Consider the following 55625-nt stretch of genomic DNA (forward strand, 5'->3'; position numbering starts at 1 on the left):
GAGCTATTGCCGGAGGTGGGAGCCGGGTTGCCGGTGCCGCCGGCCTGCTGGCGCTGACAGTCGTTCGGATCGCCGCCGGATCCGTTCGCACCGGTCGCACCGGCGCCGACAGTCGTATTTGCGCCAGCACCGCTGGAGTTCGTGTTGCCGGAACCGCTGGCGTCCGAACCAGACATGGTGCCGCTCCCGGAACCTGAGGCTCCGCCGCCGCTGCCGCTGCCCGATCCCGAGCCTCCACCTGATTGCGCCATTGCCGACGTTGCCAGGCCAATCGTGATTGCTGCTACTGCCATCATTCTCAGAAGCATTGGATATCTCCTCGCTGCTTCATTGCCGATAGGCAGCAAACAAAAGCCTCTAGAGATTGTTTCAGTTCGAAAACGTACAGGAACGTCCCTGCGTCGCTCACCGCCTCGGCCGATGACCGAACGAACGGCGGAAACGCCTTCATTCTTGACTCGAAGGTGGATGAGAACATAATAGGAACATCGGTGGGGCGCAAATGAAAATAGGATTGGAAGCTCTGAAGGAGATCGAGGCCGTGCGTCCGCAGGCAGCCGAGAAATTAGCAGAAGAAACGTTGAGAGGAGAAGTCGACGCAGTTGTCGCTTTTCACCAAGGGGACGTCCGTGCCGCCATTACAACGCTGCTGCTGGATTGCCGTCACCTCAGACTTCAGCTCGTCCTGAGAGATAAAGGCGTGAGCCGCGGCATGGCCTGTGAACGGACAACGACCGTTGAAAGGCCATGAGACATCGTCGCGGTATCGGCCTCGCGCCTCCTGATCGCCACTCCGTCGAAATCGAAAAGGCAACATTGGCGACGTTGCCGGAGTGGTTCGTCATGTATGCCCGTTGCCACGCATGTCGCCGCCAGATGCTTATCGAGCGGCGGAATATTGCCCGGCGCTGCGGCCAGAACCTGTCTCTCGCCAGTCTGGGCAAACGCCTTCAATGCCAAGGATGCGGCAACCGCTCCGGCAATCTGCTACTCCTTCAAATGCTGCCGCGCGATTGACAGGCAACCGCGCGCTTCAAACCGACCGCTTCCACCGGCGGGAACAAAACGCCATCGTTAAAAGTTGTGTGGCATCAACCACGTAACGTCGCCTTTGACAGGAGGTCTCTCATGGGTCGCGGTATTCTACTTTGGCTGCTTGGTGTTCCACTGCCGATCATCATTCTTCTGGCTCTGTTTATGCGATAGGAACGGATCATGTCGGTTTCAATGACAGGTTCCGGAGAGGTTGCCACTCCGGTCGAATCCTCTAAATCCGCCATGACATGGGGACCCATCTTCGGTGGCGCGGCCGCCGCCATCGGAGTAACCCTCATCCTTCTTCTTCTGGGATCCGGGCTTGGACTGACGATGGTGTCGCCCTGGTCGGGACAAAGCAGTTCGCTCGGCACGCTCGGCATCACAGCGGCGATCTGGCTCGTTCTCGTGCAATGGCTCTCCTCCGCGCTCGGAGGCTATGTAACCGGCCGCTTGCGCACAAAATGGGCCGCCGTCCACACCGACGAGGTTTTCTTCCGCGACACCGCGCATGGTTTCCTAAGCTGGGCTCTGGCAACCATCTTCGTCGCCGGATTTCTTGCGTCGTCGCTGACGTCGCTCGCCGGCGCCGGTGCACAGGCGGTAGGATCGGCCGCGCAAGCCGTAGGCTCGACCGCCGCGGCCGCCGGTACGGCAGCAGCAACGTCGTCAACCTCGCCGCTGGATCTTTCCACCGCCTATTTTACCGATGCATTGCTACGCCCTGACCAGGCGCGTGCGGCAGCGACATCCAACGATGCTGCGGCAACGTCGGAAGTCTCCCGCATCCTCCTCAAAGGCGCTGCCGAAGGGCAAGTTCCAGATGAGGACAAGGCCTATCTTGCCACCATCGTCTCTGCGCGGACCGGTCTCTCCGAAGCCGATGCACGCGCCCGCGTGGATGCGGTGCTGAAGCGTATTGACGACGCTAAGGCCGCCACGCAGAAGGCTGCCGACGAGGCACGAAAAGCCGCCTCGACCACGGCATTGCTGGGATCCCTGTCGCTTCTGGTCGGCGCCTTCATAGCCGCTGCGGCTGCGGCTCTGGGAGGATCGCAACGCGACGCAGAGGAAGATCTCGTCGTCACATCCCGCCTCTAACTGAGGGCGGCGCGGTCTCAACGGCGCGCCCCAGTCCTCGGCTCGGCAGTCAGCCTGACGAAAAGCACGCACGCCACGCTAAAGCCGGTAGAGGAGCGTATGAAGACGTGAAACGCCAAAGCGCATCTGAATAATCCCGACATGCCTGGTGATGGAAACGGCCACGATCTGCTCCATCTTCCTTTATGGGACTGTGGAGAGCCATATGCGCTGGCGCTTTCGACTGATTTCCGACCTCGCCGTTTCATGGGCAGGGCACCGTGTGGTTCCTGTCGCGCTGATTGGGTTCATAACTCTATGGACGGCAGTCGGTTTAAGATTTTCCTTTCCCCGGCAGTGGTTTCTGCTGACCAACATGGTGGGCACGCTCGTCACATTCCTTATTTTGCTGCTGCTGCAGCACTCCCAAAATCGGGACATGAAGGCACTCCATGCCAAGCTCGACGAACTGATCCGATCAAGCGAGGCAGGAAACCATTGGATCGCGGCCGAGAAGAAAGATGCCGACGCCATTGAAGAGATGCGGCAGCAACATCAAGACCAGATTTCGGCGAAGCGAGTGTGAGGAGATGGGCGCCTCTAACCGGACGTTGCCTCTGCGCCGGATTTCTCGTCCGATTTCTCATCCGCCTTCTCCTCGACGCTTTCGGCCTTTTCTGCAAGCGTCTTGCTCATTTCCCTGAGCTCGCCCTCGTCGAGCTTTTCGATGCCGACAAATTTATTGGCGGCCTGACTCGTCAGAATGAGCTCGTCAAGCTTGGCCTGCAAAGCCTTTCCGTCACGGTTCTGGCTGTTCTGCAACACAAACACCATCAGAAAGGTGATGATGGTGGTCGTCGTGTTGATCACGAGCTGCCACGTTTCGGAATAATCGAAATATGGCCCGGACACTGCCCAAACGAGGACGAGCATCAGAGCTGCGATAAAGGTGAACGGCCTTCCCGACAGCTCGGCGACGGCGGTTGCGAAGGAAGAGAAGAAGTTGGATTTGTTCGACATTCGAGAAGGCTCCCGCAGCATCAATGCTGTCAATCGACAACATCAACTCCACATCCGGGCGGAAGTTCCTCATGCCGTCGAGGTCGATCCGGACGGCATGCTCAATGCATGAGATTGCTGGTCAGACGCGTCGGATCAAACCCGATGAATCAGCGTTTCTGTGATTTGGCAACGGCCTGCTTCTGGTGGCTGAGGACCAGTTCGATCTGGACATCTTGTTGAAACTCCATCACCCGCTGACCGACAAGGCTCTCCGGCATTCCCGCGGCCAGAAGCTGATCGGCAAGCCTGCGGCACTCGGCCTTCCAGAATTCGACTGCGTCCGCGCCATGCCGGCGGCCGAGTTCCCGGGCGCAGCGCTCGATATTGGCAGTTCCGGTTGCGGAGGGAAAGGCGATAACCTTGCCTTCGTGAGAGGTGGCGGCGGGGCGGCAGGTCGTTTCAGTGGCCATCGAATACAGGTTTCCTTTGATCCTATATGTTGTCTACGGGAGGATGGTTAATGCTTTCTATTCGTTCGCCTCTTCCAATGCCGAGACTCTGCGTCACTGCCGTCAGATCACCGCATCTTCGGCCTTGACGCCGCCACGCCGATACGCCGACAGTCTCGGTCACAATCGACACCTTGAGGCAGCAGAGACCAACGATGACGATAACCGCCCCCCGCGATTTCCTGAAAAGCCTGTTCGACGCGGCAGTTCGCGCGGCCGATCCGCTGACCGGCATCAAATCGCACCTGCCGGAGAAACCGAAAGGAAGAACCGTCGTGATTGGCGCCGGCAAGGGCGCGGCGCAGATGGCGCGGGCGCTCGAAAGCGCATGGGCCGGACCGATCGAGGGGTTGGTGGTCACGCGATACGGCTATGGCTGCGAAACGCGCTTCATCGAGATCATCGAGGCAGCCCATCCGGTGCCCGACGCTGCTGGGTTCGCTGCCGCCAGACGGTTGATGGAAACGGTGAACCGGCTGACGGAAGACGATCTCGTGATCGCGTTGATCTGCGGCGGCGGCTCGGCACTGCTGCCCGCCCCGCCGGAAGGATTGACGCTCGAAGATGAAATTGCGCTCAACGAAATGCTGCTTGCGTCGGGCGCGCCGATCTCGGCGATGAATGTGGTGCGCAAGCATCTCTCCACCATCAAGGGCGGAAGACTGGCGGCAGCGACGAAAGCGAGAGTCGTCAGCCTCATCGTTTCGGATATTCCCGGCGATAACCCGGCCCACGTCGCCTCCGGGCCGACGGTGCCCGACGGTTCAACACGGCACGAAGCGCTGGAGATCATCAGGCAGTATGGATTGCAGCTGCCGCAGGCCGCGCTCGACCATCTGAACTCGCCAAAGGCAGATGCACCGCGGCCGGACGATCCGATATTCCTGCGGCACGAGCATCACATCATCGCCTCTGCGGGCGTTTCGCTGGCGGCCGCCGCCGCCGAGGCGGAATCACAAGGGATCACGCCGGCAATCCTTTCGGATGCCATCGAAGGCGAATCGCGTGACGTGGCGCTGGTGCATGCGGCCATCGCCCGCGAGGTCCTCGGGCGGAACAGGCCATTCTCGAAGCCGGTCGTCCTCCTGTCCGGCGGCGAGACGACGGTGACGCTGAAAGCCAAAGGCGGCAAGGGCGGGCGCAATGGCGAATTCACCCTTGCCATGGCGCTTGCAATCGATGGGCAAGACGGCATTGCTGTGCTGGCTGCCGACACCGACGGGATCGACGGCTCGGAAGACAATGCCGGCGCCTTTGCCGATGACGGCACGGTGAAGCGTCTGCGCGCCGCCGGGCTCGATCCGCGCCGGCTGCTCGACGGAAATGACAGCTACTCGGCGTTCAAGGCTATCGGCGATCTCTTCGAGACCGGTCCGACCGGAACCAATGTCAACGATTTCAGGGCGATCCTCATCCGTTAGAGACGACTAACCGGCGATCAGGTCTTGATCCGTCCCTGCCCGACCAGCCAGCCGACCGATTCCTGCACCGCCTGCAGAGACGTATACCTCGGGGTGTAGCCCAACAGGCGCCGGGCTTTGGCAATCGAGCAGTTCGGACTGCGGGCGATGTGCTCCCATGTCGCCTCCGCGTCCTCGGCCGTCTGGCCTTCCGCCCAGGCGTCGAATGGTGCGAAGGTGAGCTTCGGGTCCTGCCCAAACCACCGCGACATGAATTCGGCGTAGCCGCGAAGCGTCACGGCCTGCTCCGATACTGCATGGAAACTTTCGCCGATCGATGCATTCCGATTGGCGATCGCGTCCATGAACATCGCCGCCACGTCGTCGGCATGGACATGATGAACGGTCTCCAGACCGAAATTGGGCAGCGCCAGAGCCTCTCCGCGGGCAAGGGTCGAAAAGACCTGCAGATTGAAATTGCCGGCCGGATTGAGCGGCGCCCATCCGGGGCCGACAATGTGGCCGGGATGAATGATGGTCGCCGGAAAACCCCGAAGTCTTGCCTGCTGCAGCAGATAGTTTTCGATCGCCGCCTTTTGGATGCCATAGTCACCGAATGGAGACTTCGGCGCTTCCTCCCGTGTCGGCACGGCCACCGAATATCCATGTGTCCAAATCGTGCCGGTATGTAGGAAATGGCCGACATGCCCTGACAGCGCCGTCACCAGCTGCTCGGCGCTTTCCAGCGTGAAGCAGATCATATCGATGACGATATCGGCGTTCAAGGCCCGGACGGCCGGACCGAATTCGCCGGTCCGCTCCATCTCTACCCGGTCCATCTGTCGCTGATCGACGGAGGCCCAAGCGCGGTTTGCCGTATAAGGCCTTGCCGCGCCGCGGCTGATGGTGACGACGTCGTGACCCGCCTCCACCAGACGAGGAACGAGATAGGTTCCGACATGGCCCGTTGCCCCAATGACCAAAACGCGCATTGTCTTCCCTCCCGATGGCATGATCCGCTGCGACTATGCTGCGCCGTCCAGCGATCGTGCAAGCAGACTTTTCGTCACGAATGGAGCAGGCCTTCTATTGGTTCCTGAAAACGAGGCAGGTGCCGCCGTGCTTGCGGATCTGATTGCAGACGTCGTTGGCCTCCATACGTGTCTGCCGGGCGATGCGGGCGGCATAACGCGGTCGAAAACCGAAGCTGCGATCGCGCTGACGCAGGATCAGGGGCTGCTCCGCGTTCAATGGCGCAGGCAGATCCAGCACGGCGTCGCGAAACATGCGCCGCGCCACGGCGGCATCGGCATTCGCCGCCAGCTGGACGCCCCAGGGAGCCCAAATGCCCTCCTGACGCCAAGGCGTGTCCTTCAATATCCGGCTTTCGGCCAGCGCCACGCAGCCGTCAAGGAAGGACTTGTCCTTGTCGAGCGGGGCGGCCGCATTCTCAGGCGGATTGTCCTTCCACTCCTCGACCGTGTGCGTGGTGATCGCTATCACGTAGCCGCGCGTCTCGTAGGGTAACCTGCCTGATGTAAGGTAAGTCGCAAGACCTTTTTCGCCGGCGTTGTAGGCGGCCGCGGCAAGGCCGAGATTGCCAAAACGATTTCGCAATTCATCGAGATATTGCGCCGATTTCCTCAAGGCTTCCAGCGCCTGATAGCTGTCGTCGAGGCCGCGAAGTTTCGCCGTTCCAGGCATGAACTGCGCAATGCCCTGCCCGCCCTTGATGCTGACTGCGTCGGGGCGAAAGGTGCTTTCCCGCCAGATGAGTCGGGCGAAATAAGCCGGCGGCAACCGATTGGCCTCGGCGAAATGCTCGATCGCGATGCAAAGGTCACGATTGAAACTGTCCTTGCGGATGCAGAGCCTCTCGCCTGAACCCAAGGCCGAGGGTCCCGAATAGAGACAGGCCGGCTCGGCAGCACTCCCTTCCGGTTGAGCTTTCGGCGTATCGACGCCGGAAAACAGAAAACAAAGCGAAAGCAGGGCCTTCGCCGAATTCCTCAAAATGCCGGACTGACGCTTTCGCCCTATCATCGGATCTCAGCAGGTTAACTTCCATCGCGACGTTCATGCTAGATAACATCGATTAAGGCGCGAAGCTTCCCCATTTCGCAATGCCAGCATGAAAAAAGCCGCCGGGCAATGGCCGCGGCGGCTTCGGGAACGAACTTGAAAGCCGTTTTCAGACCGACGGCTGCTTCGTCTTCCTGAGATAGGGAAGGACGGTATCGAAGGAGCCGAACCGCGCGATCGCATCGTCATTGGAAACGGCAGCGGTGATGATGACATCTTCGCCCTGATTCCAGTTTGCCGGCGTCGCCACCTGGTGCTTGGCGGTCAGCTGGATGGAGTCGATGGCACGCAGGATCTCATTGAAATTGCGGCCCGTCGTCATCGGATAGGTCAGGATCAGCTTGATCTTCTTGTCCGGGCCGATGATGAAGACCGAGCGCACAGTCGCATTGTCGGCAGGCGTGCGGCCTTCGGAGCTGTCGCCGGCACCGGCCGGCAGCATGTCATAGAGCTTGGCAACCTTCAGATCCTTGTCGCCGATCAAGGGGTAATCGACATCAAAGCCGGTTGCGGTCTTGATGTCGCCCTTCCACTTGGCATGGCTTTCGACCGGGTCGACGGAAATGCCGATGATCTTGACGCCGCGTTTGGCAAATTCGTCGGCGAGGCCGGCCATGGCGCCGAGCTCCGTCGTGCAGACAGGCGTGAAATTCTTCGGGTGCGAGAACAGCACGGCCCAGCCGTTGCCGATCCAATCATGGAAGCTGATCGGTCCCTGTGTGGTGTCGGCGGTAAAATCGGGGGCAATATCGTTGATACGTAAGCTCATGGTCGGCCCTCCAAAGCCAGTGTTGGGGTATTATTATCTCGGATCGCGGTCATGAACGCTGCCTGCTGGAGATGTCGTGGATTGCAAATGTTCAGATCCCAGCAACTGCGGGCAGAAAACCTTCCATCCCAAGGTCTTCCTCGCATCTCCTTAAGCTATATACCACGAGAACCGAAGGCACGCTCTTTCGATTTGCAGCTTGCGCCGGCATTATTTTTCCCGCAGGTCGCACCATGAAAAATCCGATTGCTTTTCCATCGGTGGAGAACCGACCGCCATACCTGCGCCGGATGCGGTGCTCTCTGCAGTTCGGCACGACTATGCCCGTCAGACCGGCCGCTGGCGGCCGTAAAGCAGAAGCATGCTGATGATGACCGCGCCGTAAATGAGTTGGCGGCCCGCTTCCTCGATTTGCATCACGGAAAGAATCGACTGCAGCAGCGTGATCAAGATAACGCCGGCAACCGTCCCGAGGTACGACCCTTTGCCGCCGAGCACGTGAGTGCCCCCGAGGACGACGGCTGCAATCGAGGGCAACAGATAAGCGTCGCCCATGGATTGCGACGCCTTCGATGCATAACCCGCCAACAGAACCCCGCCGAGCGCACTGAGGCCGCCTGACATGACGAAGGCGAGAAGTGTGATACGGCGTGTGTCGATCCCGGACATATAAGCAGCGCGCTCGCGGTTTCCGATAGCGTAGAGCGATCGACCGAAGGTTGTGCGCGTCAGCATGAAGACCGCAAGCAGACCGATCAAGAACCAGACCAGAACACCGTTCGGCAACCCAGGAACCGTGTATCCGGCCGCAAGGAATCGCATGGCCGGCGAGGCGGAATCCTGCGGGGAAAAGCCGCCGGTGTAAACGACCATCAGCCCTTGCGCGACAGCATTGCTGGCCAACGTGATGATCATCGAGGGAATGCGAAGATAGCCGACGGCCAAGCCATTGACGAGACCGATCGCGCAACCGCAGAAAATGCCGAAGGGGATCGCCAGAACCGAACCGGTCGCTCCATATGAAGTCGCGGCGCAGGCCATCATTGCGCCTGTCGTTATCACCCATGGCACAGAAAGGTCGATCTGGCCGAGCAAGATTACCGCCATCATGCCGGTGGCGATGACCCCGAGGAAGGAGGCGACCTTCAGTTGCTGCAGGAGATACTCGGGCGACAGGAAATTTCGCGAGTAGATCGATCCGGCGAGCAGAAGCAGGATGATGCATCCGAAAGCGGTTGCCACCGCCGGATCGACGCCACGCAGCCGTGCCGGCACTCGAAGCTGCCGCAAGGTTGTTTCCTCGCTCATTGAAACCACTCCAGCCGATTGCGAACCCTGGAAAGGCCGATGCAGCCGATGCTGATCGCCAGCATCAACACGACGCCCTGGAATAGCGGCTGCCAAAGCGGATCGAAATCGAAGACGAACAGCAGGTCGCCGATCGTTCGAAATGCCAAAGCTCCGAAAACGGCGCCGACAGCACTTCCCTTGCCGCCCGCGAGGGAAACGCCGCCGAGCACCACCGCCGCAATCGAATAGAGTGTGTAGGCATTGCCACTCGCCAGAGCCGCTTCGCCGGTATAGGAGAAGAAGGTGAGATAGAGCCCGCCGATCGCCGAAAGAAGTCCGGCCAAGGCATAGGCGGCAAGTTTTGCCCGCTTGACCGGCATCGCCGACATGAAGGCGGCATTCTCGGCCGAACCGACGGCATAGGCAGCCCTGCCTATGGTCGAGCGGCTGAACGGTATCCAGATAACGATGATAACTGCGAGAAGGACGGTGAGGCTTGCCGGAACGACCCCGAAAAGCTTTGAGGTAAACGCATCGGCCAGATCTTCGTTGACTGAGCCTCCCGGAGTCGGCCGCAGCAATAGCGCTAAGCCGTAGAAAATCGCGCTAGTCGCAATCGTCGTGACGATCGGCTGCAGCCGGCCGAAGATAATGATGAGCCCGTTCAGCATACCGCAGCCGAGGCCGGCAAGCAGCACCACGACGACGCCCGCCGCTGTCTCCAGCGGCGTTCCGACGACCAGCCAGGAGGCAAGGCAATTGCAGAGGACCAATACCATGCCGGCCGAAAGGTCAATGCCGGCGGTGATGACAACCAGGCACTGGGCCATCGCAACAAAGGCAAGCAGCGTCGCCTTGTTCGATGCCGTCTGCACAACGTTGGGGGTAAAACCCGCCGGGTGGTTCGAAACGTAGAGGGCGAACATGGCGACGAAGAGCAGTGCGGCAAACAACGTTCCCTTCTGTTGCGCATACCAAAACCGTCGTTCGCCGAAAGCCAGTCTGGTCATGGCGCTGCCCTCTGTTGTGCGTGGTCGCCGCCGATATTGAGCGCGGCGCCGATCAGCTCATGTTCGTTGATATCGGCGCCTTCAAGCTCGCGGACAATGCTTCCATCATACATGACGAGTACCCGGTCGCAGCAGCCGATCAGTTCGTCATAGTCGGTGGAGTAGAAGATGATCGCCGCTCCGGCATCCGCAAGCTTGCGCAGCAGCAGATAGATTTCCTGCTTGGTGCCGACGTCTATGCCGCGCGTCGGATCGTTGAGAAGGATGATGCGCGGCCGGTTCATCAGCCATTTGGCAATGACCACCTTCTGCTGGTTACCGCCGGAGAGGCCTGCAACGGGCATGTCGATCGTCGCAGCCTTGATTGCCAAAAGCTTGAACAGGTCGTCGATTGCGCGACGCTCGGCTAGTCGATCGATGACGCCATTCCGCGAAACCCGGTCGAGAGCTGCAATCGAGAGGTTCTCGCGCACGGTCATCGGCAGCATCAACCCTTCGGTCTTCCTGTCCTCGGGAATCAACGCCATGGATATGCCGTCAGACTTGGCATGACGGGGACTCTTCAGTCTGATCGGCATGCCGTCGATCGCGATCTCCCCTTTCAACTCACGCAGCACGCCGAAGAAGGCCAGCAGCAAATCACGCTGCCCCTGACCGTCCAGTCCGCCGAGGCCGATGATCTCGCCCGGCCGGATGTCGAAAGTGATGCCGGAGAGCCGATCGCCCCAGGAAAGATCGCGGCAGGAAAGGATCGATTTTTTCTCCGGTCGATGCGCGGGCTTCGGCGGGAAGACGTTGGTGTATTCACGACCGATCATCAGTTCGACTACCTGCTGGTCCCTCTTGGTGCCCGCCGGGTAGGATTCGATGCTACGGCCGTTGCGGAAGACCGTGCAGTCATCGGCCAGTTGGGCGATTTCGTGCATGCGGTGAGAGATGTAGATTAGCGCCATCCCTTCGGCGCGCAGGCGCTTGAGCACGGCAAACACTTTCTCGACATCCGCTTGCGTCAGCGCCGATGTTGCCTCATCCAGGATCATCAGTCGCGGCTTGCGGGCAAGGGCCTTGGCGATCTCTACCATCTGTCGTCGAGACAACGGCAGGTCTTTGACCAAAACCGAGGGATGGATGTCGGACGCGCCGGCGCGGGCGAGCGCTTCCTCAGCGATCCGCCGCTGGGCGCGCCGGTCTATCATGCCGAACCTCTGCGGCGGGTGGCTGATGGCGATGTTGTCGGCGACCGAGAGATCGGGAATGAGCGACAGTTCCTGGAAGACGCAGACGATGCCGGCTGCATTGGCCGCTGCAGGTGAGGCAAAGGTAATCTCCTTCCCATCAAGCAGCATGCGCCCTTCGTCCGGCGCCACGACGCCCGCCATGATCTTGATCAGTGTGGACTTGCCGGCGCCGTTCTCGCCAAGGACGGCATGAATCGCCCCTGGCCGAATGGCGATGTCGGCATCCTTAAGCGCGACGGCTCCGCCATAACGCTTCGATATGCCTTCCATGCGGAAAATCGGTTCGGACAAAGTCATGCGTCCAGCCTCCGTTTGCTCTGTCACGGCCAAGATTGCGGGTGCGAACACCCGCAATCAAATCCGCGGAAGGCTGCTATTGGTTCTCTTTCGACTGTCCCATGATTTCCTGGGCCGTGAAATTAATGCCGCAGGTCGGGAAAGAGTTGCCGACGAAGAAGTTGTCGGATTGGGTTGGATAATAGTCCTGACCCTCTTTGAAATCCGGGTCAGAAACCAGCGCAGTCGGGAGCTTGATGGCCTGCGGCACGACCTGACCCTCAAGCGCTGCGATCGCGGTCTTGATGGCAACCGCAACCTGGGCCGGTCCCGTTCCGGCGGACGAACATTTCAAACCATCGGCGGCATGGGCGGCGCAGAATTTGCGAAAGCCGTTTTCCGTCTCACCGCCGAATGGCACAAAGGGATGTTTTGCATCGATCATCGCCTGCACGACGCCGGTATCGCCGCCCTGGGCGGTGATACCGTCGAACGGACCGTTGGTGGCGATCGCATCGGCAGTCGCTTTCTGAGCAACGCCGTCGTCCCATTTTCCGACCACTTCAGTGACCGTGAATTTCTTGCCGGAGGCGTCCAGGGTTTCGTGAATACCATTGTGACGATCCGTATCGACCGAGGTGCCGGCGACGCCGCGCACCTCAAGCACCTTGCCGCCGTTCGGAAGATGTTTGATCAGCCAGTCGGCCCAGAGGACGCCTAGCCCCTTCTGATCGACGTTGACGTTGATCGCGTCCTTGGTGTCGAGGATATTGTCGAAAGCGACGAGTATAACACCGGCCTGCTTGGCGCGCTTAATCACCGGCCCGAAGGCGGTGGGATTCTGCGCGTTGACCACAATGGCGTCGTAACCGGCATCAATGAAGTTGTTGATGGCTGAAATCTGGGCCGGCACGTCCTCGCCCGTCGAAACAACCTTAAATTCTTTGAGCTTGGCGGCGACATCGGGTTGAGCGGCATAGGCCTTAGCCGTCTGGACCATCTGAATACGCCAAGTATTGGCGATGTAGCCGTTGGCCAGTGCGATACGATAGGGACCTTCCTTCTTCGGATATTGCAAGAATTGTGTGTCCGCTGCCCACGGCACCATGCAGCCGGGGTCGGCGGCCGGGCCGGACACGACCTTCGGTTCCGCGCTGGCCGCGCCACACAGCAAGGCAAATGCCGACACCGAAAACGCCGCGATACGGGCGAATTTAGCTTTCTCCACCTTATGCATGAATGTTCTCCTCCTCAGGCGGACTTAGCCGCCTCTTCTAATGCTTTTGATGTGCATATTTGGCCCGGAAAGATTCCATCCCTATTTTCCGGTACAATTTCAAATTAACATAGTTGACAGCGCTGTCAAATCGCATTTGCTAGCGCTGTCAACTATAGTTTTGGCAGATTCTTACTGTTGAAAAATATGCAACCGATCTCTCTAAACGAGCGGCAGAACATGATGCGGCGAATAACCCTTGATGACGTTGCCAATCTCGCCGGGGTCAGCCCGATCACGGTTTCAAGAGCACTGCGCAAGCCCAATGCGGTCTCGCCTGCCCTGCGGCTGCGCGTCGATGCCGCCGTCAAGGAACTCGGCTACATTCCGAATATAGCGGCAAGCCGCCTTGCCTCCTCGCGCACGCATGCGATCGGCGTGATTGTTCCGACCCTATACAACGTGATCTTCGCAGAATATCTGTTCGCGCTTCACGACGTTCTCGTCGCCGCAGGTTTCCAGCTCATCGTTGTCAACAGCCGCTATTCCGAGATCGAGGAGGAAAACGCCATCAAGGCTCTTCTCGGACAGAGGGTGGAGGCGATTATCATCACCGGCACGCACCACACGCTTCTATCGCGGCAGCTTCTTGCTCAAGCACATCTCCCCGTGGTCGAGACCTTCGAGCTTTCAGCGGATCCCATTGATCTCAATATCGGCATGTCCCAAGAGCAGGCCGGACAAACCGCCGCCCGGCATCTGATCGAACGTGGCTTCCGCCGGATTGCCTTCCTGACCGGCAATCTCGACCACCGCGCCCAGTCCCGTTTCGACGGCTACCGACTGGCGATGCAACATGCAGATCTACCGAGCCTCCAGATCATCGCCGCGAAGCCGCGCCACAGCTCGGTCGCGCTCGGCTCCGATCTCTTCGCCATCACGTGTGACCGTGGCGAAATTCCGGAGGCGATCTTCTGCACGGATGACAATCTGGCCCTCGGCGCGATGCAGGAGTGCCGCAAACGCGGCATACGCGTGCCGGATGACATAGCGATCATGGGATTTCACGATCTGGAATTCGCCGCCTGCGCCGCGCCTTCCCTCTCTTCGGTCGTGACCCGGCGTTTCGAAACCGGAAAACTGGCCGCTGAAAAGGTGCTCGCCGCCCTAACGTCCTCCGCCGTCTTTAAAGGGGAGCAGATCGACTTGGGCTATGCCTTGATTCCGCGCGAAAGCACGGCGATCTGATTAATTTTTATGCACATACGCTATCGCACATTTTTCAGGCGAACACTTGCAATATTGTTGCAGCGCGTCATAACTATACGAATGACGCATCGCGATCTGACAATTCTGGTGATCGACGAAAATGCCATACGCGCCTCCATCATCGAGGAAGGACTGCGCGAGGCAGGGCATGCGCGCGTCACCGTCGTGCATGAAGTCAACGGCATCGCGCGAACGATCGAAACGCTAATGCCCGACGTGATTATCATCGATATCGAGAATCCCAACCGCGACATGATGGAACATTTGTTCCAGCTGACGCGCACGGTCAGCCGCCCGATCGCCATGTTCGTCGATCGCTCCGATACGGCCTCGATCGAGGCTGCCGTCGATGCCGGCGTCTCGGCCTATATCGTCGACGGACTGAAGAAGGAACGCGTCAAACCGATCCTCGACATGGCCGTCAGCCGCTTCAACGCCTTCAGCCGGCTTCAGCGGGAACTTGCAGATGCCCGCTCGGCGCTTGAGGAACGCAAGCTCATCGAACGCGCCAAAGGAATACTTATGAAAATGCGAGGCCTGTCCGAAGAGGAGGCCTTCGCCCTGCTGCGCCAGACGGCGATGAACGAAAAAAAGAAGATGTCGGAAATCGCCCAGAGCGTCGTGACCGCCGCGGGACTTCTGATGTGATGGCGGAACTGGCGAATATCCGGAGGAAACCGGAGTGGACATGATGACAAATACCGCCAAATTCAGCGGCGGCGGGCTGCCCTTGCCCCTGCGTGGGAAAAACGAAGGACCGAAGGTGTTGCGAGCGGGATTCATTCCGCTTGTCGATGCATCGGTGTTGATTGCCGCAGCCGAATTCGGTTTTGCCCAAAGGGAGGGCCTGACGCTCGACCTCGTCAAGGACGTCTCCTGGGCAAACATGCGCGATCGCCTCGCATTTCGTCAGTTCGATATCGCCCATATGCTGTCGCCGATGCCCGTAGCCTCCATGCTCGGCCTCGGCTCCAACCCCTCGCCGACGATCACGCCGTTCTCACTGGGCCGCGGGGGCAACGCAATCACGTTGTCGGCGCGGCTCTTTGCCCGCATGCGGGATGACGCCGGATTGGCGGAAACAGCAAGCGCGCTCGACAATGCTCGTGCGCTGGCAAAGGTATTGGCGGCAATGACGGCGCGCGGAGAGCCGATGCCGACCTTCGGAGTTACTTATCCCTTCTCCTCCCACAATTATGAATTCCGATACTGGCTGGCAGCCGGCGGCATCGATCCCGATAAGGACGTCAAGCTTGTCGTCGTGCCGCCACCCATGACGTCGGATGCGCTGGCAGCCGGCGCGATCGACGGGTTCTGCGTCGGCGCCCCGTGGAACATGGTTGCCTCGGAGCGGGGCCTCGGGCGTATCGTCGCCGCCAAACAGGATATCTGGCCTTCAGCTCCGGAAAAGGTGATCGGCATGCGGCCGGACTGGGCGGAAAGCAATCCGGAAACCGTTTCCAGGCTGATCGTGGCGCTCGATGCGGCCGCCCGCTGGTGCGACCGGTCGGAGAATCACGACGCGCTGGCGGCCGCGCTTGCCGATCCCCGTTACATCGCCGCCCCGGTCGATATCATCCGCCGTGTGCTCGCCGGCGAATTCAGCCTCGATGCCAACGGCAACCGGCGCGTCATTCCGGATTATTTCCAGTTCCATTCCGGCTTCGCCAACTATCCGAGGCCGAGCCACGCACTTTGGATCTACAGCCAGATGATCCGTTGGGGGCAGTCAGAGACCAGCCTCAACAAGGCGCGGGCCGCGACCTCCGCCTACCGACCGGATCTCTACCGTGCTGCTCTCGGCGACGATAACGCCCCCGTTGACGCCGACATCCGCGTCGAGGGCAGCGAAGAAGGCGACCGCTTCATGGATGGCCAGGTCTTCGATCCCTCGGAACTGCCGGCTTATGTCGCGAGCTTCGCCGTCAAGAGCGCCCTTCCCTTCAGCCGCGGCAACGATGAAATCTGATGTCGCCGGTTTGCACAAAACGCCAGCAGGATCGGCACCTGCACTACCCGCGAAGCCCAAAAGATTTGCACACTGGGCCCGCAGCATGAAAAACAGGCAGAACGCATATCGCTCGAAGATGCTTTTATTTCAACCGGTTGGGCAAACGCGAGAGAATTGGCACGGTGCTTGCATCGCTTATGTTGCGCGGATCAAGGGCGATCGGCGCGGAATGGGCACATGCAGGTGCTGCTCATAAAGAGACAGGAATTACGTTGCGGCCATAGTCGCAGTGGATCAAATGTTCAGCAACCCGCGATGGGATTGCATCGAGATAGATAGGCCGGAAGGCCAATGATTGGGCGTCCAACGGCGGGCGCCACCAGCAAAGCCGCTGATCAGGATATTCGCGCGCCTCGTGCTAGCGCGTCCTGACCAGCGGCTTTTTGTTTTAACCCCCAGCAATGGATCGGCACGACCTTGTCGGGCCACGGAGAAGCTATGTCTGCCATTGAGAAAGTGCAGCCCATGTCAGCCGGCGAACCAGCCAAAGCACTGTGGATCTCCACTGTGGCCTTCACCCTCTGTTTTGCCGTCTGGACGATCTTCGCCATCATCGGCATTCGCATCAAGCAAGAGCTCAACCTGAACGAGGCTGAGTTCGGGTTGCTGATTGGCACCCCCGTTCTGACCGGTTCGATCGTGCGCATCGTTCTCGGCATCTGGACGGGACGGTACGGCGGCCGTCTCGTCTACACGCTGACGATGCTCGCCGCCGCATTGGCGACCTTCCTTCTCTCCTACGCCCACACTTATACGCAGATGTTGATCGCCGGCCTCGGTGTCGGCCTTGCCGGCGGCTCCTTCGCAGTCGGCGTGGCCTATGTCTCGCCTTTCTTCCCAGCGGAGAAACAGGGAACGGCGCTCGGTATCTTCGGCGCCGGTAACGTCGGCGCGGCCGTCACCAAATTTGCAGCCCCCTTCGTGCTCATCGCATGGGGCTGGGAGGCGGTTGCCGAGATCTGGGCCGTCGGGCTGGCGCTGATGGCTATCCTCTTCTGGTTCACCACGACAGATGATCCGGCCTTCCGCTTTCGGCGCGAGCGCGGCGTCGCCTCCAAGAGCCTGGCCCAGGAATTCGCGCCGCTGCAGAACGTTCAGGTCTGGCGCTTCTCGCTCTATTATTTCTTCGCCTTCGGCGGCTTCGTCGCCCTGTCCTTGTGGCTGCCGCGCTATCTCGTCGGCGTCTACGGCTTCAACCTGGAAACGGCCGGCATGATCGCTGCCGCCTACTCCATCCCGGGCAGCATCTTCCGCGCCTTCGGCGGCGTCCTGTCGGACAAGAAAGGCGCGCGCAGCGTCATGTACGCGATGTTTGCCGTGTCGGCTGTGGCCACCCTCATCCTTTCGCTGCCGGCCACAGCGATCACGCCGGTCATCTTCATCGTTGTCATCTTCGTGCTCGGCTTCTTCATGAGCCTCGGCAAGGCCGCCGTCTACAAGCACATTCCGGCCTATTATCCCGACAGCGTCGGCGCCGTCGGCGGCATCGTCGGCATGATGGGCGGGCTCGGCGGCTTCATTCTGCCGATCGCCTTTGGCCTCCTCAAGGACATGACCGGCCTTTGGTCCAGCTGCTTCCTGCTGCTCTTCGCGATCGTGGCGATCTCGCTCATCTGGATGCACCTGTCCGTCAAGCAATTGTCGCGCCAAGGGCACTCTGCGCCCGTGCCTGCAACCTGATCCAAGGACCTGAAATATGACTGAAAAACTTGTTATCATCGGAAATGGCATGGCGCCCGGGCGCATGCTGGAGCACCTCTTCGAACGGGCGCCCGGACGCTATGAAGTGACGATCTTCAATGCCGAGCCACGCGTCAATTACGACCGCATCATGCTGTCGCCGGTTCTCTCCGGAGAAAAGGACTACGAGCAGATCATCATTCATGGTGACGGCTGGTATATCAAGCACGGCATCACGCTCTACAAGGGCCACAGGATCGTCAATATCGATCGCGCCGCCAAGACCGTCACGTCGGACCACGGCGTTACCGAAAGCTACGACAAGCTGGTGATCGCAACCGGTTCGGTGCCGTTCATCATCCCGGTTCCCGGCAAGGATCTGCCCGGCGTTATCACCTATCGCGACCTCGATGACGTGCAGGCGATGCTGCTTGCCGCACAGTCGCGCGAAAAGGCCGTCGTCATCGGCGGCGGACTGCTCGGCCTGGAAGCAGCGGCCGGTCTTGCCCAGCGCGGCATGGACGTGACCGTACTGCACGTCATGCCGACGCTGATGGAGCGTCAGCTCGATCCCGCCGCCGGCTATCTTCTGCAGAAGGCCGTCGAGGAACGCGGCATCAAGGTCATCTGCAAGGCCAATACCAAGGCGATCATCGGCAACGGCAGGGTCGAAGGCATCGAGCTCGATGACGGCCGCATTATTCCGGCGACGCTCGTCGTCATGGCCGTCGGCATCCGGCCGAATGTCGGCCTGGCGAAAGACGCCGGCCTTGCAGTCAACCGCGGCATCGTCGTCGATGCCGGCATGCAGACCTCAGACGGGGATATCCTTGCGCTCGGCGAATGCGCCGAGGTGGGCGGCATGGTCTATGGCCTCGTCGCCCCGCTTTATGAAATGGCCCGTGTCGCCGCGGCGCATCTTTCCGGAGATCGCTCGCCCGCCTTCGTTCACGCCGACACGCCGACCAAACTCAAGGTCACCGGCATCGAGCTTTATTCGCTCGGCGACTTTGCCGATGGCGACGATCGCGAAGAGATCGTGCTGCGCGATGCCAGCGCCGGCATCTACAAGCGCCTAGTCCTGAAGGACAACAAGATCATCGGCACCGTGCTTTACGGCGAAACCGCCGACGGCGCCTGGTTCAACGACCTGAAGAAGAAGGCGACCGATATTTCGGAGATGCGCGAGACGCTGATCTTCGGACAGGCCTATCAGGGAGGGTCACCGCTGGACCCTATGGCGGCCGTTGCAGCCTTGCCGGATGACGCGGAAATCTGTGGCTGCAACGGCGTATGCAAGGGCAAGATCACTTCGACGATCACGAGCAAGGGACTGACGTCGCTTGACGACGTGCGCGCCCATACGAAGGCATCGGCCTCGTGCGGCTCGTGCACCGGTCTCGTCGAGCAACTGATGGCGCTGACGCTCGGCGACAGTTACAACCCGGCTGCGGTTCAGCCGATGTGCACCTGCACGGAACTCGGCCATGACGATGTTCGCCGGCTGATCAAGGCGAAAGGGCTGAAGAGCATCCCGGCCGTCATGCAGGAGCTCGAATGGAAGACCTCCTGCGGCTGCGCCAAATGTCGCCCCGCACTCAACTATTACCTCGTCTGCGATTGGCCGGACGAATATGCCGACGACTACCAGTCACGCTTCATCAACGAGCGCGTCCACGCCAACATTCAAAGGGACGGTACCTACTCCGTTGTTCCGCGCATGTGGGGCGGCGTCACCTCGTCGAACGAGCTTCGCGCCATCGCCGATGTCGTCGACAAGTTTGCCATCCCGATGGTGAAGGTCACAGGCGGCCAGCGCATCGACCTGCTTGGAGTGGAGAAGGAAGACCTTCCAGCCGTCTGGGCCGATCTCGGGAAGGCCGGCTTCGTCTCCGGCCAGGCCTATGCGAAGGGCCTGCGTACCGTGAAGACCTGCGTCGGTTCGGACTGGTGCCGTTTCGGCACCCAGGATTCCACCGGTCTCGGCATTCGTATCGAGAAATTCATGTGGGGTTCCTGGACACCGGCCAAGCTGAAGATGGCTGTCTCCGGCTGCCCGCGCAACTGCGCGGAAGCAACCTGCAAGGATATCGGCGTAATCTGCGTGGACTCTGGTTTCGAGATCCATTTCGCCGGTGCGTCCGGTCTCGACATCAAGGGCACCGAGGTGCTCGGGCTTGTAAAGACCGAAGACGAGGCGCTGGAGCATATCGTGGCCCTGACGCAGATGTATCGCGAGCAGGCCCGCTACCTCGAACGCATCTACAAATGGGCCAAGCGGATCGGCCTGGAGGAAATCCGCCGGCAGATCATGGGTGATGCCGAAAAGCGTAGAGCCTATTACGACCGCTTTGTCTTCTCCCAGAAATTCGCCCAGGTCGATCCCTGGTCGGAGCGTGTCTCGGGCAAGGACAAGCATGAATTCAAGCCGATGGCGACGATCGGTTATCCGCAGGCAGCCGAGTAAGGAGATTGATATGACCTGGTCCAATGAAAACTGGCACCCGATCGGTGACATCTCCGATATCCCCCTGCGTGGCGCGCGTTGCGTGAAGACACCGCAGGGCAAGATCGCCGTCTTCCGCACGGCGGAAAACGAGGTTTTCGCCATCGAGGATCACTGCCCGCACAAAGGCGGGCCGCTGTCCCAGGGGATCGTGCACGCCAAGGCCGTCACCTGCCCGCTGCACAATTGGGTGATCTCTCTCGAAACCGGCAAGGCGCTCGGCGCCGATGAGGGCGCGGTGCGGACCATACCGGTCCGTAACGAGGGCGGCACCCTTTTCATAGCGCTTGAAAGCCTGATGATGGCGGCGGAATAAATGACGACAGAGGTCAAGACCACCTGTCCTTATTGCGGCGTCGGCTGCGGCGTCATTGCCACGGTCGACGAGGCCGGCGCCGCCAGCATCAAGGGCGATCCCGAGCATCCGTCGAATTTCGGCCGTCTCTGCTCGAAAGGCTCGGCGCTTGCCGAAACGATCGATCTCGACGGCCGTCTTCTCCATCCTGAAATATCCGGCGAAAAGAGCGATTGGGACGAGGCGCTTGATCTCGTCGCACGGCGTTTTTCCGAAACCATCGCCGAACACGGGCCGGATTCGGTTGCCTTCTACGTCTCGGGTCAGTTGCTGACCGAAGATTATTACATCGCCAACAAGCTGATGAAGGGCTTCATCGGCTCAGCCAATATCGACACCAATTCCAGGCTCTGCATGTCCTCGTCCGTCGCCGGCCATCGCCGTGCTTTCGGCGCCGATACGGTGCCCGGGACCTATGAGGATCTCGAACTTGCCGATCTGGTGGTCCTGACCGGCTCCAACCTCGCCTGGTGCCACCCTGTCATCTACCAGCGGCTTGCCGCCGCAAAGACGGCACGGCCCAACATGCGCATCGTCGTCATCGATCCGCGCCGGACGATGACATGCGATATCGCCGATCTGCATCTGGCAATCCGCCCGGACGGCGACGTCGCGCTGTTCATGGGACTGCTTGCGCATCTTGCGACAAGCCCGGCGATCGACCAGAACTATATCGCCGCCCATACCGAGGGTTTCGGCGATGCTTTTGCGGCCGCAGCCGCGCTTGACACCAACGATCTCCTGGAACGGACCGGTCTGCCGGCCATGCAGATCAGGGAGTTCTTCCGCCTGTTCGAGACGACCGAGAAGGTCGTCACCTGCTACAGCCAGGGCGTCAACCAATCCTCCTCCGGCACCGACAAGGTCAACGCCATCCTCAACTGTCACCTCGCTACCGGCCGCATCGGCCGGCCGGGCATGGGACCGTTCTCGTTGACCGGCCAGCCGAACGCCATGGGCGGGCGTGAGGTCGGCGGCCTCGCCAATATGCTTGCCGCCCATATGGCGATCGAGAATGCGGATGACCGCGACCGCGTGCAGCGCTTCTGGAATTCGCCCGTCATCGCCGCAAAGCCCGGCTTGAAGGCAGTCGACATGTTCCGTGCGGTGGCCGATGGACGCATCAAGGCGCTCTGGGTCATGGCCACCAATCCTGTTGTGTCGATGCCGGATGCCGACAGCGTCGAAAGCGCGATCGCCGCCTGTCCCTTCGTCGTCGTGTCGGACATTCTGAGAGACACGGATACGACCCGGCATGCCCATGTGCTTTTGCCCTCGCTCGGCTGGGGCGAGAAGAACGGTACCGTTACCAATTCCGAACGTCGCATTTCCAGGCAACGGCCGTTTCTCAATGCCCCCGGCGATGCCAGGGCTGATTGGTGGCAGCTTGCGGAGGTCGGACGGCGCATGGGATTTGGCGTCGCTTTCGATTTCGAGACGCCGGATGCAATCTTTGCCGAACATGCAGCGCTTTCCGCCTTCGAAAATGACGGCAGCCGCGATTTCGACATCGGCGCCCACGCCGGCACGAGCGGCGGCGCCTACGACGAACTGTCGCCCTTTCAGTGGCCGCAGCCAGCAGGAACGGCGCCCGGCGTCACCCGCTTCTTCGCCGAGGGTGGCTTTTTTCATCCCGATGGCAAGGCGCGCTTCGTCGCGGTGAAACCGCCTGCGACGGATCGCACCTATGCCGATTTCCCCTTCACCCTGAACACCGGCCGCATCCGCGATCAGTGGCACACGATGACACGAACCGGGAAGAGCGCGCGGCTTTCCGCCCATATCGCCGAACCCTTTGCCGAGATCCATCCGCGCGATGCGATCGAGACCGGCATATCAAGCGCCGGCCTCGTCGAGATCGAGAGCCCCCAGGGCAAAGCGATCGTGCGGGCGCTGGTGACCGACCGCCAGGCGCGCGGTGGCATTTTCGCACCCATGCACTGGAACGATCAGTTCGCGGCAAAAGCCCGGATCGACGCCGTGGTGGCGCCGATCACCGACCCTATTTCCGGCCAGCCGGCGTCGAAGAATGTTGCCGTTGCCGTTCGGCCCTTCCGCGCCACCCATTACGGATTCGCGGTCTCTGCCATCAAACCGGACACACCCGACGCGGCCTATTGGGCGGTGGCGAAAGCTGCAGGCGGTTGGCGGCTTGAGCTTGCCTTCACCGAGGCTGTCGAAGACTGGACGGCCTGGTGCCGGAAGGTCTTCGCCATTCCGGCCGCAATCGAACCGCTGGGGTACGCGGATCGGCAATCCGGCGACCTGAGGCTCGCCTTCTTCGATGGTGAGATCCTGCTTGCCGCTCTGTTCCTTGCACGCGAGCCGGTTGCCGTTGCTCGCAACTGGGCAATCTCGCAACTCTCCGTCGTGCATGGCGACCTCAGGAAACGCTTTGCGCTGGTCGCAGGCCGTCCCGGCGGCGGCAGACCGGATCCCGGTGCGACCGTCTGCTCCTGCTTCAGTGTCGGGGTCAACCAGATCGCTGCCGCGGTGCGAGGCGGATGCCATAGCGTTGAAGAGGTAGGCAAGGAAACGAGCGCCGGAACCAATTGCGGTTCCTGCCGCAGCGAAATCGGCAGGATCATCGATCGCTGTCTCGCCGCAGCCGCGGAGTGAATGCGCAAGCGCGAATGCTGGAGGTCGGATGTCAGGCTGCGCTCGGGACGATAAGCATTTTATGGTCGGCTGAGATGTTGACGGCGATCTCGTCATAGGAAGAGATGGTCGGATGCGGCGTCTCCATCTTCTGGTGATGGGTTGCCGTAACGACCATGACATCGGCGCCCGCCGCCTCGCCGGCCTTGATGCCGGCTGCGACATCCTCAAACACCAGACAATCCCGCGTGCTGACGCCGAGGCGTTCGGCGCCGAGAATATAACATTGCGGATCGGGCTTTCCGACCGTCACGTCCTCCGCCGTCACCATGAATTTCGGCAGAGGCAGGCCAGCCGCTTCCAGCCGCCGGCGGGCAAGACGCAAGGGCGAAGAGGTGACGATCGCCCAGCGATCCGGCGGCAGCGAAGCCAAGAAGGCGGCTGCGCCGGAAATGGCAACGACATCGCCGACATCGGCAATTTCGGCCTCGGTCACCAGCCTTGCCTCGTATTCCGGATCGACGCCCGGCAGGTTCAGCCGGGTGATTGTGTCAATGCCACGCGATCCGTGCATCTTCGGCAAGAAGGCGGCGACATCGAGCCCATGGCGTCTTGCCCAGTCGCTCCAAACACGCTCGGCGGCGAGGATCGAATTGAGGATGGTGCCGTCCATGTCGAAGAGGAATGCGGCATAAGGCTTCTCGAAGCCGTGGGGCATCGGCGGGTACAAGGGCGTATCTCATTAAGGAGGAGTTTCGGATGGTCGTTGCTGGCGGCGATGAAACGGCAAATTGCAGCGTTTTGCAAGTCTGGGCAGGACAGCGACGTTGCATTTCTTAGGAAGCCTAGGTGAGGATCAAGTCACAGGAGAGGCGCAAGCCGATCAGGTCATGGCAGCGTTCCTCGGGGTCGTAAACGATGCAAGGCCCGCGGGCAGGTTTTTCAAAAAACGTCGGAACAATGAATCCTGCAAGTGGTTACCCAGAGGTCATCCATGATGAAAATCAAAGGAGGATATCCTCATGACCAAATCCCTCATTGCCGCTTCGCTGCTCGCGATCGGCATGGCATCGTCAGCCTTTGCCCAGTCGAATCCAGATCCCATCGGACCGACGAATGGCGGCTCGACCGATCCGGGTTCGGGTAACTATTCGTCCGATTACACCAACAGCGACAATGGCATGCACCCTGTCCAGGTCGCCCCCGTCGATCCGACCACGACCCAGAGCATCCGACCGCCGCAGGCGATGGAATGCGCCGGCATGCCGCAGCAGGGGACCGGTGTCGATACGCGCGGCGGTGAGAGCGGCGCATCGATCAGCGAAGCCTGCCGCGAATACGACAACTAAGCAGCAGTCACCGCTTTGAAACATGTCGTGCAAAAGCGCACCACCTCGGAAAAGGCCGGCTTATGCCGGCCTTTTCATGTCGCGGCGGATAAAGACTGCCTTCGCAATTTTTAATCCGCGTGTTCCGGCCACCCGCCTTCCCGCACCGTTGATCATTCCGCAGGGTGTGGCATCACCGGATGGTGACCATCTAGCGGCGGCCGCTGCCGCCAGCCAGTCAGATAGTTCATCAGTGGGAAATAAGCGCCATAGGGAAGCAGACGCGCCAGCTTCAACATCGTGGTGAAGCGTCTGGGGAAAGCGATCTCGAAAGCCTGCGATTTCAGCCCGGCGGCAATCTGGCGGGCAGCCTCCTCGGACGACACCCGCGCCGCCGGCATAGGAAAGGCGCTCTTGCCCACCGTCGGCGTGTCGACGAAGCCCGGGCTGATGAGCTGAATGCGGATGCCCACCTTGTCTAGATCGAATTTCAGGCTTTCGGCCATGTTGATCAACGCCGCCTTGGTGGCGCCATAGGCAGCCCCCGTCGGCAGGCCGCCATAGGCGGTGACGGAAGAGACGATGGCGATCTGCCCCTGCCCTTTCGCCTTCATATGGCGGATCGCCGGCAACAGACAGTTGACGACGCCGGAAAGATTGACGGCAAAGCTCTTTTCGAAATCGGCGCGGTTCAGATCCTCGGCGTGGACCGGCAGGTAGATACCGGCATTGAGGATCGCCATTGCGAGCGTGCCGTGCTCATATTCGATAGAGGCTAGGACATGTTCCATGTCCTCGGCATCGGTGACATCACCGTCGAGGACGATAATATTCCCGGAAAGGCCGCTGGCTTCGGCCTGCAGCTCGACCAGCTTTTCGTGGCTTCTGGCGGTGACGGCGACCTTGTATCCTTCGCCGGCAAGCTTCAGCGCAAGCGCCCGGCCGATACCTGAGCTCGCGCTCGAGATCCAGACGATTCCATGTTCGGGACGGGCGATGAAATCACGCATGACATGCTCCTCCGGCTCTGCCTGACCAGCACGAAAACAGGCCCGGAAGTTCTTTGCGCCTCCCGGATTTACGGCTCTATCACACTATTGTGGCTGCTTTCAGCCGATCAGGTCGCCGATCATCTGACGAATGGACCGGGTCAGCCGGATCGGTCCGTCGGACAGCGCGAAGGCAATGCAAGGCCTGTCCTTTCGGCAACCGGCCGGTGATCGACAGTTTCGTCGGCAATCGAGATGTCGCCGGGGCCGAAATGGCTGCGCTCGTCGTTGAAAGAACCGTCTAGAGCTTTTCCGGGTTAAATTGAATCATTCGGGTTGGCTTAAACGGAGTCGGATGGTCGACCGGCCGGCGCGCGTCGTAGCCCTCGGGCAAGGAACCGGCGACATAATGCGCCCTCGGTGCATCGATCGTGTCGATCTGATCGTGAATCATGTCGGTTTCGGCCACGCCCGCCGCCCGTGTTCCGTTGTCGCTTTGTCGTCATCCATACGGGGAAAGCCAGTTTTCGGATCACCAAGGCACGGTGGGATCGCCGTCGCGGGCCATTTCGGATAAGGAAAGCGAAATTTTATCGTGACCACCAGGGGTATGGAATAGCATTTCTTGCCAACACAGCCTTGTGAAGGGAAAAGACCGTTCCTAAAGTAAGAGTTCGAAAGAGGCAGATTCCATGACCTTCCATCCCTCCGTCCTCGAAGCCATCGGCAATACGCCCCTGATCAAACTCAAGGGCGCCTCCGCTGCAACCGGCTGCACCATTCTCGGCAAGGCGGAGTTTCTCAACCCCGGCCAGTCGGTCAAGGACCGTGCCGCGCTCTACATCATCCGCGATGCGGAGCGGAAGGGGCTGCTTCGACCCGGCGGCGTCATCGTCGAAGGCACGGCCGGCAATACCGGCATCGGGCTGACGCTAGTCGCCAAGGCGCTCGGCTACCGCACCGTCATTGTCATCCCGGAAACCCAGAGCCAGGAAAAGAAGGACGCGCTGAAATTGCTCGGCGCCGAACTCGTCGAAGTGCCGGCCGTTCCCTACAAGAACCCGAACAACTATGTGAAGGTGTCCGGGCGTCTTGCTGAACAAATGGCGAAGAGCGAACCGAACGGGGCAATCTGGGCGAACCAGTTCGACAACGTCGCCAACCGCCAGGCGCATATCGAAACGACGGCGCCGGAAATCTGGAACGATACCGACGGCAAGGTCAACGGCTTCATCTGCTCCGTCGGCTCCGGCGGCACGCTTGCCGGTGTCGCCGCCGGCCTCAAGGCTTTTAATCCCGACGTCAAGATCGGCATCGCCGATCCCGACGGCGCTGCTCTTTATGAATTCTACCAGAACGGCACGCTGAAATCCGAGGGATCCTCGATCACCGAGGGCATCGGCCAGGGCCGCATCACGGCCAATCTAGAGGGCTTCACACCCGATTTCTCCTATCGCGTCTCCGATGCCGAAGCACTTCCCTATCTTTTCGATCTCGTGGAAAACGAGGGGCTGTGCCTCGGCGGCTCGACAGCGATCAACATCGCCGGCGCGGTCAATCTCGCCCGCGATCTCGGGCCCGGTCACACGGTGGTGACAATCCTCTGCGACTACGGCAACCGCTACCAATCCAAGCTCTTCAATCCGGATTTTCTGCGATCGAAGGGACTACCCGTTCCCGGCTGGATGACTGGTTCGTCCGACATACACGTTCCCTACGAGCCCGTGTGAGACCTCATGCCCGTCAATGCCCTCTATCGCGACGACTTCTATCTCTCGACATGCGAGGCGGTCGTCACTGCCGTTCACGACGACGGGGGCATCGAGCTCAACCAGACTTGCTTTTATGCCACATCGGGTGGCCAGCCCGGTGACACTGGCCAGCTTGAACGCGCCGACGGAACCAAGATCGCACTGGGCCAGACAAAACACGGCGCCGGCAAGGATGTCATCATCCACGTGCCGCTCGAAAACGAGCCGCGGCCGGAGGTCGGCGAGACGCTGGTGCTGCATGTCGATTGGCCGCGCCGCTACCGGCTGATGCGCATGCACACGGCCTGCCACCTGCTGTCGGTCATCTGCTCCTATCCGATCACCGGAGCCGCCGTCGGCGAGGAAGAAAGCCGCGTCGATTTCGACATGAGCGAAACGATCGACAAGGACGAGGTCACGGCCAAGCTGATGGAACTGGTCGGCCAGAACCACCCGGTCTATCTGCAATGGATCACCGATGACGAGCTGGCGGCCAATCCGGACATCGTCAAGTCGAAGAACGTGCGCCCGCCGGTGGGGCTTGGTCGGGTCAGCCTCGTCTGTATCGGCGAGAACTCCTCGATTGACAGCCAGCCCTGCGGCGGCACACATGTCTCGGAGACGCAGGAAATCGGTCAGATCCACATCGCCAAGATCGAAAAGAAGGGCAAGGAGAACCGGCGTTTCCGCATCCGCTTCGGCACGCCCGGCGTAGAAGCCTGACAAGGGGAGACCATAATGACTGAGAGCAAGAGCCGTTTCGTTGTCTCGGCCGAATGGCTGCAAGCCGAGCTCGGCAAGCCGGATCTGCGCGTGCTGGACGCCTCCTTCTACCTGCCGGCGCAAAAGCGCGACGCCGATGCCGAATATGCCGCCGGCCATATTCCCGGGGCCATCCGCTTCGATCAGGACAAGTTCGCCGACCACTCGACGGCGCTGCCGCATACGATACCCTCGCCCGATTATTTCGCCGCCGAAGTCGGCAAGCTCGGCATCAGCGAGAATGATCGCATCGTCGTCTATGACGGTATCGGCGTGTTTGCCTCGCCCCGCGTCTGGTGGCTCTTCCGGGTGATGGGGGCAAAGAACGTCTTCGTCCTCGACGGAGGTCTCGACGGCTGGAAGGCTGAGGGCCGTCCGCTCGAAACAGCGGCCCCCAACTATGCCCCGGCGACGTTTACGCCTGACTTCGATGAGAGCCGCGTCGTCACGCTGGACAGCATGCGCGACATCGTCTCAAGCGGCGCGATGCAGATTGCCGACGCCCGTAGCGCCGGCCGCTTCGCCGCTACCGAACCCGAGCCGCGTGCCGGCATGCGCTCCGGCCATATGCCCGGCGCCCGAAGCCTGCCCTCCGGCGTCTTCGCCAACCAGGGCCGGTTCAAATCGCTGCCCGAACTCAGGCAGACCATCGAAGAGGCCGGAATCGATCTCTCCAAACCGGTCGTCACCTCCTGCGGCTCAGGCATCACGGCCGCGATCATCACCCTGGCGCTGGAATCCCTCGGCCATTACGACAACAAGCTTTACGACGGCTCATGGAGCGAATGGGGCAGTCGTGACGATACGCCTGTGGTCACCGGTCCGCCGACGCCGGTCAAAGCCTGACCGCCATGGCAAAGACGCCCACTTCGCTCAAAGCTCATATTACCCGTCTCGAAATGACGGCGGCGCCCAAGGCCAGCATGCCGGTGCCCGTCAATATCCAGACTGCGATCATGCGTGCGCCAGGCATACCGCTGCCCTTTTACCGCTATCTCTATCGACAGGTGGGCGCGCGCTGGCAGTGGGTGGACCGGCTGCGCATGAGCGACGAGCAACTGGCAGAAATGCTGAACGACAAGCGCAACAATATCAGCGTCCTCTACGTGAACGGCGCACCGGCCGGCTTCTACGAGTATTTCTGCGCGGACGAGGAGACGATTGAACTCAGCCATTTCGGCCTGATCGAACATGCGCTCGGGCTCGGCATCGGCAAATGGTTTCTGCTGCAGGCGCTCTATGCCATCTGGGCGCTCGATCCGAAGCGCGTCACCACGACCACCAACAATCTCGACCATCCGCGCGCGCTGCAGCTCTATCAGATGTACGGCTTTTCCCCTGTCTCGACCGGCACCGGCATTGTGCGGCCGCTGAGTGACAAGGAGCTCCTGGAACTTGCGCGGAAAAGCTGACGGTTTGATTGCTTTCCGGTCGCTCGCCGCCCTCACTCCTGTCCTCGGACTTGATGCGAGGACAGGAATGAGGGAGGAGAGGTAGAAACTTCCTCCAAACGTCGAGGAATGCCCCGACGTCGGAAACTGAGTTTGCCGCGACGATCTCCGCAAACGACAACACAGGCAAGAAACGGGTGGCTCGGGCGGAGGTCCAGGCGCAATTTCATGGCGATCACAAAGGGGATTTCCATGACCGCCATTCGTTTTGCCGCAATGCCGACCGCCGATGCCGAAGTCCTCTGGAACGGTGGCCGTGATGCCTATGACAACCTGCCCGAGACGATGATATCAGACGGTGACGGCAATCCTTGCCGCCATTGCCTGCAGAATATCGAAGAGGGCGAGGAGATGCTGGTTTTCGCCTACCGGCCCTTCCCGAAGCTGCAGCCCTATGCCGAAACCGGGCCCATTTTCCTCCACAAACAGCCCTGCCGGCGTTACGCCGCCGAAGAGATTTTGCCGCCGGTGCTGACGACGAGCCGCGACTTCATCGTCCGCGGCTACAATGAGAACAACCGCATCGTGTACGGTACCGGCGCGGTGACCCTGGTCAGCGAAATTGAGGCCTATGGCGAAAAGCTGCTGGCACGAGCCGACATCGCCTATGTGCATGTGCGATCGGCGCGCAACAATTGCTTCCAGTGTCGGATCGACAAGGCAAAGGCGCCGGCCCTGGCAGAGACCGGCGCCCTCACCTGACCGAGGGTCAAGCAGCTTACGCTACGTTGAGAACGCTCTCCGGCGCGAAGGCCTCATAACCGAGCGCCTCGGCGACCGGCTTGTTGGTGATACGCCCCTTGTGCACGTTGAGGCCGTTCCTCAAGTGCTTGTCCTCGGCGATGGCGCGCAGGCCGCGGTCGGCAAGCGCAAGCCCATGAACCAGCGTGGCGTTGTTCAGCGCATGCGCCGACGTGACCGGTACTGCACCGGGCATGTTGGCGACGCAATAATGCACCACGCCCTCGACCTCATAAGTTGGGTCGGAATGCGTCGTCGCATGCGAGGTTTCGAAGCAGCCGCCCTGGTCGATGGCGACGTCGACGATGACGGCGCCCTTCTTCATGCCGGACAGCATCTCGCGGGTAACGAGCTTCGGAGCGGCAGCACCCGGGATCAACACGGCACCGATGATGAGATCGGCCGAGAAGACCTCCTCCTCCAGCGCCTGGATGCTGGAATAACGGGTGTGGACACGGCCAGCGAAGATGTCGTCGAGCTGACGCAGGCGCGGCAGGGATTTGTCGAGAATGCTGACATCGGCGCCGAGTCCGGCGGCCATTCTGGCGGCATGCAGGCCGACGACGCCGCCGCCGATGACGGCGACCTTGGCCGGCAGCACGCCGGGCACGCCGCCGAGCAGGACACCGAGACCGCCATTGGCCTTCTGCAGGGCAGTCGCCCCGGCCTGAATGGACAGGCGCCCGGCGACCTCGGACATCGGCGCCAGCAGCGGCAGGCCGCCGCGCTCGTCGGTCACCGTCTCATAGGCGATTGCGGTGACGCCGGAGGCGAGAAGACCCTTGGTCTGATCGGGATCGGGCGCTAGATGCAGATAGGTGTAGAGCAGCTGACCATCGCGAAGCTGGGCCCATTCGGAAGGCTGCGGCTCCTTGACTTTGACGATCATGTCGCACTTTTCGAAAATATCCTTGGCGGAGGCGGCGATCTTCGCGCCAGCCGCGGCATAGGCGGCATCATCGGCGCCGATGCCGGCTCCCGCCTTGGTCTCTACCCAGACCTCGTGGCCGTGCGCCACATATTCGCGCACCGAAGCAGGCGTCAGCCCGACGCGATATTCATGATTCTTGATTTCCTTCGGGCAACCGACACGCATTTCGCGTTCCTCTCCTTTTGTCTCCGCGGTCGCGGATCTCCTCTGCGGCCAATCCAACCACCAAGGCTGCGAAATGTCCTTGCAAAGACGGTTTGCGCAAACGCGATTTTTCGGTGATTATTGCGTCGCAACCCTCTCTCTTCGAAAGTTCTTCGAATGGCCGAACTCGATACCATCGATCTTGCGATTCTGAAGGTTTTGCAGGCCAATGCCCGCATCACCAATGCCGAGCTCGCCGAAAGAATCGGGCTTTCCCCTTCGGCCTGTTCGCGCCGGCTCGACATTCTTGAAAGGAGCGGCGTCATCGACGGCTACCATGCGCGGCTTTCGCACAAGGCGCTCGACTACAAGATGATCGCGATCGTGCATATTTCCCTCTCGGGCCAGTTCGCCAAGACGCTGGCGGAGTTCGAGTCGGCGGTGAAGCTCTGCCCGAACGTGCTCGTCTGCTACCTGATGTCGGGCGAATATGACTACATCCTCAGGGTCGCCGCCCGCGATCTCGAAGACTATGAGCGTATCCATCGCGACTGGCTGTCGGCCCTTCCCCATGTGGTCAAGATCAATTCGAGTTTCGCGCTCAGAGAAATCATCGACAGGCTGAATGTGGGGCTTTGAGGCCTTGCTTATTTTCAGAATGCCTGACCAGACTTTCGGCGCGCGCGGGCGTCTCCCGCTTATTGGCATGTCATGAAATCGAAGACCCACGGTTACATTTTCGCCCTGCTGGCGCTGTCCATCTTTTCGCTGCAGGACGCCATCTCCAAACATCTGGCATCCGCCTATCCGCCGATCTTCGTGACGATGATCCGCTACTGGGCCTTCGGGCTTTTCACAATCATTCTCGCTTCGAAGATGCGCGGTGGTCTCAAGGCGACGACTCGCACCAAACGCCCCGCCCTGCAGGTGGCCCGCGGCCTGCTGCTTGCGGTTCAGGTGGTTCTGGCGATCACATGTTTTGCCGTGATCGGCCTTGCCCGTTCGCAGGCGATCTTTTCCGCGACGCCTATCCTGATCGCACTGCTGGCAATGCCGATCCTCGGCGAGCGCGTCGGATGGCGGCGATGGGCGGCAATCGGCGCCGGGCTTTTCGGGGTGCTGCTGATCCTGAAACCGGAAGGCGATTTTTTCGACGTGAAGCTGCTTCTCGCCGTCGCCTCCTGCTTCAATTTCGCCTTCTACGTCATCTCCACACGGCTCGTCAGCCGCGACGATTCTTCGACGACCAGCTTCTTCTATACCGGTGTCGTCGGCGCCGTTGCGATGACGCTGATCGGGCCGTTCTACTGGAGCTGGATGTCATCCGGCGACTGGGGCTGGATGGCGCTCGTCTGCATGACCAGCATTTCCAGCCATTATTTCCTCATCCGCGCCTACGATAGTCTCGATGCCGCCGCCGTCCAGCCGCTGACCTATCTGTCGCTTGTCTACGCTTCGATCATCGGCGTGACGATCTATGGCGAAACGCTGAGCCTCAACACGATCGTCGGCTCGGCGATCGTGGTCGCCGCCGGCATCTTCACGGTCTGGCGAGAACATGTTGTGGGACGCAGGGCTGCCAAAGCCAGCGGCGTCGCAGTTGATTGAGTGTCGACCTGCGTTAGCCCGTTTTACACAGATTGGCTTCCAGAATCGCTGCACGCATCTCCGTGACATGCAGTAACCCTAACTGACAGTTTCACTGCAATTTTAGCCAAGCCACTAAAACCATTTCAATTTTCGGGCGCTATGCTCTCCGACTGTATCCAAGGGAGACAGTATGACCCGCAACTTGAAAATCACGGCAAGAAAGGCCGACCGGCAAAACTGCCGTGTCTTCGGCAGCGTCAAATATCTGAACAGCCAAGTGGATGTCCGCATTCTCAACCTGTCGGTGACCGGCGCCGCCCTGGAGACGAAGACGCCGCTCCATGCCGCTTCCGGCAGCAAGGTGCGCATCGAAGCCGAAAATCTCGGACTGCTCGAAGGGATCATCCGCTGGAAGCACAATGGCCGCATCGGCGTGCAGTTCGATGTGAATTCGAATGCGCGGGCACAGGTCGCCTCCTATTTCCGCTTTTTCCATAAGGAAATACGGCCGGTGCTGGCGGTTCGTCAGCTGAGAGCCGCGACCGGCGGCGACCGCCCACCTCATCCGTCGACGCTGAAAGCGTAAGGCCGCACCGCTATTACGCCGAGGAGCGGCTGAGATCGGTCAGGAGCTCCGGTTGGTGCTGGTGCCGCCCGCAGGCGATGGAGATTGAGGATCTGCCGCCGCCAGCGACTTTCCGTATCGCCGCCGTAAACGTCTCCGCGTTGTCTTCCGCACTGGACGCGTTGCCTCCGAAATCTTTGCCCTTTGCAATCACGACCCTGCTCGTGCCCCCTTCCCAAGGGATACGGCCTGAGACTACAAGTTGCGTTTCAAAACCATTGCGCCTTTGCCACTGATTGCTTGCCGTGCTGTCATTTTCGCAGTGTACTCCTCGCCAAATCGTCCTAATTCTGAGGAGCCGGACGATGCACGATCTTTGAAGGAGAGCTTCCATGTCTTCCATTTTCGACGTTGGCTTGATGAGCCGCCGTTCCTTGCTTGGCGGCCTTGCCGCCACCTCCGCCCTCGTGCTGCTGCACCCTTTCAGCGCGCGCGCCAGCGCCAACCAGGCGCATCTCCGGCTGATGGAAACGACGGACATTCACGTCAACGTCTTCCCCTACGACTATTATGCCGACAAGCCGAACGACACGATGGGTCTGGCGCGCACCGGAACGATCATCGACGCGATCCGCGCCGAGGCCATCAACTCGCTGCTGGTCGACAATGGCGACGTGCTGCAGGGCAATCCGATGGGCGACTATATGGCCTATCAGCACGGCATGAAGGACGGCGACGTCCATCCCGTGATCAAGGCGATGAACACGCTCGGCTATACCGTCGGCACGCTCGGCAATCACGAATTCAACTACGGCCTCGACTTCATGTTCAGGGTGCTGTCGGGCGCCAACTTTCCCTTTGTCTGCGCCAACCTGACCAAAGGTGAGCTCGCCTCGGACCCGAAGCAGGACGACCTTTTCTTCAAGCCCTACGTCATCGTGGAAAAGCAGATCAAGGACGGCGCCGGCAAGGAGAGCCCGGTCAAGATCGGCTTCATCGGCTTCGTGCCGCCGCAGATCATGCTCTGGGATATGAAGAACCTCGAGGGTAAGGCGCAGACGCGGGACATCGTCGAGGCCGCCAAAGCCTGGGTCCCAGCGATGAAGGAGGCAGGCGCCGATATCGTCATCGCACTCTCCCACTCCGGCATCGACGGAGCCGCGCCATCCGAAAGAATGGAAAACGCGTCGCTGCATCTGGCCGCAGTCGAGGGGATCGACGCGATCTTCACCGGTCACCAACATCTCGTCTTCCCCGGCCCGAAGAGCTGGGACGGCATCGCCAATGCCGACCCGGTCAAGGGCACACTGCATGGCAAGCCCGCCGTGATGGCAGGCTTCTGGGGCTCGCATCTCGGCCTTATCGACCTGCTCTTGGAAAAGGACGGCAACAGCTGGAAGATCGTCGATTTCACCTCGGAAGCCCGGCCGATCTATCATCGCGACGACAAGAAGAAAGTAGTTGCCGATTACGCCGACAAGAAAGAGGTGGTCGAGGCCGCCAAATCAGAGCATGAGGCGACGCTCGCCTATGTCCGCACGCCCGTCGGCAAGACCTCCGCGCCGCTCTATTCCTATTTCGCGCTCGTCGCCGACGATCCTTCCGTCCAGGTCGTCAGCCAGACTCAAACCTGGTACATCAAGCAGATGCTCGCCGACACCGAATTCAAGGATCTGCCGGTGCTTTCGGCTGCGGCTCCCTTCAAGGCCGGCGGTCGCGGCGGCGCGGATTATTATACCGACGTTCCGGCCGGCGATATCGCCATCAAGAACGTCGCCGACCTCTACCTCTATCCGAACACGGTGCAGGCTGTCGCCATCACCGGCGCGCAAGTGAAGAACTGGCTCGAAATGTCGGCCGGCATGTTCAATCACATCAAAGCCGGATCGAAGGATGCGCCGCTGCTCAACAACGACTTCCCATCCTATAATTTCGATGTCATCGACGGGGTGACCTATCAGATCGACCTGTCGCAGCCGCCGAAATATGATTCCTCCGGCAAGGCCATCAATCCGGATGCAAACCGCATCCAGAATCTCACCTTCAATGGCAAGCCGATCGATCCGGCTCAGAAGTTCGTCGTCGTCACCAACAATTACCGCGCCGGCGGCGGCGGCAGTTTCCCAGAGATTGCAGCGGATAAGGTGATCTTCCAGGCGCCTGATACCAATCGCGACGTCATCGTCCGTTATGTCCACGACCAAGGCACGATCAATCCGTCGGCCGATGCGAACTGGACCTTCAAGCCGCTGCCGGGCACGACCGTTACCTTCGACAGCGGCCCGAAGGCAAAACAGTTCCTCGCTGCAGTCAAGAGCGTCAAGATCGAGGAAGCCGGCGACGGTGCCGACGGCTTCTCGAAGTTCCGGCTGGTCCTTTAAGCGCAGACAGACAGCGAAGTCGCGGCCACCGCGCCTTCGTCATTCGGCCGCAAGCGGTGAGACGGTGTCGCGCAGTTCCGCCATCTGGGCGTGGAAATCGGCTTGGTTGGGGCAGAAGGAAAGCCGGGTGCGGAACGCCTCGATCATCCAGGCAGCGGCAGGTCCGGGCGGGTTCGCAAGCTGGCGCATCGAATAGATGGCATACTCGCCCTGCTCATAGGCATCCAGATCGAGATGGACGAGCGCGCCGCTCCGCAAGTCGTCATGCAAGATCGAAGCCGGAAGACCGCCCCAGCCCAGCCCGGCCTTGATAAGCTGATGTTTCGTCGCGATATCACTGACACGCCAGGTCTTGTAGGACAGGACGTTGAAATCCCGCCCCTTCGTGCGGCCTGAGGCGTCGCTAACGACGAGTTGCACTTCCTCGCGCACGTCGGCGAGTGTCAAGGGCCGGCTGATTTGGGCAAGCGGATGGTTGGGCGCGGCAACGGGCAACATGAAGGAGTGGCCGATTCGCTCGGTGATGAGCGAATCATCTTGCTTGAGGACAGCGCCGCCGATGCCGATCGTCACCTTGCCCGTTAATATGAGATCCATGACCATTCCGAGCTCGCCGACATTGAGGTTCAATGAAACGGTCGGAAACCTCTCGCGGAATTCGTGCAGCACGTCCACCACGGCCCGCGAGGGCACCATGACGCTGATGGCTACGGAAACTTCCGCTTCAAGCCCTTCCCTCAGGCTCTTGACGCGCGCCCGCATGACCTGCAGGTCACCCAGAATGCGACGCGCATCCTCGAGCATCGCCTTGCCCGCCTCGGTCAGCTTCGGCTGACGTGCGCCAGAACGCTCAAACAGCGCCACCTCGAGCTGCGCCTCCAAGTTGGCGATCGTATAGCTGATGACCGATTGCGCCCGGTTCAGTGCCCGCGAAGCGGCCGAGAAGCTGCCGGTTTCGGCAACGGTCAAAAACACCTGCAATTGATCCAGGGTGGGGTTCGGAAGCATCTTCCATCCATTCCATCGATAGTTTCGATCGACATTATCTCCGTTTTTTCGATAGCAGGCCAGACTTATTTTCCTGTTCGACACCGCGGCTCATCTCCCAGCAACGAGCCGTTCCGTTCAATTCGAAAGGAAATGATCCATGTCGTCCATTCTTCTTCTGACGTCCAGCCCGCGTGCCGAATCGCTCTCGACCCCGATCGCCGCCGATCTCGCCGAGAAGCTGAAAAACCAGAAGCCGGGCAGCGTCGTCGTCCGCCGCGACCTTGCCGCCACTCCGCTGCCGCATATCGACGACCTCTTCACCGGCGCGATCCGCAAGCCGGCGGAGGCCCGCACCGCCGAAGAGATCGCAGCCATCAAGACCTCCGACGAACTGGTCGCCGAACTGTTTGCCGCCGACACGATCGTCATCAGCACCGGCCTGATCAACTTCAATATCTATTCGTCGCTGAAGACGTGGATCGACAATATCGCCCGCGCCGGCGTGACCTTCAAGTACACGGAAAGCGGCCCGGTCGGCCTCGTAACCGGCAAGAAGGTTTATGTTGTGCTTGCTTCCGGCGGCGTCTACTCGCAGGGACCGGCTGCTCCCCTGAACCATGCCGTGCCTTACCTGAAATCGGTTCTCGGCTTCCTCGGCATCACCGATATCGAGACCATCTATGTCGAAGGCCTTGCTTTCGGCCCGGAAGCCGCCGAAAAGGCCATCGGCGCCGCCAAGTCGCGCGTCGAGGAAATCGCACTCGCAGCCTGATCGGCTTCAGAACCCTCCATTGAACGGCCGGCACCTGCCGGCCGTTCGTCATTTGCCGATATCGGCGACGAAATCCCGGATCGTCTCCAGGATTTCGCCCGAAAGAGCGTCATCCGAGGAAACCCTGGCAAGGCCGACGCCGCCTGCCATCATGGCGAAAGCCATAATTGCCTTTCGCCGTCTTTCCCCTCCATTTGCTCCCGTGGCCTTGCCGGCCAATGCCTGGAAATTGCGTTCGAGCCGCTCCGTGGCAATGCGCCGCGCCTTCTCGCTGCTGCGCGCGATATCGGAGGTCAGCGCGGCGAAAGGGCAGCCTTCGCCAGGATTGTCGCGATGATAGGCGCTGACATAGCGATCGGCGACATCGGCAGCCGTCATCTTCGCGGGGTCCACACCCTCTGCTTCCAGCCTGCGCCCCCATGAATCGAAAGCGGACTCGATCGCTTCGGCGACGAGATCGTCACGGGAGGCGAAGTGCTTGTAGAAGCCGCCGACGGTCAGCCCGGCCTCCTTCATCAGGTCGGCGACGCCGATGCCTTCCAACCCCTCTTCGCGCAACCGCTTTGACGCAGTCTCGACGATTTTCTCGTGCGTCTTCTGTTTTTCCAGCTGCGAACGGCCCATCGGACTCTCCCGTATTGCCTCTTGACTCATGTGGATTTCAATCATAATCCTTATAGATAGCGATCGTAATCCAGATCGTTGTCATTTCCAAGAGGAGCATGAATCATGCGTCTAAGAAACAAGGTCGCCCTGATCACCGGCGGAAACAGCGGTATCGGTCTTGCGACTGCCAAAGTCTTCATCGACGAGGGTGCCAAGGTGGTGATCACCGGCCGCAACCCGGAAACGCTTGCCGCCGCCGAAAAGGCGCTTGGGGCCGGTGTGCTGGCGCTGAAGGTCGATGTCACCGATGCCGTCGCCACCGAGAAGGCTTTTGCGGAAGCGGCCGCGAAGGTCGGTAAGTTCGACATCGTCTTCGCCAACGCCGGCATCGGCGGCGCAACACCCCTCGGTGACACATCGCCGGAGCAGTTCAATCGGATCATCAACACCAACCTGACCGCAGTGTTCTTCACCGTGCAAGCGGCCCTGCCGCATCTCAGCGACGGCAGCTCGGTGATCCTCAACGGCTCGGTGCATGCCGTGCTCGGCGCTCCCGGCTGGTCGGCCTATGCGGCGACGAAGGCTGCGGTACGCGCCATGACGCGCAATATGGCGTCGGAACTTGCGCCGCGCGGCATCCGCGTCAACCAGGTGACGCCAGGCGGCACGAAGACGCCGATCTGGTCGCCGATGGCACCAACGGAAGATGCGATGTCGGCGCTCGAGGCTCGCATGGGCGGCCTGAGCCCGCTCGGCCGCATGAGCGAAGCCGAGGAAATCGCCAAGGCAGCCCTCTATCTCGCCTCGAACGATTCTGCCAACGTCACCGGCATAGAAATCACCGTCGATGGCGGCATGACGAGCGCGCCGTCGGGCGCCAAGATCTTCCGTGCCGCCTGACTGCAGCAGGGGTTGGCAAAACCTGCCCAGCCCCCGCTCCCTGCGCAGCCAGCCTTGCTACGGCTACTTTATCTCAACTCTTACGCATGGCGCGGGTGAGCAATACGAAATAGGACGATTGCCACATTGAGGGTGGCAAAAACCATAGGCTTGAAGGAATCTGTTCGATTTCTCAACATCCCAAACACCGCAACGCCGCGCTGCGGTGGGTGACGCGACCCGCCGCCTAACTTGATTGCACCATGGCGGAGCGGCCGACGACGCAATTGCGGCCGCTTTTCTTTGCCGCGTAGAGCCTGCCGTCGGCGGCGGTGAGCACCGTCGTAAAGCTGATGCCGTCCTCGTCAGCGGTCGCAACGCCGATGCTGACCGTGACCGGTTTATCGTCCGGTGTTTTGACGCTGGTCTCGATCGTCCAGCGCAGGCGTTCGGCAAGGAGCAACCCTTCCTCATGGCTTGTGCCGGGGCAGACGGCGACGAATTCCTCGCCGCCGAAGCGGAAGATGCGGTCGCTGGACCGCAGCGTCGTGCCGAGACGGGCGGCTATCGCCCTCAGCACCTCATCGCCCTGAAGATGGCCATGACCATCGTTGACATCCTTGAAGTGATCGGCGTCAATAATGAGGACGGTGGCAAGCAGCCCCTGCCTCAAGGCCTCGCGCAGCATCACCGGCGCTTCGAGTTCCATGCGTGTACGGTCATAGACGCCGGTAAGCATATCGCGGCCGGTGCGCTCCAGAAGCTCGTTATAGCGCTCGCGAAATGTGAGATCACCGAAGACGTCGCTGATGGAGCGCGCGGCGGCGTCAGCGCCAAGGCGGCGGATTCGATATTCATAGATAGCAAACATCGCCCCATAAAGGCAGACGGAGAGCATCTTCGCCTTCCAGCCACCCCAGAATACGGCGACCGGAACATCGAGGAAATAGTGCAGCGCGGCGAAGAAGCCGACCTGATCGAAAGTCAGCAGCACAAAGCCGGAGATCATGAAACGCAGGACGACACGCCTGCGGAAGAAATCGCCGAGTTTTTCATAGAGCAGGATGATGCCGAGCGAATCGACATAGAGTAGCGCCGTGCCCCAGATCATCAGCCAGCCCATCTCCTTCAGGAAATCGACGTCGGGCGTGTGGTTCGACGACAGCTGCAGCGGCTGGTGCAACTGCAGCACCCAGGCGATGCCGACGGTCAGCAGATTGCCGAGAAACAGGCCGTAGATCGGCTGGCGCACCGTCGCGGCATCCTCCCACAGATACAGCATCAGGATCATCATCAGCTTGCCGGAGAAGAAGACGGATGAGCCCGGCGACACATCGCCGAACGGCAGCGAGACGTAAAAGACCGCCGCCAGATAAGTCTCCATGAAATGCATGACGCCGAGCGCCGTTAAGAAAACCCCGAGGCCAAGCCGATGGCGGAAATGCAGAAGCGTCACCATCAGCACGAAATAGGCGATGGCTTCGACGACGAAGAGCGCGAGGTTGAGAGCCTCCATCACGGCACCGAGACGTCCGGGAGGCGTCTTCGCGGCCGGGCGGGCACTGCGATCACGACAGCGGATCCTTTGATCGATCGTCTGAAAAATTGAAGCACAAGAGCGGCCCCGCAAATCCTGCAAGCGATAGCTTTCGCCGCAATCCTTTAAGATTGCGTGTGCAAGATCACATGACCGGAGTCAGAACCGAGGACATACGATTGAAAGGGAGGAAAATTCCCGCGATATCCGGCACCGGTCGGGCCGGGATCATGTTTCAGACCTGACGGATCTTCTCGCCATCACCGAAGAGTGACGATCCATGCTGATCGATAATCTGTTGCGCCTTGCGCACCGTGCATTCGATCGCGTCGTCGGAGGAGGAAAACATATCGGCGCGGATGAAATTGCGCACCAGCACCTCGTCGCCGACCTTCTTTTCGATACGGCCGGCAAGGCGATACTGACTGCCCTCCTTGCGCGGCTCCGCATAGATCGTGCAATCGCCATAAAGCTGCGGCTCGCTGGACGGGGCTGCCGCCTCACCGGCCGGTTTGCCGCCGCCGGAGAACATCGAAAAGAGATTTGAAATGAACGAAGCCATGTCGTGTCTCTAGCACGACGCCCTTCCGATCGCCAAGTCAAATGATCAGGTTAGCGAGGATCTCGTTTTCGGTGATATCCTCGTAACCCATGCCGGAAGCTTCGAAATTTGCAACCAGCCGGGCAAAATTCTCAGGCGCCTTGGTTTCGATGCCGATCAGGATGGAGCCGAAGTTGCGCGCCGATTTTTTCAGATATTCGAAGCGGGCGATATCGTCGTCGGGGCCGAGCAGATTGAGGAAATCCCGGAGCGCTCCCGGACGTTGGGCCAGCCTGAGGATAAAGTATTTCTTCAGGCCTGCGTAACGCATGGCTCTTTCCTTTACGTCAGGCAGGCGCTCGAAATCGAAATTGCCGCCGGAGACGACGGCGACGATGGTCTTGCCGCGGATCGGTTGGGCGTCCATCGCGGCGATTGCCGTCAGCGACAGGGCGCCCGCCGGCTCCAGCACGACGCCCTCGACGTTCAGCATCTCCTGGATGGTGACGCAGATGGCGTTTTCCGGCATCAGCTGCACTTGGCTTGCCGGAAAATCGCGAAGGGCGGCGAAATTCAGGTCGCCGATGCGGGCGACCGCTGCGCCGTCAACGAAATTGTCGACCTTGGCGAGCGTCGTCACCTTGCCTGCCTCGATGCTGCGCCTGAGGCTTGGCGCACCGGCCGGTTCGGCGAAGACGAAGGCCGATTTCGGCACGATGCCCTCGAGATAACCGGTGATGCCGGCGGCCAGTCCACCGCCGCCGACGGGCAGAACGACCATATCGGGCACGGTTCCCTCGGGCAGCTGCTGCATGATCTCGGCAGCGACCGTCGCCTGCCCCTCGATGATATCGGCGTGGTCGAAGGGCGGCACCATGACGCCGCCGACCGCCTCGACATGCTCGCGCGCCGCCTGATAGCACTGATCGAAAAAGTCGCCGAACAGCCGGATAGTGATGAATTCAGCGCCGAACATGCGGGTCTTGTCGATTTTCTGCTGCGGCGTCGTCACCGGCATGAAGACGACGCCCGGCACGCCGAAATGACGGCAGACATAGGCAAAGCCTTGGGCGTGGTTGCCGGCCGAGGCACAGACGAAGGTCTTGCCGGCCGCCCCCTGCCCGATCGCCTTGCGGAAAAAATTGAAGGCGCCGCGGATCTTATAGGAGCGCACCGGCGACAGATCCTCGCGCTTCAGCCAAATATCGGCACCGTAGCGGGCCGAGAGATGGTCATTGAGCTGCAGCGGCGTTGCCGGAAAGAGGCTGCGCATTGCCTCTTCGGCGCTTTCGACGTCAAGTCTCGTCACGGGCGTGGTCCATTCTCATGATTGGTCACCGCCGCTATGGCACAGGCCGGCGGCTAAAGGAAAGGTTGAATGACCGGCCGGCTCAGCCCATAGAGCCTTTCTTAAGCCAATTGCAAAATCGGCGGCAGATGAACTGATTTTAACTGTCAATGGAAAGGCCTGCCACTTATATGGAGCGATGATGATCTTCAAATTCGCAAGACCGCTCGCCTGGCTGCTGCTCGCCCTCATCCTGTTTGTCACGGTTTCGCCGATCGGGCTGAGACCGGATACGGTGACGACGGTCGATGCGGACCGCGGCACCGCCTATGTTCTGCTCGGCCTTGCCTTTGCGCTCGCCTATCCGAAGCAGTGGAAACTGGTGGCCGTGCTGCTGATCATTGGGGCGGTCGCCATCGAATATCTGCAGTATTTCGCGCCGACCCGCCATCCGCGCCTGCATGACGCAGGCATCAAGGCCATGGGCGCTGCCCTCGGCCTCGCTGCCGGCTGGGTGATCAACAGATGGCGCGAGAGCAGAGCTCCAAACAGCCTGCCTTTCACAGAACGCTGACTATTGCGGATCAGAAACCCGGCAAATCCGTTGCCCAGAAAAACAGCGGTATCGCAGCCACAACAGTTGCAAGAACAAATGCGACGCTCGTCCTGAAGATCCGGACGCGCCGAACCCTGGTCCCGCTCCAATCGTAAACCATCGTCTTACTCCCACAAGACAACACTTACTCTACCGCCGCGGCGCAATCCTTGCACCGAAAATGTTATTGTCAAGCAATAACGCGCTCTTACGCGCAAGATACAGGCATATTCCAACAGGATTATAACGATTGTTGCAGCTAACCGGGGCATTATCGAACCGGTCCGCCTTCGTTCCTGACGGTACTACGGCGCGACAAACTTCGCTTGGCTGCTCTCTTCGGCTCGCCGAGCCGAAGCTCACAGTGCTTAGGCTGGTGCGGGCGACGGGGATCGAACCCGTATAGCCTAAGGCCGAGGGATTTTAAGTCCCTTGCGTCTACCAGTTTCGCCACGCCCGCTTGCGGCGTTTTCAATATCTTGCGTCATGGGCGATGGGAAGAGCCGTGGGGCGTAAAAATAATATTGGCTCTGCCGGCATCGCCACGGAATGAATGGGCAGGTATTTTAACGGGAAAGTGACTGTCGGCGCCGCTCGTTTCGTCTGGCCCGAGAAACTGAAAAGGCGCGGCGGGCTCACGCCCATCGCGCCTTCATCATTTACGCATCGAGATCAGGCGAGCTTGGCAGCGAGCCGGGCGACATGGGCGCCCTGGTATTTGGCGCCTTCGAGTTCGATCTCGGAAGGCTGGCGCGAACCGTCGCCGTTGGTGATGGTGGAGGCGCCGTAAGGCGAGCCGCCCTTGACTTCCTCAGTGCCCATCTGGCCCTGGAAGGCGTAAGGCAGACCGGCGACGACCATGCCCTGGTGCAGGAAGGTGGGGATGAAGCCGAGGATGGTCGATTCCTGGCCGCCATGCTGGGTCGCCGAAGAGGTGAAGACCGAACCGATCTTGCCGACGAGCTTGCCGGTGAACCAAAGGCCGCCCGTCTGGTCCCAGAAATTGCGCATCTGAGAGGCGACCGTGCCGAAGCGGGTGCCGGCGCCGACGATGATTGCGTCATAATCCGTCAGTTCATCGACGGTGGCGATCGGCGCGGCCTGGTCGATCTTGTAGTGAGAGGCCTTGGCGACCTCTTCCGGTACCAGTTCCGGGACGCGCTTGACGGTGACGTCGGCACCAGCCGACCTCGCGCCTTCAGCAACGGCATAGGCCATGGTTTCGATATGGCCATAGGCCGAGTAATAAAGAACGAGAACTTTCGCCATCTTCCATTTTCCTTGAAACGCGGGGAATTTCGCAACGGGCGGATTTCTACCAGCGCCCAGGGCCGAAGGCAGCCCTGCGCGGGAGAACTCAGTGTTCAACGTGCGTAGACGAAAATTCGCTTGCGGTTCTGATTTGGCGCGAAAGTGACGCATCGGCTCGTTCTAAAGAGCATGGTATCGTCCGAAATCGCTCATGCTTTTCGGCATTACGCGCGCGTGTTTGCAAAGCAGCCTGAGGGCGCTACCTATTGACCAGCCTCACACCACGGAACATCCTATGAGCCATGACACCGTCGTCACCGCCGCCATGCTCGCCATCGGCGACGAACTCCTTTCCGGCCGCACAAAGGACAAGAATATCGGCCACCTCGCCGATCTGCTCACCCTGTCCGGCATCGATCTCAAGGAAGTGCGAATCGTCGCCGACGACGAGCAGGCGATCGTCGAGGCGCTGAATGCGCTTCGCGCTCGCTATGACTACGTCTTCACCTCGGGCGGCATCGGGCCGACGCATGACGACATCACCGCCGATGCGATCGCCAAGGCTTTCGGCCTGCCCTGCGAATATGACGAAGCGGCGATGACGCTGCTGGCCGATATGTACCGTCGCCGCGAGATGGAATTCACCGAGGCGCGCCAGCGCATGGCGCGCATGCCGCGGGGTGCCGCTCATATCCCCAATCCGGTGTCGACGGCACCCGGCTTCATCATCGGCAATGTCTATGTCATGGCCGGCGTGCCGCAGGTCTTTCAGGCGATGGTCGACAATGTGCTGCCGACGCTTCGGACCGGCACGCCGGTTCTCTCGCTCGCCATCGCCTGCCCTTATGGCGAAGGTGATATCGGCACGCCCCTTGCCGCGATCCAGAAAGCGCATCCGGATACCAGCATCGGTTCCTACCCGCGTTATATCGGCCAGAGATTCTCGACCGAGATCGTCGTGCGCGGCCGCGCGCAGGCGGCAATCGATGCGGCCGGCGCCGAGGTCCACGCGATGATCGACGCCATCCGCCGGAACAAGGAGATCGCAGAAAACCATTCCGCCGAGGCATGAGAAGCCGGACTTGATCCCCGTCAAGGAAGAACGGGAGAACGGTCTGGTGCATTCCGTCCCTCGCGCACGTCATTTCAGCGCAAGGAGAATTGATATGTCTTACAAAACTATTCTCGCCATTCTCGATACGGCAGACAATAGCGCCGCCGTTGCCGATTTTGCCTTTGCCGTTGCCGCCGAAGGCGGTGCTCACGTGATCGGCCTGCATGCCGAAACCATACCGGCCGTGCCGCTGGTGGCGCCGATGGAAATTCCCGATCCCGTCGCCGTCCAGGCGCTGCAGGATATGGCGCATAGTGAAACGGTCGCCGTGGAACGCATCTTTCGCGCCAAAGCGCAGGCCGCCGACGCCTCCTCGGAATGGCGCAGCTTTGCCACCTCCACCGGCTACGGTTCCGCACCGCTGATTGAAAGCGCCCGCAGCGCCGATCTTCTGATCGCATCGCAGGCCGACCCGGCCAACCCCTCCGACAGCCATGTCGACGTCGACGGCTTCCTCTTCGAAGCCGGCCGGCCGGTGCTGATGATCCCTTATGTCATCCGCCAGCCGAAGCCGATCAAGCGCGTGCTGATCGCCTGGAACGGCTCGAAGGAGGCGGCGCGCGCGACCTTCGATGCGCTGCCCTTCCTGAAAGCGGCCGAGGAAGTGGAGATTTTTTCGGTCGACCCGGCCGATACCGCCCTGCAGTCGCCGCTCACACCAGGCGCCGAGATCGCCGCCGCACTTGCACGCCATGGCGTGAAGACGACGCTTGCGACGGGCCACAGCGTCGACAAGAATACCTCGCATGTCATCGAAAACCGGCTGTCGGACAGCAGCATCGATCTTCTCGTCATGGGCGCCTATACCCATTCCCGGCTTTGGCAGGCGATCTTCGGCGGCACGACGAAGAGCCTGCTGCAATCAATGACGGCGCTGACCCTGTTGTCGCGATGAGCGGCTCCTCTTGCGTTTTACCGGCAAATCCCGCTAATTGCTGCGACCGATGAAGGCTTCGAGCCCCGGCCACGTCTCGCGCAGTAGCACGTGCGATCTCGCGCAGCAGCTTGCGATCTCGCGCAGTTCCGGCTGCGCGATTTGTGTTTTGCCGCTGAAGCCGTCCGGTCGCCGGTCAACGGCGTTTCGTCTCTATTCATGCCGCGGAGCAGCCCGATGTCCCTTCCCGATAAAGCCTTTCCCGTTTCCTGGGATCAATTCCACCGCGATGCGCGCGCCCTTGCCTGGCGGCTTGCCGGCCTCGATCAAGCCTTCAAGGCGATCGTCTGCATCACCCGCGGCGGCCTGGTGCCGGCCGCGATCATCTCCCGGGAACTGAACATCCGGCTGATCGAGACAGTCTGCATCGCATCTTATCATGACTATGTGAATCAGGGCGACATGGTGCTGCTCAAGGGAATTGCGCCCGAGCTTACTGAAAACGGTGGCGAAGGCGTGCTCGTCGTGGACGATCTGACGGATACCGGCAAAACCGCGGCGCAGGTTCGCACCATGCTGCCGAACGCGCATTTCGCCTGCGTCTACGCCAAGCCGAAGGGTGTGCCGACCGTCGACACCTTCATCACCGAGGTCAGCCAGGACACCTGGATCTATTTCCCCTGGGACATGGGCTTCACCTACCAGGAACCCATAGCCAAGGGCGCTGGCGCGCGCTGATCGCCGCAAACCCGAATTGCGCCGCCATCCTCGGCGCACTTTGGACAGCGCTGATTTCCTCAGCGAATCGGCAAGCGCATTTGCACCGGAAATGCCATCACAAGATTTGCCGCAGGACACTTTTTTGCCGCTGCGGCACTTTCCTTAGCCGGCAACGTCCGCAAGTCATTGTATTTTCAGCGCTACCCGGCTTTCCCCAATCTCCACAGGCGCGTCCACAAGATGTTGTGGTTACCATTCAATTAAAAACCAGCCCTTGACGGAATCAGCGGTTTCAAACTTTACTGTTCCTGATGTTGCGGCGGCGACAGGACCGGAGGTACGAGCCCGGTTCCCTTTGAAAAACAAGACGCAGAATCAGGCTGTTGTGCCGGAACCGGCCTAGGCCAGAGAGGATTTCTGCGCGGTTTTCTGCCTCCAAAAAAGTGACATCGGGGCTGGCGATAATAAGCTGTTAATACTATATTTAGTGTTTGCAGCCACCATCACCACAAGATACAGGAAGGACATCTCCGGATGACACCCCTGTCACGATACGGAAACGAGACTGGCTGCACGATGACAATGTGCCGCCGGATAGGAAATTTGCGCCCTGGGGACGGGCGCCAACGCGAGGTCAAGACTATGCGCATCGAACGTCGTTTCACGAAGGCCGGCCAAGGCGCCTATGCGGATATCGAATTCCGTAAGGCGACGAGCGAGATCAAGAACCCGGATGGGTCAATCGTCTTCCGCCTCGAGAATATCGACGTGCCTGCGCAGTTCTCCCAGGTCGCGACCGACGTTCTGGCGCAGAAGTATTTCCGCAAGGCCGGCGTCCCCACTCGGCTGAAGAAGGTCGAGGAGAATGACGTTCCTTCCTTCCTGTGGCGCTCCGTTCCCGACGATGCGGCGCTGAAGACCCTGCCCAAGGAGGAGCAGACCGGCTCCGAAATCGATGCGCGCCAGGTCTTCGATCGCCTCGCCGGCACCTGGACCTATTGGGGCTGGAAGGGCGGCTATTTCTCTTCGGAAGAAGATGCTGCCGCCTTCAAGGACGAGCTTGCCTATATGCTCGCCACCCAGCGGGTCGCTCCGAACTCGCCGCAGTGGTTCAACACCGGCCTGCACTGGGCCTATGGCATCGACGGCCCCGGCCAGGGCCATTTCTATGTCGACCCCTTCACCGGCAAGCTGACCAAGTCCAAGTCCGCCTACGAACACCCGCAGCCGCATGCCTGCTTCATCCAGTCGGTCGAGGACGATCTCGTCAACGAAGGCGGCATCATGGATCTCTGGGTGCGTGAAGCGCGTCTCTTCAAGTACGGCTCCGGCACCGGCTCCAACTTCTCCATGCTGCGCGGCGAAGGCGAGAAGCTTTCCGGCGGCGGCCGCTCCTCCGGCCTGATGAGCTTCCTGAAGATCGGCGACCGCGCCGCCGGCGCCATCAAATCGGGCGGCACGACCCGCCGCGCCGCCAAGATGGTGGTCGTCGACATCGACCATCCCGATATCGAGGAATACATCAACTGGAAGGTCAAGGAAGAGCAGAAGGTTGCGGCTCTCGTCACCGGCTCCAAAATCGTCGCCAGGCACCTGAAGGCGATCATGAAGGCCTGCTTCAATTGCGAAGGCGACAACGGCGATTGCTTCGACCCGGCCAAGAACCCTGCCCTGAAGCGCGAGATCCGCGCCGCCAAGAAGGATCAGGTTCCGGAGAACTACGTCCAGCGTGTCATCCAGTTCGCCCGCCAGGGCTACAAGGATCTCGAATTCAAGACCTACGACACGGACTGGGATTCGGAAGCCTATCTGACGGTATCGGGCCAGAACTCCAACAACTCCGTCTCCATCAAGGACGACTTCCTGCGCGCTGTCGAGAATGACGGCGAATGGAAGCTGACCGCCCGCAAGGACGGCAAGGTCATGAAGACGCTGAAGGCGCGCGACCTCTGGGAAACGATTTCCTATGCCGCCTGGGCTTCGGCCGATCCGGGCATCCATTTCAACACGACGATGAACGACTGGCACACCTCGCCGGCCGGCGGCCCGATCCGCGGCTCGAACCCGTGCTCGGAATACATGTTCCTCGACGACACGGCCTGCAACCTCGCTTCGCTGAACCTCTTGCAGTTCAAGGACAAGGCCACCAAGCGCATCAATATCGGCGACTACGAACATGCCGTTCGCCTGTGGACAGTCGTGCTCGAAATCTCGGTGATGATGGCGCAGTTCCCGTCGAAGCGCATTGCCGAACTCTCCTACGAATACCGCACGCTCGGCCTCGGCTACGCCAATATCGGCGGCCTGCTGATGTCGTCGGGCATCCCCTACGACTCCGCTGAGGCCCGCGCCATCGCCGGTTCACTGACGGCGATCATGACCGGCGTCTGCTATGCGACCTCGGCTGAAATGGCCGGCGAGCTCGGCCCGTTCCCGAATTTCGCGCCGAACCGCGAGAGCATGCTCAGGGTCATCCGCAACCATCGCCGCGCCGCTTACGGCGAAACCTCCGGCTATGAGGCGCTGTCGATCGATCCGGTCGCGCTGATCCATTCGGAAAACCCCGACCAGGATCTCGCCGCCCATGCCAAATCGGCCTGGGACAAGGCGCTCGAACTCGGCGAAAAGCACGGCTACCGCAATGCCCAGGTCTCGGTCATCGCCCCCACGGGCACGATCGGCCTCGTCATGGATTGCGACACGACGGGCATCGAGCCTGACTTCGCCCTCGTCAAGTTCAAGAAGCTCGCCGGCGGCGGCTACTTCAAGATCATCAACCGCGCCGTGCCGGAAGCGCTGCGCACGCTCGGCTATTCGGAAAGCCAGATCGCCGAGATCGAAGCCTATGCAGTCGGCCACGGCAACCTGAACCAGGCGCCGGCGATCAACCCGTCGACGCTGAAGGCCAAGGGCTTCACCGACGAGAAGGTGGAAGCCGTCAACGCCGCGCTGAAGAGCGCCTTCGACATCAAGTTCGTCTTCAATCAGTGGACGCTCGGCGCCGACTTCCTGAAGGACGCGCTGAAGGTTTCCGACGAGCAGCTCGCCGACATGAGCTTCAACCTGCTCGACCATATGGGCTTCTCGAAGAAGGACATCGAAGCCGCCAACATCCATGTCTGCGGTGCGATGACGCTGGAAGGCGCGCCCTTTCTCAAGGCCGAGCATCTGCCGGTCTTCGATTGCGCCAATCCCTGCGGCAAGATCGGCAAGCGTTACCTCTCCGTGGAAAGCCATATCCGCATGATGGCGGCTGCCCAGCCCTTCATCTCGGGCGCGATTTCCAAGACGATCAATATGCCGAACGAGGCAACCGTCGAGGATTGCAAGAACGCCTATATGCTCTCTTGGAAGCTCGGTCTGAAGGCCAATGCCCTCTACCGTGACGGCTCCAAGCTGTCGCAGCCGCTCAATGCCTCGCTGATCGAGGACGAAAACGACGAGGATGCGCTGGAGGAGCTGCTGCAGGCGCCGGTCGCCGCCCAGGCTGTTACCGTCACCGAGAAGATCATCGAACGGGTGATCGAGCGTGTTTCGCGCGAACGCGAGAAGCTGCCGAACCGCCGCCAGGGCTATACCCAGAAGGCCACCGTGGGCGGACACAAGGTCTATCTCAGAACCGGCGAATTCGGCGACGGCCGCCTCGGCGAGATCTTCATCGACATGCACAAGGAAGGGGCTGCCTTCCGTGCGATGATGAACAATTTCGCCATCGCCATCTCGCTCGGCCTGCAATATGGCGTGCCGCTCGAGGAATATGTCGAGGCCTTCACCTTCACCAAGTTCGAGCCGGCCGGCATGGTCATCGGTAACGATGCCATCAAGAACGCCACCTCGATCCTCGACTACGTCTTCCGCGAGCTGGCCGTCTCCTATCTCGGCCGCCACGACCTCGCACATGTCGACACGTCCGACTTCTCGAATACCGCGCTCGGCAAGGGAATCCAGGAAGGGAAAACCAACCTGCTCTCCACCGGCTGGACCCGCGGCTACAAGCCGACGCTGGTCTCCGGCGCTGGCGGTGAACGCCAGGCCGGCGAACCCAAGGGTGCTGCCACCGCAGCCCCTGCCCGAGCCGCCTCCACCGGCACGGTAACAGCATTTGCAGGTGCCGCTGCCCGCAAGCTGGAACCGACGGTTGCCGTCTCCACCTCCGAAATCGTCGCCTTCAAGCGCGATTACGAGGAGCGCGCCAAGGAATTGGCGGAAGAGATTGCCGAAGAGGTGCTCGAGGAAATCGCCAGCGACGCCACCGCCCTCTTCTCCGACAAGGCGGCAGCCGACGCCGCAACGGCGAAGACTGAAGCCAAGAAGGTGGAAGCCGAACGCCGCCAGCGCTCGATCATGCAGGGGTACACGGGCAACATGTGCTCGGAGTGCCAGAACTTCACGATGGTCCGGAACGGCACTTGCGAGAAGTGCGACACGTGTGGTGCGACGAGCGGATGCAGCTGAGCAGGATTGCGGTTCTTCAGTGTTTTGAGGAATAGACTTCAAGTCTGGTCAAAAGCGTTGGCCATTTCCGACAGAAGAAATGGCCAACCCGATACAGGAGGCCGTCCGGGCACTAACAAGTGCCCGGAGAATGCTCTGAGGAACAAATAGAGAAACAATCGCAAAAGTAGCGAAACGCCCAGCCCGCGGGATGCTCAAGTTCGTAAACGTAAGACGAGACAACTGGACCTGCCAGTGACATCCATTTAGTTTGCGAGCTGTATCGCAGGCGGCCTTCATGCTCCGGGAGTCAACACGAAACGAAGCGACGCCGAAACCCATGCTGCCGAAACACCGCCTCATTCTTTTGCGCCACGCCAAATCCGCCTGGCCCGATGGTGTGTCCGACTTTAAACGGCCATTGGCGGATCGCGGGCGCAAGGCAGCACCCGTCATCGGCAACTATATGAGGCGCGAAAAGCTGATCCCCGATCTAGCCCTTGTCTCGCCGGCCCGCCGGGCGCAGGAAACCTGGAAGCTTGTCCGCCGGGCCCTCTCGAAAAAGGTCTCCGAACGCGAGGCGGCGGATATCTACGAGGTGTCGGCCGAGCGCATCCTCGATGTGATCCGGGCCGTCGAGCCTGGCATCCGCACGCTGCTCATCGTCGGCCACAATCCCGGCATGGAAAATGCGGCCTCGCTTATCGTGGCGGACGGCGATGCCGATGCCGTGGGACGCATGCGGAAGAAGTTCCCGACAGCGGGGCTTGCCGTCATTGACCTCGATCTCGACGGATGGGACGAGATTGCGGCAGGTACCGGTTATCTCGAGCGGTTCGTAACCCCCCGATCCTTGGAATAATAAGGCCACTTTCCGGTTGAATTGGCAGACATGGCGCACAGTCGTGTAGCCCGGCACCTCCGGCTCTCGTCAAAACGTCAGAATGTCGAACAGGCGCTTGCTCGCCTTCGCCGCCCAGGAGGGTTTCACCGTCCCGGATGCCAACGGCAGGCCGGAGGACGGCGCCAGCAGCGGTTGATAGAACCGGTTGAGCATAGCATCGCAGACATAGTGCCCCCAATTCGTCAGGTGCTCCGTCTCATCAGCGCCGAGGAAATGGAGGTAGGTGCCGATCTCGGAGGGAACGACCGATGACGGCGGCAGCGTGTAAGAGGCGTAGGGTTTGAGTTCGGCGTCCTTGCTGTCGATCGACCAATAAACGCCATGGGTTCTTGCGCGCAGCGCCGATTTCGCGAGATCGTCGAGGCCAAGCATATCGGCCTGTTTTGCAGCCCTGAAGCCGCTAATCAGGTCTCGGCGCCGCAACGACCGCACCTGATTGTCTGTCGTATCGAGAACGCGCTTCAGCTGGGAGAGATAGTTCCAGTATCCGCGGGTCGAGGAGCGCCAAGGCGCGCCGGCATCGCTGACGAGCAGGCAGTCGCAGCGTTTCAGCGCCGGCTCGATGCCGTGATTGTCGTAAACACCGCCATCGCTTAATATCGCCCGGCCCGGAGCGACTGGTTCGCCAACGGTATCATCGAGTTTTTCCCTCTTCCAGGAAAACTGCGACAGGTCCAATCGCAGCGGTGACAGCACCGGCGGAAATGCGGCCGAAGCGGCAACCGCGGTTGCCAGCGACAATGCCGGACGGAACGACACGCCGATCCGGTAATCCGCTATATAGCGGTTGGACATCCGGAAGAGCGAACCGGTGCTGAGATTGCTGGCGCAAAATACGAACCAGGGCGAGCGCGGAAGATCTCTGAGGGTTGGCGACCTTCCGTCGAACAGATGTCGCTCGTATAGTTTGGCGGCTTCCTCGGCCGCGCTTGAGAAGGGATTGAACACGCCCTTCAGGAAGCTCCGCCCATCCGCGAATATCTGACTGAAGGCGAGAATGCGATCCAGGTATTCCGTCTTGAAATTGACGGCGACCTCATTCGAGAACACCAGCCGTGGCCAGATATAGGCGAGCAGGCCCGAGGCGATGGATCCGCCCGAGACCGACGAGATCATATCGAGCTTTGCCAGAAGACCGGCCTCGTTGAGCCTCGCAAGCGATCCCGCATGGAAAAGCATGGCCCGATAGCCGCCGCCCGAAAGGCAGAGGCCGAGTTTATATCGCTCCGCCGGCTTCTCGGGATCGTCGGATCCCGAAGAGATGGCATTTGATGGGGCATGCTCGTCTTCCGACATGCTCGGCCTCACTCAGGAAGATGAGTTTTCACCGATCTCCTCCTCCAGGCAAGCTGCCGAACTTTGCGGTCATTGCCTGCGGACCGGCAATATCTACTCTGCGTACCTCCGGGAATTGGCATCGCATTTGTGCCACTCCCAGTTTATTTCGGCTTCGTCCTTTTCGCCATAGCACCAGTCGGCGCGATTGAGCAGCGGACCGAGTTCGTCGCGCCGTCTGCATGCCCGCAGCGTTTCGGGTCCAGTGCGATCGACACTCGTGCGGCAGATGTCGTCCAGTCCTGTCCACTGATGGATCAACCGATCCGGCGCCTTGGCCCCCTTGTCCGTGGCGAGCACCTTTCCGGTCTCGGACTCGATCTGCAGAGAGGCCGTGTTCCACACGAAAGAGAATTCGGCCATCCCGGAGGACGTCTTACCCGTGTCCCTATTTCCGGCAAACCACTCGACAATTCCCGTCATTTCGCATTTTCCGGCACAGCTGGCAGTCACGGAGCCCGGCTTGACGCTATAGATGCGCTCCGGCCAGCGTTGGGCGAAGGCTGCCTTTTCCTTCAGGACGGCGTCTTTGTCGACCGAGTTTCCGAAGAAGGAGACCTCGTCGGCATAGACGCCCTTCATGAAGGCCAACGCCGATGCGCTGTCTTTCGACCATTCGTCATTGTATCGGTTTGCGAAATCAACCGCCTCCGTGATCAGGTCGCCGGGTTCCGATGCGCCCGCCTCCTCGGAATCACTCGGCTCTGACGGCATGTCGGCGGGTGTTGCGCTCTCCTGCGGTGCGGCGCTTGGCGAGGGTGGCGCGCTTTCCTGTGCCGAAGGCATATCCTCAGGCGTGTTGATATTCCAGTCCCGCATTTCCGCAGCGGTGAGATACCGTATATCGGTGCTGTCGATCGACAGGCTGAGCTGCAGCAGATTGGGGCTTACCCCCATGTCAGTGAGATAGCCGATGATCTCGCCGGTCAGTGCTTGAACAGTCGAGACGGCCAATTTATTGTCGATGGCAACATCGTCGGACAGGGAAACCCGATGCACGCCGATAGAGCCCGGCTCGGCAAATCTTTCAACGCCACCGACGAAGGCGAAGGCGCAAGCCGACGCGCACTCGGCGGCTCTGATCTGTATCGTTTTTGCATTCAGGAGGCGGAGGGCCCGGCCGAACCTGATCGCGGCGACCACGTTACCGCCGGGCGAGTCAAGGTGACATAGCTCGGCTGGTACTGCGTATATTCGTCGACAAGCGTCATCGCATCGTCGGAACTCTCGAACACGCCTTTTATCGTCAGGGCGCGCTCTCCCGGCGCGGTCTCCAGACGTTCGTAGGAAATGGCCGCATGCCCCTCCCCGGCTAGGACGACGAACGCCAGCAGCATCGATATCAACGAGACGGATTTCCGCATTCTACCCCGGTCCCCAAGCACCTGTATTTCTCCTGTCGTCATTCGCAGCATAGCTTTCGCAGGTCTGAATAGCCGGATGATGAAAACCTGCTCTACCCCCGCCTCATTCGCGACCAGCCGACGCCAATTACGGTCCGAAGAACAATAGCTTCGCAGAGAATGTTGACAGCTAGCTCAGCAGGTCAGATCAATGCACAAGGGCAATCTTCTGGCAAGCGTCACAATCAGAAGTGATGAGACAAGGTAAATACAGGCCCTTCGCTGTCCTGGAGGCTTCATAGACGCGTGCAATTGATATCGGCTATGTCGGCTGCACCGACACATTTGACCAGCGAGGCCGTTCGTGACTTCCCCCTATGACAATCACGCCCTCGACCTGAGGAATGATCCCAATTTCTTCGCCCTTCTGACCCGCAGCTACAAGCGCATCGTCGGCCGCGCTCTTATCGAGGATGGGCAAGG

The 55625-nt window shown here is 60.6% G+C and carries 52 protein-coding genes, 1 tRNA gene and 2 pseudogenes (2 of these 55 running past the window's edge); 31 read left to right on the plus strand and 24 right to left on the minus strand.

Annotation, left to right across the window (positions count from 1 at the left end; genetic code table 11):
• Positions 1–308, minus strand: partial view of an oxidoreductase gene (locus tag AC13QO_RS19385; RefSeq protein ID WP_221157469.1) — the 5' portion only. The gene continues 34 nt to the left of window position 1, outside the view; the window shows 308 of its 342 coding nt (coding positions 1–308); the start codon lies at positions 306–308; its stop codon lies off the left edge, out of view.
• 194 nt (positions 309–502) lie between these two features.
• On the opposite strand from AC13QO_RS19385, the gene AC13QO_RS19390 reads away from it, so the two are divergent.
• From AC13QO_RS19390 to AC13QO_RS19400, 3 genes are all read left to right on the plus strand, one after another.
• Complete coding sequence (locus tag AC13QO_RS19390) at positions 503–751, plus strand: hypothetical protein (RefSeq protein WP_488541553.1); 249 nt, start codon at positions 503–505, stop codon at positions 749–751.
• Positions 752–1215: 464 nt separating this feature from the next.
• Positions 1216–2136 (plus strand): hypothetical protein, encoded by a 921-nt coding sequence (locus tag AC13QO_RS19395; protein ID WP_285193588.1) that lies wholly within the window; start codon positions 1216–1218, stop codon positions 2134–2136.
• Positions 2137–2341: 205 nt separating this feature from the next.
• Positions 2342–2701, plus strand: coding sequence for a low affinity iron permease family protein (locus AC13QO_RS19400; protein ID WP_085777912.1), 360 nt, complete (start codon positions 2342–2344; stop codon positions 2699–2701).
• Positions 2702–2715: 14 nt separating this feature from the next.
• On the opposite strand, the gene AC13QO_RS19405 is transcribed toward AC13QO_RS19400, so the two are convergent.
• On the minus strand, positions 2716–3135 hold the full coding sequence (locus AC13QO_RS19405; protein WP_085777911.1) for a low affinity iron permease family protein: 420 nt from the start codon (positions 3133–3135) through the stop codon (positions 2716–2718).
• Here AC13QO_RS19405 and AC13QO_RS19410 point away from each other — a divergent pair.
• The gene (locus AC13QO_RS19410; RefSeq protein ID WP_259668362.1) at positions 3119–3247 is read left to right on the plus strand and encodes a hypothetical protein; all 129 of its coding nucleotides are present in this window, start codon (positions 3119–3121) and stop codon (positions 3245–3247) included. The genes AC13QO_RS19405 and AC13QO_RS19410 overlap by 17 nt on opposite strands.
• 37 nt (positions 3248–3284) lie before the next feature.
• Here AC13QO_RS19410 and AC13QO_RS19415 read toward each other — a convergent pair whose 3' ends face one another.
• Positions 3285–3587: a DUF6074 family protein gene (locus AC13QO_RS19415; protein ID WP_183700885.1), complete on the minus strand. Its 303-nt coding sequence runs from the start codon at positions 3585–3587 to the stop codon at positions 3285–3287.
• 194 nt (positions 3588–3781) lie between these two features.
• Between AC13QO_RS19415 and AC13QO_RS19420 the strand changes: the two genes are divergently transcribed.
• On the plus strand, positions 3782–5047 hold the full coding sequence (locus tag AC13QO_RS19420; protein ID WP_488541554.1) for a glycerate kinase type-2 family protein: 1266 nt from the start codon (positions 3782–3784) through the stop codon (positions 5045–5047).
• Between the two features lie 17 nt (positions 5048–5064).
• On the opposite strand, the gene AC13QO_RS19425 is transcribed toward AC13QO_RS19420, so the two are convergent.
• From AC13QO_RS19425 to AC13QO_RS19455, 7 genes are all read right to left on the minus strand, one after another.
• Positions 5065–6018: an NAD-dependent epimerase/dehydratase family protein gene (locus tag AC13QO_RS19425; RefSeq protein WP_488541555.1), complete on the minus strand. Its 954-nt coding sequence runs from the start codon at positions 6016–6018 to the stop codon at positions 5065–5067.
• A 94-nt stretch (positions 6019–6112) separates the two neighbouring features.
• On the minus strand, positions 6113–7069 hold the full coding sequence (locus AC13QO_RS19430) for a lytic transglycosylase domain-containing protein (RefSeq protein ID WP_488541556.1): 957 nt from the start codon (positions 7067–7069) through the stop codon (positions 6113–6115).
• 148 nt (positions 7070–7217) lie between these two features.
• Positions 7218–7877, minus strand: coding sequence for a peroxiredoxin (locus AC13QO_RS19435; RefSeq protein ID WP_085777906.1), 660 nt, complete (start codon positions 7875–7877; stop codon positions 7218–7220).
• A gap of 327 nt (positions 7878–8204) precedes the next feature.
• On the minus strand, positions 8205–9185 hold the full coding sequence (locus tag AC13QO_RS19440; RefSeq protein WP_085777905.1) for an ABC transporter permease: 981 nt from the start codon (positions 9183–9185) through the stop codon (positions 8205–8207).
• Positions 9182–10177, minus strand: coding sequence for an ABC transporter permease (locus AC13QO_RS19445; protein WP_085777904.1), 996 nt, complete (start codon positions 10175–10177; stop codon positions 9182–9184). Before AC13QO_RS19445 ends, AC13QO_RS19440 begins: the two co-directional genes overlap by 4 nt.
• On the minus strand, positions 10174–11712 hold the full coding sequence (locus tag AC13QO_RS19450) for a sugar ABC transporter ATP-binding protein (RefSeq protein WP_488541557.1): 1539 nt from the start codon (positions 11710–11712) through the stop codon (positions 10174–10176). The genes AC13QO_RS19445 and AC13QO_RS19450 overlap by 4 nt, the downstream gene beginning before the upstream one ends.
• 76 nt (positions 11713–11788) lie before the next feature.
• Positions 11789–12928 carry a sugar ABC transporter substrate-binding protein gene (locus AC13QO_RS19455; protein ID WP_085777902.1) on the minus strand — a complete coding sequence of 380 codons (1140 nt, stop codon included), beginning with the start codon at positions 12926–12928 and terminating at the stop codon, positions 11789–11791.
• Between the two features lie 222 nt (positions 12929–13150).
• Here AC13QO_RS19455 and AC13QO_RS19460 point away from each other — a divergent pair, with 222 nt between their 5' ends.
• The 7 genes from AC13QO_RS19460 to AC13QO_RS19490 all read left to right on the plus strand — a co-directional run bounded on the left by AC13QO_RS19460 (position 13151) and on the right by AC13QO_RS19490 (position 23347).
• Positions 13151–14155, plus strand: a complete 1005-nt coding sequence (locus tag AC13QO_RS19460) for a LacI family DNA-binding transcriptional regulator (RefSeq protein ID WP_488541583.1) — start codon at positions 13151–13153, stop codon at positions 14153–14155.
• Positions 14156–14236: 81 nt separating this feature from the next.
• Complete coding sequence (locus AC13QO_RS19465; protein WP_085777901.1) at positions 14237–14824, plus strand: ANTAR domain-containing response regulator; 588 nt, start codon at positions 14237–14239, stop codon at positions 14822–14824.
• A gap of 34 nt (positions 14825–14858) precedes the next feature.
• A complete protein-coding gene (locus AC13QO_RS19470) occupies positions 14859–16145 on the plus strand; it encodes a CmpA/NrtA family ABC transporter substrate-binding protein (RefSeq protein ID WP_198175516.1) in 1287 nt (428 codons plus the stop codon).
• A 480-nt stretch (positions 16146–16625) separates the two neighbouring features.
• Positions 16626–17867, plus strand: coding sequence for an MFS transporter (locus AC13QO_RS19475; protein ID WP_488541558.1), 1242 nt, complete (start codon positions 16626–16628; stop codon positions 17865–17867).
• Positions 17868–17883: 16 nt separating this feature from the next.
• Positions 17884–20334 carry a nitrite reductase large subunit NirB gene (gene nirB / locus AC13QO_RS19480; RefSeq protein WP_488541559.1) on the plus strand — a complete coding sequence of 817 codons (2451 nt, stop codon included), beginning with the start codon at positions 17884–17886 and terminating at the stop codon, positions 20332–20334.
• Between the two features lie 10 nt (positions 20335–20344).
• Positions 20345–20689: a nitrite reductase small subunit NirD gene (gene nirD / locus AC13QO_RS19485; protein WP_085777897.1), complete on the plus strand. Its 345-nt coding sequence runs from the start codon at positions 20345–20347 to the stop codon at positions 20687–20689.
• On the plus strand, positions 20690–23347 hold the full coding sequence (locus AC13QO_RS19490) for a nitrate reductase (RefSeq protein WP_488541560.1): 2658 nt from the start codon (positions 20690–20692) through the stop codon (positions 23345–23347).
• Positions 23348–23378: 31 nt separating this feature from the next.
• Here AC13QO_RS19490 and AC13QO_RS19495 read toward each other — a convergent pair whose 3' ends face one another.
• Positions 23379–24044: an HAD family hydrolase gene (locus AC13QO_RS19495; protein ID WP_488541584.1), complete on the minus strand. Its 666-nt coding sequence runs from the start codon at positions 24042–24044 to the stop codon at positions 23379–23381.
• A 304-nt stretch (positions 24045–24348) separates the two neighbouring features.
• On the opposite strand from AC13QO_RS19495, the gene AC13QO_RS19500 reads away from it, so the two are divergent.
• Positions 24349–24675, plus strand: coding sequence for a hypothetical protein (locus AC13QO_RS19500; protein ID WP_097598688.1), 327 nt, complete (start codon positions 24349–24351; stop codon positions 24673–24675).
• A 152-nt stretch (positions 24676–24827) separates the two neighbouring features.
• Here the strand turns inward: AC13QO_RS19500 and AC13QO_RS19505 are convergent, their stop codons facing one another.
• The 3 genes and pseudogenes from AC13QO_RS19505 to AC13QO_RS19515 form a co-directional block, all read right to left on the minus strand.
• Positions 24828–25664 (minus strand): SDR family NAD(P)-dependent oxidoreductase, encoded by an 837-nt coding sequence (locus AC13QO_RS19505; protein ID WP_488541561.1) that lies wholly within the window; start codon positions 25662–25664, stop codon positions 24828–24830.
• A 99-nt stretch (positions 25665–25763) separates the two neighbouring features.
• Positions 25764–25948: pseudogene (locus AC13QO_RS19510) on the minus strand (transcriptional regulator); the annotation flags it as partial.
• Complete coding sequence (locus tag AC13QO_RS19515) at positions 25945–26112, minus strand: hypothetical protein (protein ID WP_483315422.1); 168 nt, start codon at positions 26110–26112, stop codon at positions 25945–25947. The pseudogene AC13QO_RS19510 and the gene AC13QO_RS19515, both read right to left, overlap by 4 nt.
• Before the next feature lie 223 nt (positions 26113–26335).
• On the opposite strand from AC13QO_RS19515, the gene AC13QO_RS19520 reads away from it, so the two are divergent.
• The 5 genes from AC13QO_RS19520 to AC13QO_RS19540 all read left to right on the plus strand — a co-directional run bounded on the left by AC13QO_RS19520 (position 26336) and on the right by AC13QO_RS19540 (position 30309).
• Positions 26336–27373 carry a cysteine synthase A gene (locus AC13QO_RS19520; RefSeq protein WP_285193601.1) on the plus strand — a complete coding sequence of 346 codons (1038 nt, stop codon included), beginning with the start codon at positions 26336–26338 and terminating at the stop codon, positions 27371–27373.
• A 6-nt stretch (positions 27374–27379) separates the two neighbouring features.
• Positions 27380–28117: an alanyl-tRNA editing protein gene (locus AC13QO_RS19525; protein ID WP_085777892.1), complete on the plus strand. Its 738-nt coding sequence runs from the start codon at positions 27380–27382 to the stop codon at positions 28115–28117.
• Between the two features lie 15 nt (positions 28118–28132).
• Positions 28133–29002, plus strand: coding sequence for a 3-mercaptopyruvate sulfurtransferase (gene sseA, locus AC13QO_RS19530; protein WP_488541562.1), 870 nt, complete (start codon positions 28133–28135; stop codon positions 29000–29002).
• Between the two features lie 5 nt (positions 29003–29007).
• Positions 29008–29568: a GNAT family N-acetyltransferase gene (locus tag AC13QO_RS19535; RefSeq protein WP_488541563.1), complete on the plus strand. Its 561-nt coding sequence runs from the start codon at positions 29008–29010 to the stop codon at positions 29566–29568.
• Between the two features lie 231 nt (positions 29569–29799).
• On the plus strand, positions 29800–30309 hold the full coding sequence (locus tag AC13QO_RS19540; RefSeq protein WP_488541564.1) for a DUF1203 domain-containing protein: 510 nt from the start codon (positions 29800–29802) through the stop codon (positions 30307–30309).
• 16 nt (positions 30310–30325) lie between these two features.
• On the opposite strand, the gene ald is transcribed toward AC13QO_RS19540, so the two are convergent.
• Complete coding sequence (gene ald, locus AC13QO_RS19545) at positions 30326–31444, minus strand: alanine dehydrogenase (protein WP_097598695.1); 1119 nt, start codon at positions 31442–31444, stop codon at positions 30326–30328.
• Between the two features lie 156 nt (positions 31445–31600).
• On the opposite strand from ald, the gene AC13QO_RS19550 reads away from it, so the two are divergent.
• The 4 genes from AC13QO_RS19550 to AC13QO_RS19565 all read left to right on the plus strand — a co-directional run bounded on the left by AC13QO_RS19550 (position 31601) and on the right by AC13QO_RS19565 (position 35959).
• A complete protein-coding gene (locus AC13QO_RS19550) occupies positions 31601–32062 on the plus strand; it encodes an Lrp/AsnC family transcriptional regulator (protein ID WP_488541565.1) in 462 nt (153 codons plus the stop codon).
• Positions 32063–32134: 72 nt separating this feature from the next.
• Complete coding sequence (locus AC13QO_RS19555; RefSeq protein ID WP_488541566.1) at positions 32135–33031, plus strand: DMT family transporter; 897 nt, start codon at positions 32135–32137, stop codon at positions 33029–33031.
• Between the two features lie 172 nt (positions 33032–33203).
• Positions 33204–33599 (plus strand): PilZ domain-containing protein, encoded by a 396-nt coding sequence (locus AC13QO_RS19560; RefSeq protein ID WP_085777886.1) that lies wholly within the window; start codon positions 33204–33206, stop codon positions 33597–33599.
• A gap of 371 nt (positions 33600–33970) precedes the next feature.
• The gene (locus AC13QO_RS19565; protein WP_488541567.1) at positions 33971–35959 is read left to right on the plus strand and encodes a bifunctional 2',3'-cyclic-nucleotide 2'-phosphodiesterase/3'-nucleotidase; all 1989 of its coding nucleotides are present in this window, start codon (positions 33971–33973) and stop codon (positions 35957–35959) included.
• A 39-nt stretch (positions 35960–35998) separates the two neighbouring features.
• Here the strand turns inward: AC13QO_RS19565 and AC13QO_RS19570 are convergent, their stop codons facing one another.
• Positions 35999–36967 carry a LysR family transcriptional regulator gene (locus AC13QO_RS19570; protein ID WP_488541568.1) on the minus strand — a complete coding sequence of 323 codons (969 nt, stop codon included), beginning with the start codon at positions 36965–36967 and terminating at the stop codon, positions 35999–36001.
• 139 nt (positions 36968–37106) lie between these two features.
• Between AC13QO_RS19570 and AC13QO_RS19575 the strand changes: the two genes are divergently transcribed.
• Positions 37107–37721, plus strand: a complete 615-nt coding sequence (locus AC13QO_RS19575) for an FMN-dependent NADH-azoreductase (RefSeq protein WP_488541569.1) — start codon at positions 37107–37109, stop codon at positions 37719–37721.
• Between the two features lie 48 nt (positions 37722–37769).
• On the opposite strand, the gene AC13QO_RS19580 is transcribed toward AC13QO_RS19575, so the two are convergent.
• A complete protein-coding gene (locus AC13QO_RS19580) occupies positions 37770–38345 on the minus strand; it encodes a TetR/AcrR family transcriptional regulator (protein WP_488541570.1) in 576 nt (191 codons plus the stop codon).
• A gap of 105 nt (positions 38346–38450) precedes the next feature.
• On the opposite strand from AC13QO_RS19580, the gene AC13QO_RS19585 reads away from it, so the two are divergent.
• Positions 38451–39227: an SDR family oxidoreductase gene (locus AC13QO_RS19585; RefSeq protein ID WP_488541571.1), complete on the plus strand. Its 777-nt coding sequence runs from the start codon at positions 38451–38453 to the stop codon at positions 39225–39227.
• A gap of 226 nt (positions 39228–39453) precedes the next feature.
• On the opposite strand, the gene AC13QO_RS19590 is transcribed toward AC13QO_RS19585, so the two are convergent.
• The 3 genes from AC13QO_RS19590 to ilvA all read right to left on the minus strand — a co-directional run bounded on the left by AC13QO_RS19590 (position 39454) and on the right by ilvA (position 42593).
• Positions 39454–40725: a GGDEF domain-containing protein gene (locus AC13QO_RS19590; protein ID WP_285193611.1), complete on the minus strand. Its 1272-nt coding sequence runs from the start codon at positions 40723–40725 to the stop codon at positions 39454–39456.
• A 253-nt stretch (positions 40726–40978) separates the two neighbouring features.
• Entirely contained in the window at positions 40979–41305 is a 327-nt protein-coding gene (locus tag AC13QO_RS19595) for an HlyU family transcriptional regulator (RefSeq protein ID WP_488541572.1), read from the minus strand.
• A gap of 37 nt (positions 41306–41342) precedes the next feature.
• On the minus strand, positions 41343–42593 hold the full coding sequence (ilvA, locus tag AC13QO_RS19600; RefSeq protein WP_488541573.1) for a threonine ammonia-lyase: 1251 nt from the start codon (positions 42591–42593) through the stop codon (positions 41343–41345).
• A gap of 178 nt (positions 42594–42771) precedes the next feature.
• On the opposite strand from ilvA, the gene AC13QO_RS19605 reads away from it, so the two are divergent.
• Positions 42772–43146: a VanZ family protein gene (locus AC13QO_RS19605; protein ID WP_085777879.1), complete on the plus strand. Its 375-nt coding sequence runs from the start codon at positions 42772–42774 to the stop codon at positions 43144–43146.
• 395 nt (positions 43147–43541) lie between these two features.
• Here AC13QO_RS19605 and AC13QO_RS19610 read toward each other — a convergent pair.
• Positions 43542–43627, minus strand: a tRNA-Leu gene (locus AC13QO_RS19610).
• 212 nt (positions 43628–43839) lie between these two features.
• A complete protein-coding gene (wrbA, locus tag AC13QO_RS19615) occupies positions 43840–44436 on the minus strand; it encodes an NAD(P)H:quinone oxidoreductase type IV (RefSeq protein ID WP_085777878.1) in 597 nt (198 codons plus the stop codon).
• Positions 44437–44713: 277 nt separating this feature from the next.
• Between wrbA and AC13QO_RS19620 the strand changes: the two genes are divergently transcribed.
• The 5 genes from AC13QO_RS19620 (at position 44714) to AC13QO_RS19640 (ending at position 52422) form a co-directional block, all read left to right on the plus strand.
• Entirely contained in the window at positions 44714–45490 is a 777-nt protein-coding gene (locus AC13QO_RS19620; RefSeq protein ID WP_285193614.1) for a competence/damage-inducible protein A, read from the plus strand.
• Positions 45491–45584: 94 nt separating this feature from the next.
• Complete coding sequence (locus tag AC13QO_RS19625; protein WP_488541574.1) at positions 45585–46427, plus strand: universal stress protein; 843 nt, start codon at positions 45585–45587, stop codon at positions 46425–46427.
• A 216-nt stretch (positions 46428–46643) separates the two neighbouring features.
• On the plus strand, positions 46644–47144 hold the full coding sequence (gene gpt, locus AC13QO_RS19630) for a xanthine phosphoribosyltransferase (protein WP_085777875.1): 501 nt from the start codon (positions 46644–46646) through the stop codon (positions 47142–47144).
• Positions 47145–47768: 624 nt separating this feature from the next.
• Positions 47769–51581 (plus strand): vitamin B12-dependent ribonucleotide reductase, encoded by a 3813-nt coding sequence (locus AC13QO_RS19635; RefSeq protein ID WP_488541575.1) that lies wholly within the window; start codon positions 47769–47771, stop codon positions 51579–51581.
• A gap of 319 nt (positions 51582–51900) precedes the next feature.
• Positions 51901–52422, plus strand: a complete 522-nt coding sequence (locus AC13QO_RS19640) for a SixA phosphatase family protein (RefSeq protein ID WP_285193641.1) — start codon at positions 51901–51903, stop codon at positions 52420–52422.
• Between the two features lie 69 nt (positions 52423–52491).
• Here AC13QO_RS19640 and AC13QO_RS19645 read toward each other — a convergent pair whose 3' ends face one another.
• Together AC13QO_RS19645 and AC13QO_RS19650 are read right to left on the minus strand one after the other, a co-directional pair.
• On the minus strand, positions 52492–53760 hold the full coding sequence (locus AC13QO_RS19645) for a patatin-like phospholipase family protein (RefSeq protein WP_488541576.1): 1269 nt from the start codon (positions 53758–53760) through the stop codon (positions 52492–52494).
• Between the two features lie 93 nt (positions 53761–53853).
• A pseudogene (locus AC13QO_RS19650) lies at positions 53854–55214 on the minus strand (COG3904 family protein).
• Positions 55215–55506: 292 nt separating this feature from the next.
• On the opposite strand from AC13QO_RS19650, the gene AC13QO_RS19655 reads away from it, so the two are divergent.
• Positions 55507–55625, plus strand: the 5' end (the start) of a protein-coding gene (locus tag AC13QO_RS19655) for an MEKHLA domain-containing protein (RefSeq protein WP_285193644.1). Its footprint extends 352 nt past the window's final position; only the first 119 of its 471 coding nucleotides appear in the window; it begins with the start codon at positions 55507–55509; the stop codon falls past the right edge of the window.

This window comes from Rhizobium sp. CNPSo 3670, from assembly GCF_057784555.1.

What these genes read in the sequence shown, in the direction of transcription:
- AC13QO_RS19435 (WP_085777906.1), bottom strand. Translation starts at nt 7,877, where the DNA reads ATGAGCTTACGTATCAACGATATTGCCCCCGATTTTACCGCCGACACC.
- AC13QO_RS19525 (WP_085777892.1), top strand. Translation starts at nt 27,380, where the DNA reads ATGCCCGTCAATGCCCTCTATCGCGACGACTTCTATCTCTCGACATGC.
- AC13QO_RS19620 (WP_285193614.1), top strand. Translation starts at nt 44,714, where the DNA reads ATGAGCCATGACACCGTCGTCACCGCCGCCATGCTCGCCATCGGCGAC.
- AC13QO_RS19575 (WP_488541569.1), top strand. Translation starts at nt 37,107, where the DNA reads ATGTCGTCCATTCTTCTTCTGACGTCCAGCCCGCGTGCCGAATCGCTC.
- AC13QO_RS19395 (WP_285193588.1), top strand. Translation starts at nt 1,216, where the DNA reads ATGTCGGTTTCAATGACAGGTTCCGGAGAGGTTGCCACTCCGGTCGAA.
- AC13QO_RS19405 (WP_085777911.1), bottom strand. Translation starts at nt 3,135, where the DNA reads ATGTCGAACAAATCCAACTTCTTCTCTTCCTTCGCAACCGCCGTCGCC.
- AC13QO_RS19420 (WP_488541554.1), top strand. Translation starts at nt 3,782, where the DNA reads ATGACGATAACCGCCCCCCGCGATTTCCTGAAAAGCCTGTTCGACGCG.
- AC13QO_RS19505 (WP_488541561.1), bottom strand. Translation starts at nt 25,664, where the DNA reads ATGCGTGATTTCATCGCCCGTCCCGAACATGGAATCGTCTGGATCTCG.
- AC13QO_RS19605 (WP_085777879.1), top strand. Translation starts at nt 42,772, where the DNA reads ATGATGATCTTCAAATTCGCAAGACCGCTCGCCTGGCTGCTGCTCGCC.
- AC13QO_RS19460 (WP_488541583.1), top strand. Translation starts at nt 13,151, where the DNA reads ATGCGGCGAATAACCCTTGATGACGTTGCCAATCTCGCCGGGGTCAGC.
- AC13QO_RS19450 (WP_488541557.1), bottom strand. Translation starts at nt 11,712, where the DNA reads ATGACTTTGTCCGAACCGATTTTCCGCATGGAAGGCATATCGAAGCGT.
- AC13QO_RS19595 (WP_488541572.1), bottom strand. Translation starts at nt 41,305, where the DNA reads ATGGCTTCGTTCATTTCAAATCTCTTTTCGATGTTCTCCGGCGGCGGC.
- AC13QO_RS19520 (WP_285193601.1), top strand. Translation starts at nt 26,336, where the DNA reads ATGACCTTCCATCCCTCCGTCCTCGAAGCCATCGGCAATACGCCCCTG.
- nirD (WP_085777897.1), top strand. Translation starts at nt 20,345, where the DNA reads ATGACCTGGTCCAATGAAAACTGGCACCCGATCGGTGACATCTCCGAT.
- ald (WP_097598695.1), bottom strand. Translation starts at nt 31,444, where the DNA reads ATGCGTGTCGGTTGCCCGAAGGAAATCAAGAATCATGAATATCGCGTC.
- AC13QO_RS19415 (WP_183700885.1), bottom strand. Translation starts at nt 3,587, where the DNA reads ATGGCCACTGAAACGACCTGCCGCCCCGCCGCCACCTCTCACGAAGGC.
- AC13QO_RS19635 (WP_488541575.1), top strand. Translation starts at nt 47,769, where the DNA reads ATGCGCATCGAACGTCGTTTCACGAAGGCCGGCCAAGGCGCCTATGCG.
- AC13QO_RS19540 (WP_488541564.1), top strand. Translation starts at nt 29,800, where the DNA reads ATGACCGCCATTCGTTTTGCCGCAATGCCGACCGCCGATGCCGAAGTC.
- AC13QO_RS19550 (WP_488541565.1), top strand. Translation starts at nt 31,601, where the DNA reads ATGGCCGAACTCGATACCATCGATCTTGCGATTCTGAAGGTTTTGCAG.
- AC13QO_RS19390 (WP_488541553.1), top strand. Translation starts at nt 503, where the DNA reads ATGAAAATAGGATTGGAAGCTCTGAAGGAGATCGAGGCCGTGCGTCCG.
- AC13QO_RS19500 (WP_097598688.1), top strand. Translation starts at nt 24,349, where the DNA reads ATGACCAAATCCCTCATTGCCGCTTCGCTGCTCGCGATCGGCATGGCA.
- AC13QO_RS19625 (WP_488541574.1), top strand. Translation starts at nt 45,585, where the DNA reads ATGTCTTACAAAACTATTCTCGCCATTCTCGATACGGCAGACAATAGC.
- AC13QO_RS19430 (WP_488541556.1), bottom strand. Translation starts at nt 7,069, where the DNA reads ATGATAGGGCGAAAGCGTCAGTCCGGCATTTTGAGGAATTCGGCGAAG.
- gpt (WP_085777875.1), top strand. Translation starts at nt 46,644, where the DNA reads ATGTCCCTTCCCGATAAAGCCTTTCCCGTTTCCTGGGATCAATTCCAC.
- AC13QO_RS19585 (WP_488541571.1), top strand. Translation starts at nt 38,451, where the DNA reads ATGCGTCTAAGAAACAAGGTCGCCCTGATCACCGGCGGAAACAGCGGT.
- AC13QO_RS19535 (WP_488541563.1), top strand. Translation starts at nt 29,008, where the DNA reads ATGGCAAAGACGCCCACTTCGCTCAAAGCTCATATTACCCGTCTCGAA.
- AC13QO_RS19640 (WP_285193641.1), top strand. Translation starts at nt 51,901, where the DNA reads ATGCTGCCGAAACACCGCCTCATTCTTTTGCGCCACGCCAAATCCGCC.
- AC13QO_RS19455 (WP_085777902.1), bottom strand. Translation starts at nt 12,928, where the DNA reads ATGCATAAGGTGGAGAAAGCTAAATTCGCCCGTATCGCGGCGTTTTCG.
- AC13QO_RS19425 (WP_488541555.1), bottom strand. Translation starts at nt 6,018, where the DNA reads ATGCGCGTTTTGGTCATTGGGGCAACGGGCCATGTCGGAACCTATCTC.
- AC13QO_RS19565 (WP_488541567.1), top strand. Translation starts at nt 33,971, where the DNA reads ATGTCTTCCATTTTCGACGTTGGCTTGATGAGCCGCCGTTCCTTGCTT.
- AC13QO_RS19400 (WP_085777912.1), top strand. Translation starts at nt 2,342, where the DNA reads ATGCGCTGGCGCTTTCGACTGATTTCCGACCTCGCCGTTTCATGGGCA.
- AC13QO_RS19475 (WP_488541558.1), top strand. Translation starts at nt 16,626, where the DNA reads ATGTCTGCCATTGAGAAAGTGCAGCCCATGTCAGCCGGCGAACCAGCC.
- AC13QO_RS19440 (WP_085777905.1), bottom strand. Translation starts at nt 9,185, where the DNA reads ATGAGCGAGGAAACAACCTTGCGGCAGCTTCGAGTGCCGGCACGGCTG.
- AC13QO_RS19495 (WP_488541584.1), bottom strand. Translation starts at nt 24,044, where the DNA reads ATGCCCCACGGCTTCGAGAAGCCTTATGCCGCATTCCTCTTCGACATG.
- wrbA (WP_085777878.1), bottom strand. Translation starts at nt 44,436, where the DNA reads ATGGCGAAAGTTCTCGTTCTTTATTACTCGGCCTATGGCCATATCGAA.
- sseA (WP_488541562.1), top strand. Translation starts at nt 28,133, where the DNA reads ATGACTGAGAGCAAGAGCCGTTTCGTTGTCTCGGCCGAATGGCTGCAA.
- AC13QO_RS19570 (WP_488541568.1), bottom strand. Translation starts at nt 36,967, where the DNA reads ATGCTTCCGAACCCCACCCTGGATCAATTGCAGGTGTTTTTGACCGTT.
- AC13QO_RS19560 (WP_085777886.1), top strand. Translation starts at nt 33,204, where the DNA reads ATGACCCGCAACTTGAAAATCACGGCAAGAAAGGCCGACCGGCAAAAC.
- AC13QO_RS19445 (WP_085777904.1), bottom strand. Translation starts at nt 10,177, where the DNA reads ATGACCAGACTGGCTTTCGGCGAACGACGGTTTTGGTATGCGCAACAG.
- AC13QO_RS19580 (WP_488541570.1), bottom strand. Translation starts at nt 38,345, where the DNA reads ATGGGCCGTTCGCAGCTGGAAAAACAGAAGACGCACGAGAAAATCGTC.
- AC13QO_RS19490 (WP_488541560.1), top strand. Translation starts at nt 20,690, where the DNA reads ATGACGACAGAGGTCAAGACCACCTGTCCTTATTGCGGCGTCGGCTGC.
- AC13QO_RS19465 (WP_085777901.1), top strand. Translation starts at nt 14,237, where the DNA reads ATGACGCATCGCGATCTGACAATTCTGGTGATCGACGAAAATGCCATA.
- AC13QO_RS19645 (WP_488541576.1), bottom strand. Translation starts at nt 53,760, where the DNA reads ATGTCGGAAGACGAGCATGCCCCATCAAATGCCATCTCTTCGGGATCC.
- AC13QO_RS19555 (WP_488541566.1), top strand. Translation starts at nt 32,135, where the DNA reads ATGAAATCGAAGACCCACGGTTACATTTTCGCCCTGCTGGCGCTGTCC.
- nirB (WP_488541559.1), top strand. Translation starts at nt 17,884, where the DNA reads ATGACTGAAAAACTTGTTATCATCGGAAATGGCATGGCGCCCGGGCGC.